The sequence below is a fragment of the Mesorhizobium australafricanum genome (assembly GCF_033977265.1).
GTDB lineage: Bacteria > Pseudomonadota > Alphaproteobacteria > Rhizobiales > Rhizobiaceae > Mesorhizobium > Mesorhizobium australafricanum.
In genome coordinates, this window is sequence record NZ_JAVIIT010000021.1 from 1 (window position 1) to 53,746 (window position 53,746).

The following is a 53,746-nucleotide window of genomic DNA, read 5'->3' on the forward strand; positions in this document are numbered from 1 at the left end:
GTAGGGCAGTAGGGCAGTAGGGCAGTAGGGCAGTAGGGCAGTAGGGCAGTAGGGCAGTAGGGCAGTAGGGCAGTAGGGCAGTAGGGCAGTAGGGCAGTAGGGCAGTAGGGCAGTAGGGCAGTAGGGCCTCTCTTCCCTATTGCCTTACTGCCCTACTGCCTTATTCCCCTATATCAATCTCCCAACGCCTGCTGATCCGTAATCTCGAAGCGCTCGGAAACGCCGACGCGCACCATGTTGAGACTGCCCTCGCGCGTGAAGCGGAACGCGTCCGGCGAGTCCGAACCGCTCGGCTGGCCGTCATGGAAGGTGATGATGCGGCTGCCGCCGTCCGGCCAGGTCACAGTCACGGCGCTCTCGCCGCCGGTGTGCGCAACACTTATCTCGCAACGGGTCATTGGCTCGCCGACATGGCGAGCGCAGGGGATGCCGGCGCCTGTGGCAGGGTCATCGGACCCGGCGTTTGCCGCGGCCGCGAAGGCGAGGCCATAGGCGTCCAGCATGGCGGTCCTGCCGATTTCGGCCGCGGATGGCGGGTCGGTCGGCTCGCCTTCGCCCAGGCGCGACGCTATATCCGGCTGCGGCTCCTCGGGCGGTGGTTCGGGCGCGGCAGCCGCAGCCGCCGGCGTGGCGGTGTCATCTGGCGCCGGCGCGGGATTGTTGGGGCTGAGATAGCGGGCCGGCGCCCAGCCGACGATATGCGCGTCCTGCGTGTCCTCGACCTTGCACCAGGGATGGCCGTTGATGACGTTGCAGCCGAAATTCTTGACGGCCGTGCCGTTGGGCAGCCGCGCCGCCACCTTTCCACCCGGGGAAGCGGTGGAGCGGATGTTGAGGAGATCGTCCGGCGCGAGGCCGCCGATGATCGAAATGATCGGTCCCGGCGCTTCCTGAGCCAAGGCCGGCAGGGCGGCGAGCAGCAATGAGGCGGCCAAGATCAGCGTCGATCGGAGCGTAATTTTGCACTTCATATGAGCTCCGTTCAATCAGGATATGAACTCCGTTCAATCGGGATATGAGCTCCGCTCAATCCTGCATGAACCCGGTCCGTAGCGCGTGTGCCCATTCCGGCCGTCCTACCTGTTCGGCCTGCCTTGCGGCGGCTTCATGGTCGTAGTCCACGGCGATCGCCTCGAAGCGGCTGGGATGGCCGTCCCGGAACTCGACGATGCCATAGCGGGCGTGCGGCGAGCCTTGCTCGGAGACATGCGCCGGCGGCGTGTCATCGTCATAGGCCGGGCAGCCGATGCTGCCGGGGTTGAAGATCACTGGACCGTCGGGGATGTGGATCAATTCGTTGCGGTGGCTGTGACCGCATAATACCACGTGGCAGGCCGGATCGAGCGGCTTCAGCCGGCGCCGGATTGCGGCCAACGGCGCGCGCACCAACTGGCCGTCGACAATAGCGTCGGCAAGATATTTCTCGTCATGATCCGGCCGAGCGTGGAAGGCGATGACACCGGGCGCGATTTCCAATGTGAGCGGCAAGTCGAGCAGCGCCTGGCGCTGCGCCGATGTCAGCCGTTCCTGGGCGTAGCGATCGGACGGCCACATGCTTTCGTCGGCCGGGTCTCGCGCCACGCGGCGGTCGTGATTGCCGCGCACCGTCGGCAGGCCGAGCGCCTGCAACCGCTCCATCGTCTCGCGCGGCCAGAGCGGGCCGGAGATACAGTCGCCGAGATTGACGGTGATGTCGGCGCCGCCGCGCTGCTTCAGATCGTCCAGCACGGCATCCAATGCCAGCACGTTGCCGTGAATGTCAGCGAGGACAGCAATGCGCATGGGTCAGGCCGAAACCTCGACCTCGGACACGCCGACAGCCGGCAGCGCCGGATCGGTGCCGGCCGCGGCAATGACGCTGTCGAGCAGGCCCGGAAAACGCTTGTCGAGGTCGTCGCGGCGCAGCGTGATCAGCCGGCTGGTGCCGACCGCTTCGCTGCGGGTAACGCCCGCCTCGCGCAGCTTGGCGAGGTGGTAGCTGAGATTGGTCTTGGAGGCGAGGTCGAGGAACTTGCTGCAGTTCAGCGGCACGCCTTCCTTGCTCGCCAGATAGCGCACGATGGCAAGCCGGGTCGGATCGCCGAGCACGGCAAGCACGATCGGCAGGCTGATCTGGTCGGTGGTTGGATGGGGCAAGCTCATGATCCAGAATTAAGCACAAACGGGACGAACTTCAACGCGGCTCCTTTCTCTGCGATGGCTGCTGGTTCTTCTTTTTCAGACCGGTCCTGACACACTGCTGTCAGCAGGCTTCAGCTATTTTGTCCCGGCTCGGTTGACATCATGCCCTGCTATGTCCAATTGTTCAATAACTTTTGAACTAAGGACAATTCCCCATGGACAAGCGGATCTTCTGGCTTGCGCTCGGATCGTTTGCGATCTCGACCGAAGGCTTCGTCATATCGAGCCTTCTCCCCGATATCGCCGCCGATGCCGGCATATCCGTGCCGCTCGCCGGCTCGCTGATCACCGCCTTCGCGCTCGCCTATGCGATCGGTGCGCCTGTGCTTGCGACGCTGACCGGCGAATGGGACCGGCGGCGCGTCATCCTGTGGACGATTGCGTTCTTCGTCATCGGCAATCTGGTAGCGGCGGTGAGTTCGTCCTTCGAGCTGCTTTTGATCGCCCGTATCGTCATGGCGCTGTCGTCAGGCCTGTTCGCGGCGACCGCGCAAGGCACCGCGGTGGCGTTGGTCGATGACCATCACCGGGCGCGCGCCATCGCCGTCGTCGTCGGCGGCACCACGGTGGCGGTGGCGATCGGCGCGCCGCTCGGCGCGCTTGTCGCGGCAATCGCCGGTTGGCGTGGCACCTTCTTCGCCATCGCCGGGCTCGGCGCGCTCGCAGGCGCGATCCTCTGGTGGCGGCTGCCGCGCGGCATCATCGGCACGAGGCTGCCGCTGAAGCGCAGGCTGGCGGCGGCCGTCCGCCCCGGCGTGATGCCGATCCTGCTGACGACGGCGCTTGCGCTGGTCGGCGCGTTCACGGTCTTCAGCTTCATCGCGCCCTTGGCCATCGAAAGCGGCGGGCTCTCCCCGATCGCACTGCCGGGCATGCTGCTCGCCTTCGGCGTCGGCGCCGTCATCGGCAACATCGCCGGCGGCCAGGCCGCCGACCGCTTCGGCGCGACCCGCACGGTCGCCTGGTCGCTGGCGCTGTCGGCCGCGATGCTCGTCACCTTCTCGCTGATCCCGACCTTCCTGCCGCATCATCTCGCCGGGCCGGCGCTGATGGCAATGATGGTGCCGTGGGGCATCGTCGGCTGGGCCTTCCCGCCGGCGCAGGCGAGCCGCATCATCAAGATCGCACCCGACGCGGCCCCGATCGTGCTCTCGCTCAACGCTTCGGCGCTCTATTTCGGCGTTGCGCTTGGCGCGGTGGTCGGAGCCGCCGTGCTGCGCTTCGGCGCGCCGGCCGATCTCGGACTGATCGCCGCCGTGTTCCCGATCGTGGGCCTGGGCATCGTGCTTGCCGGCCGGATGCTGGCCCGGCCGGTCGCAATGCCCGCGGAATAAAGCCGTGATAGAGCTTGATTGACGGCCGCTTCTTCAGTTCGAAGGGGCGGCCGTCGGCATTTCCAGATCGAGATCAGCCACCGCATCCAGTGCCGCGCGCAGCTTCGCCGCCTGCTCCGCGCCGACCTTCTCCTCGAACTGCTGCTGCGCGCCGCTCCACAGCTTGATCGCCTCGTCGAGCTTGACCTCGCCCCGCGGTGTCAGCCGCACGCGCTTGACGCGGCGGTCATCCTTGTCGGCGAAGGTCTCGACATAGCCGTCGCGGATCAACGGCTTCAGCGTATGGCCGAGCGCGGAGAGATCCATGATCAACGCCTCGGCAACGGTTCCCATGGTCGGCTCGCTGCTGGCATGGATCTCGAAAAGCAGGCCGAATTGCGTGCCCTTCAGGCCCGAAGCCGCCAGCGCGTCGTCATAGAAGCGGCCGAGGCTGCGCGCGGCGCGCCGTAGCGTGGCGTTGTTGCAGCGGCTGAATCCCGGCTTCTGAGCTTTGGTCATGATCACTCCTTGCCGGCGCGTAGACGGGCCGGCCTGCCGCAGAAATAGTTTTCGCCACCGCCGTTGACAAGATAGTGGCATATACCTATTTCAGCAAAAGTGGCATATGCCACTAATTGAAATCAGGGGCCTTGGCGGATAACGCGATCATCGGCGCCGCACCAAAGCGAAGCGAACAAAAGGAACAGGACAATGAGCACGAAGGACAACAAGGGGACGGCCGTCATCACCGGCGCCTCCTCAGGCATCGGCGCGGTCTATGCCGACAGGCTGGCGGGGCAGGGCTACGATCTGGTGCTGGTCGCGCGGCGCGCCGACCGGCTGCAGGAACTGGCCGACAAGCTGACCTATGCCTATGGCCGCAAGGTCAAGGTGATTGTCGCCGATCTCGCCGACGATGCCGATTTGCGCCGCGTCGAGCAGACGGTCGCGACGGACGAGAGCGTGACGCTGCTGATCAACAATGCCGGCGTGGCCGGCCTGGAGACGATTGCCAACGCCGACGCCGACACGGCGGAGCGCATGATCAAGGTCAATGTGGTGGCGCTGACAAGGCTGACCAGCGCGGTATTGCCGGGCCTGCTTTCGCGCAACCGTGGCGCCATCATCAACATCGCCTCGGTCGTCGCCTATGGCATTGCCGTCGGCGGTATCTACAGCGGCACCAAGGCCTATGTCGCCAACTTCACGGAAGCGCTGCAGAAGGAAGTCGCCGGCACCAATGTGAAAGTCCAGTCAGTGGTGCCCGGACCGATCCGCACCGAGTTGTGGGATGTCTCCGGCATCAGCCTGGACAGGATCAATCCGGACTGGATCATGAGCGCCGAAGATCTGGTCGACGCGGCACTTGCCGGGTTGGCCCAGGGCGAGACCGTCACCGCACCCGGCCTTGCCGATGCGGCCGGGCTGGCCACCTATCTCGGTGCTCGGGATCAGTTCTTCGGCAGCCTGTTCTCAGGCAAGCCGGCGGCGCGCTACGCCGTTTGAGGACTAGGTTCCTCGCCCCGCAGGGCGGGGGAGAGGTGGCCGCGAAGCGGCCGGAGAGGGGGCCTTCGTAGGGCAAGTTCGTCGCCGGATACTTGGTTAGGGCGGCGCCAGTCCCCTTCTCCGTCTCGGCTTCGCCGAGCCGCCTCTCCCCCACCTTAGTGGGGGCGAGGAACTGGCATCACACGGGCCGCCACATCTGCAGGATCGAGGCGGCGAGCAACAGGCCGAGCACGATGTTGAGCGCGCGCCACTGGCGCTCCGTCTTGAGCAGCCGGGCAAGCAGGGTACCCGCCACGCACCACAGCGACAGCGAGAAGGCAGCCGCCAGGCCGAACACGGCGCCAAGCAGCAGCGCTAGCTGTATCGGACCATCGGCAAGCGCCGCAAAGGATGCCGCGGCGCCCAGCCCCATCGCCCAGCCCTTCGGGTTCATCCACTGGATGCCGGCGCCGCCGAAAAAGCTGTTCGGCCTGGCCATGCTGATGTCGAGCTTGGGCGGACCGCTGCGGCCGATCTTGATCGCCAGCCAGACCAGATAGAGCGAGCCGGCGATCTTCATCGCGAGTTGTAGCGAAGGGGCGGCGGCAAGCAGGCCGGCGAGGCCGGCCGCGGCCGCGGCCGCGACGGTAGCCAGTCCCGCTGCGCTGCCGGCCATCAGCGGCACCGAACGGCGAAAGCCGAACTGCGCGCCGGAAGCGGTCGACAATGTCGTGGCGATGCCGGGCGTAGAGGTGGAGATCAGCGCGAACAGGACCAGCGGGATAATGGTTTCGGACATGCGGGCTTCCCAGTCGAAGGAGCCGGCATGCTTAGGCTCTTCGCTCCATCAGTAAATGCAATGTTTGATATGGTTTGCATTAGCGATTATAATGCCTGTGATGATCCGCGACCTCGACATGACCCTCATCCGCACATTTGTCACGACGGCCGACAAGGCCAGCATGACGGCGGCCGCCAATGCGCTTCACCTGACGCAAGGCGCGGTCAGCCAGCAGATCAAACGGCTGGAAGAGGTGCTAGGTCAAAGCCTGTTCGAGCGCGATCGGCGCGGCCTGACGCTGACGCGGACAGGCGAACGGCTGCTCGATAGGGCGAGGCGACTGCTGCAGCTCAACGACGAGATCCTCACCGAGGTCAGGGGCAGGGCGGTTGCCGGACAGGTGCGGATCGGCGTGCCTTACGATCTCGTCGGCACGTTGCTCGCGCCGGTGCTGAAAGCCTACGCCGAAGCCTATCCGCAGGTGGAGATCTCGCTGGTCTGCGCTTCCTCGCCGGAACTCGCGGCGGCCTTGGCGGCGGGCACGATCGACCTGGCGATTATCGAGGAACGCGTCGGTCCCACCGCCGGCGAATGCCTGCTTGTCGACCGGCTGGTCTGGGTCGGCGCCAAAGGCGGCTCGGCGCGTCTGAAGCGGCCGCTGCCGGTTTCGATCGTCGCCGACACCTGCGCCTTCCGGCCGGCGGTGCTGGCAGCGCTCGGCGAGCATGGGCTCGACTGGCGTACCGTGTTCGAGAACGGCAACATCGACGCAACGACCGCGACGGTGCGTTCGGACCTTGCCGTCACCACCTGGCTTGCCTCGACGGTTCCGGCCGATCTCGACATCCTGTCCGATGCCGGCCTTCCGGCGCTGCCGAATTTCTCCGTCAACCTGCATTTGCCCAAACATGCCATCGCGCCGGCCGCGCAGGCTTTTGCCAGTCATATCCGCGAGGGTCTTTCACGCAATCGCCAGGCCGCGTGAACGGTCAGCCGTTCGACGCGGCCATGGCAACCGCCAATTGCGCATTGAATGCCCGCTTGAAGGCCGGTCGCGCCTCGCCGCGGGCGACATAGGCGGCGAGGTTCGGGAATTCGTTCAGCAGACCCGATCTGTTCAACCGGCGCACCACGCCCACCATGACGAGGTCGCCGGCGCTGAATGCGCCATCGAGCCATTCGCTATCGCCCAGGCGGCGGGAGAGTTCGGCCAGCCGCTTGCGGATCCGGTCGTCGACCAAGGGCAGGCGCTCGTCGTGCCACGGCGCATCGCGCTCCAGGATCACGGCTGTCGTGCGCTCGAGGATGGGCGGTTCCACCGTGCTGAACGCTGCGAACATCCAGGCGATCGCGCGGGACCGCGCGTTCGCATCGCCGGGCAACAGGCCCGCATGACGCTCCGCGATGTGAAAGACGATGGCCCCCGACTCGAACAGAGCGAGATTGCCTTCTTCATAGGTCGGGATATTGCCGAACGGGCTAATCGCAACATGCGCGGGTTGTTTCATCCCGCCGAACGACACGAGACGAACGTCATAAGCTTGACCTACTTCCTCGAGTGCCCAACGGACTTGCATGTCACGCGCGAGCCCCCTGCCGCCGTCGGGCGATCGTTCGAAGGCGGTAATGGTGGGAATCATCGGCGGGCTCCTGGTGGTCAGGCCGTTGTTGCGGACGGGAGGCTTCGTGAGGCGAGAGCGCGGCAAGCTCGGCCCGCCGCGCGACGGCTATCGAGCTACTTCCAGTTCTTGCGCCGCTCGAGCTCGGCCTCGGAAGGCTCCTCCTGCGCGAACGACCCGACCTTGATTTCGCCTGAACGTTCATAAGTCGTCATGATGACGCCAGTGCTCGTTACCTGCGACTTGATGAGCTTGAAGGCGGCCGGCACCGCGCCGTCGCCGAACAGCCGCTTGCCCTTGCCCAGCAACAGCGGGAAGATCATCAGGCGGATCTCGTCGATCAGCCCGTTGGCGAGCAGGGTCTGGATCAGATTGCCCGATCCCTGGATGAGCAGGTCAGGTCCATCCTCCTGCTTGAGACGGCGCAACGCCGCGACGATATCCGGCCCAAGCGATTGCGTGTTCTGCCAGGTCAAGCTATCCGGCCGATGCGTCGCCACGTATTTGGTCGCGGGGTTGAAGGCATCCGCGATCGGATCCTTCTGATATGGCCAGTACGCTGCGAAGATGTCGTAGGTTCTTCGGCCGAGCAGCAGGTCGAACGGTTTGGAGAACATTTCATCCATTGCCGCGCCCGCCACCTCGTCAAAGTAATGGAAGGTCCAGCCGCCGAATTTGAAGCCGCCGACCGGATCCTCTTCCGGTCCGCCTGGCGCCTGCATGACGCCGTCGAGGCTGACGAAGGTGGCGGCGATGATCTTGCGCATCTCTATTCTCCTGTTCGCTGATCCGCGCCGTCACGGCCGGATTTCTGCCTAGAGTGGTTTGACGCAATTCTTGACGGAAAACCGCTTCGCACTTTTCCTGGAATTGCTTCTAGGACGAACGGCAAGGCACGTTTTCGACAAGGGCCTGCAAATTTCTATCGCGTGCTATCGGCGAACGGCGCGAGATGAGAACCAGACATCGCCAAACACGGCGGTTGCCGTCCGGTCTGGCGCCTTGGCCGCTGTCTGCCAGATCGAGCGGGTGCGCGCGGCGCGCTCGCGGCTCGGTATTCTCGCCTCGGGTTCGGCAACGGAGGCGCCGATACAGGGGATGAACCAGGAACCCATGAAAGGCAGGCAAGCGAAGCCGTTTTCCAGCCGGGTTACGAGGACCGCCAGGCCAACCGTTTCGGACGGGCGCCATGGGAAGATCATGCGGCCGCCGGGCTTCAGCGCCTTCAGCCATGCGGCGGGCGGAGCGACGACGCCGGCATTGACATAGATGACGTCGGACGGCGGCAACGGATTGGCGACGGCGTCGCCATGGACCACCTCGATGTTGCCGTATCGGGCAAGGTTCGCCTTGGCGCGCGCGGCCAGATCGGCCTCCAGCTCGAAGGCGATGACGTGGCCGCCCGGCTCGACCAGTTTGGCCAGCAGCGCCGTATAATATCCGGTGCCGGCGCCGATATGGGTGACGGCCTCGCCTGGCTTCGGCTCGACCTTGCCGAGCCACATGGCATGCAGAAGCGGCTCGCCATTGTTGATGCCCTTGTCGGCATCGAGCACGACAAGCACGTTCTGATAGACATAGCTTGGATCGGCCGTTGGCGTTTCGATCCTGCCGTCACCGGCAAAGACCGTCCATGGCCCCGGGCCGAGAAAGGCCTCACGCGGCACTGACGCAAACACCTGCTCAATGCGCGGGTCGGCCGAGCGCGCATGCGCGGCCATCAGCCTGGCGTAGAATTTGCGGGCGTCGTCCGATCCGACCATGCATGAAGAAGATAGCGCGGCCGGCTGGAATGTCGCGACCCGATTTCAGCCGGCGACGGTGTCGTAGAGCAGCTTGCAGTTGAGCACCAGGATGACGGCGGCGACCACCCAGGCCAGGACCGCGACGGACCGCGAAATGGCGAAACTGCCCATCTTGTTCTTGTCCGACACGAACTGCACCAGCGGGATGACCGCGAAGGGCAGCTGCATCGACAGCACCACCTGGCTGAAGACCAGCAGCTGGGCCGTGCCCTTTTCGCCGTAGAGCGCGGTGACGGCCACAACGGGGACGATGGCGAAGCCGCGCGTCAGCAGGCGGCGCGCCCATTGCGGAATGCGCAGGCGCAAGAAGCCTTCCATCACGATCTGGCCGGCGAGCGTCGCGGTGACCGTCGAGTTGAGGCCGGAGGCGAGCAGCGCGACGGCGAACAGGACCGAGGCGATGCTCAAACCCAGCAGCGGGGACAAGAGCTCGAAGGCCTGGCCGATTTCGGCGACGTCCTGATGCCCGGTGTCGTGGAAGGCGACCGCCGCGACGATCAGGATCGAAGCGTTGACGAACAGCGCCAGGATCAGCGCGATGGTCGAATCGGTGGTCGCCCACTTGATGGCGTCGCGCTTGCCGGCATCGGTGCGCTCATAGGCGCGGGTCTGCACGATCGAGGAGTGCAAATAGAGATTGTGCGGCATCACGGTGGCGCCGATGATGCCGATGGCGATGTAGAGCATCGCCGGATTGGTGACGATCTCGGACGACGGCACGAACATCGAATGCAGGATGGTGCCGGCCGGCGGCGCGGCGACGAAGATCTGGATGGCAAAGCAGCCGAAGATGATGATCAGCAATGCGACGACGAAGGCCTCGAGATAGCGAAAGCCCTTGTTCATCAAGAGAAGCACGAGGAATGCGTCGAGCGCGGTGAGAATGGCGCCGCCGATCAGCGGAATGCCGAACAGAAGCTGCAGCGCGATCGCCGTGCCGATCACCTCGGCGAGGTCACAGGCGATGATCGCCAGCTCGCAGGCGATCCAGAGCATCAAATTGACCGGACGCGGATAGTAGGCGCGGCAGGCCTGGGCGAGGTCGCGCCCTGTGGCGATGCCGAGGCGCGCCGCCAGTGCCTGCAGCAGGATCGCCATCAGGTTCGACAGCATGATGATGAAAAGCAGCGTGTAGCCGAACTGGGCGCCGCCGGCGAGGTCTGTCGCCCAGTTGCCCGGGTCCATATAGCCGACCGAGACCATGTAGCCCGGCCCCATGAAGGCGAACAGGCGGCGGAACCAGACGCCGCCCTGCGGCACCGCGACCGAGGCGTTCACCTCGCGCAGGCTGGGGTGCTCGTCGCCGGCCCTGTCGAATCGCCACGCGGGTCGGGCTGCGGTTGCTGCATCGGCGTCGGACATGGGGAATTTCCGCTGGAACGTATCGAAAGTGCCCTTTATCTATGCCACGGCTCAACATTATGCAATATGCTATATTTCATTGATCGTGCTTTCGTGATGCGCCGGAGCAAGCCTGGCGCGGGCTGCCGCAAACGCCGGTTGCGCCTGCGCGGGAATGCAAATAAACGGCCGGACCGTCAGGGGTTCGTGCTATGGATGCGATCCCGATTCAATCGAAGAGATAGAGCATGATGTCGTCCGAAAACCGCTTCACACTTTTCGGCGTCATGCTCTAGGACAGCCAAGGAGGAGCGCGTATTGGCGCTGAGGAACAAACCGGTTCGACGCGAAGAGCCGCTACCCGACGCGGAAATTCATTCGGAGGGGTTCCGGCAGCAGCGCGAAGCGCGCCGCAGCGCGCTGGTCGAGGACTATGTCGAACTGATCGCCGACCTGATCGAGGACGGCAACGAAGCGCGGCAGGTGGATATCGCGGCAAGGCTCGGCGTCGCGCAGCCGACGGTGGCAAAGATGCTGACCAGGCTGTGCGCCGATGGGCTGGTCTCGCGAAAGCCCTATCGCGGCGTCTTCCTGACCGAGGCAGGCCGCAAGGTCGCAGAGGAAAGCCGCATCCGTCATCAGACAGTGGAGGCCTTCCTGCGCTCGCTGGGCGTCAGCGCCGAGACGGCGCGCATCGACGCCGAGGGCATCGAGCACCATGTCAGTGCCGAAACGCTGGAAGCTTTCCGCCGCGCGATGACGCATCGCTGAAACGCGGTGGGCGGAACCGCCGCATCTCAAGAACGTTTGTCCCGACAGCGCGGTTGTCGCGCTCAAGGAGGAAGCTATGGGCGTCGAACAGGCACCGACCGCGAAGGGAAAACAGGCAGCCAAGGGATTGCGGCAGGCGGCCGCCAAGGACGAGCGCAAGACCGAGGCCGAGACCGGCCACCCGCTGAAGAAAGGCGCGGCGCGCTTCGAGGAACGCTCGAAAAGTTCGGACGGCAAGAGCGCCGGCGCCAAGCAGAAAAGTTGAGGCTGTTAGCTGGTTTATGGTCAGTCGAACGCTGACTGCCTGAGCGGAATTGCCTGCGTGTCGGCATTTGCCAAGCGCGAAAAATTCTGTGACTTGGGCTGGCCGTTGCGATAATTGTCTGCAGGGGGCGGTCGCGGGCCGGTCCCTCCAGGACATTCGCATTGCGAGGAGTTGCCATGCTTTGGAGAGGCCGTCGTCAGAGCGACAATATCGAGGACGAGCGCAGCGACAGCGGCGGCGGCGGCGGCGGATTGGGCGGCGGCGGCCAGTTCCGCGTTCCGATCGGCGGCCGTACCGGGGGCGGCGGCAGCATCATCCTGGTTATCCTTGTCGTGCTCGCAGGGTGGTATTTCGGCTTCGACCCCTCGCAGATCCTGGGTGACGGCAGCGGCGGCCTGTCGCCGGGAGGTGGCGGCCAGATCACCGAAGACAACAGCTCGCAGGATGGCGGTTCTCCCGCTTCCGATGAGATGAAGCAGTTTGTCGCGACGGTGCTGGCAGAAACCGAAGACACCTGGACCGGCATTTTCAAATCCGAGGGTCTGACCTACGAGGATCCCAAGCTCGTACTGTTCAGCGGCAAGGTTCGTTCCGCCTGCGGTTTCGCTTCAGCGGCGGCTGGTCCGTTCTACTGCCCGGGCGATCACAAGGTCTATCTCGACATGACCTTCTTCCAGCAGCTCGACCAGCAGTTCGGCGCTTCCGGCGAGTTCGCCCGCGCCTATGTGGTCGCGCATGAGGTGGGTCATCACGTGCAGAACCTCACCGGCATCATGGGCAAGTTCGACCAGATGCGGCAAGGCATGAGCGAGGCCGACGCCAATCAGCTGTCGGTGCGCATCGAGCTACAGGCCGATTGCTTCGCCGGCGTGTGGGCGCATTTCACCCAGCAGAAGGGTATCTTGGAGCAGGGCGACATCGAAAGCGCGCTCAATGCCGCCAAGCAGATCGGCGACGACACACTGCAAAAGAAGATGCAGGGCTATGTCGTGCCGGAAAGCTTCAACCATGGCACCTCGCAGCAGCGGCAGACCTGGCTGGCGCGCGGCTTCAAGAGCGGCAAGCTGACTGACTGCAACACGATGAGCGGTCCGATCTGAGGCGGCGTATGGGCCTGATTTCCAACGGCGATCCGGGATCGGTGGCAGCTGGCAAGTGATGTCAGCATATGTTTGCCTTCGTTCGCGGATTGTTCCCGCCGCGAACCTCGCCTATAAGGTGCCTCCCGCCTTTGGCCCCGGCGGCCTGAGGAGCTTATCGCCATGATCGACCCTAAAACCGCCAGGCGGGGCCTTGCGCTTGTTTTCACCACGCTGCTGCTCGACATCATCGGCTTCGGCATCATCATGCCGGTGCTGCCGGCCTATCTGGAGGAACTGAGCGGCGTCAGCATCAGCCAGGCCGCGATCCAGGGCGGCTGGCTGTTCTTCGTCTATGCGGCGATGCAGTTCTTCTTCGCGCCGATCATGGGCGGCTTGAGCGACCGCTTCGGACGGCGACCGATCCTGCTTGCCTCGGTGCTGACCTTCTCGATCGACAATCTGATCTGCGCCGTCGCCTGGTCCTATCCGATCCTGTTCATCGGCCGGGTGCTGGCCGGCATTTCCGGCGCCAGCTATTCGACGACATCGGCCTTCATCGCCGACGTCTCGAACGACGAGAACCGGGCGAAGAATTTCGGCCTGCTCGGCATCGCCTTCGGCGTCGGTTTCGTCATCGGCCCGGTGCTGGGCGGGCTGCTCGGCACTTTCGGGCCGCGTGTGCCGTTCTATTTCGCCGCGGCGCTTGCCTTGGTGAATTTCCTGATCGCGATGTTCCTGCTGCCGGAGACGCTGGACGAAAAGCATCGCCGCCGGTTCGAGTGGAAGCGCGCCAATCCGGTCGGCACGCTCCTGCAGATGCGCAATTACCCGGGGATCGGCTGGATCGGATTGGTCTTCTTCCTGATGACGCTCGGCCACATGATGTATCCGGCGGTCTGGTCGTTCGTTTCCAGCTACCGCTATGGCTGGAACCAGCAGCAGATCGGCTTCTCGCTCGGCGCCTTCGGCCTCTGCGGCGCGATCATCATGGCGACAGTGCTGCCACGCGTCATTCCCAAGCTTGGCGAGTGGAAGACCGCGGCGATCGGGCTGACCTTCACCGCGCTCAGCGCCTTCGGCTATGCGTTTTCGACGCAAGGCTGGATGATCTATGCGGTGATCGTGGCCGGCTGCCTGGAAGCGCTGGCCGACCCGCCGCTCAGAAGCCTCGCCGCAGCCAAGGTGCCGCCTTCGGCGCAGGGCGAATTGCAGGGCGCGATGACCTCGATCTTCTCGATCACCTCGATCATCACGCCGCTGCTCTATACGGCGATCTTTTCCTGGTTCACGAGCCCGACGGCGCCGGTCGTGTTCGGCGGCGCGCCCTATGTGCTCGGCGCGATTTTCCTCACTTTGGCGGTCATCGTCTTCGTGACGAAAGTGGCCAGGCCGGCGCCGAAGGAAGTCGAGCGCATGCATACGCAGGAAGCGGTGACCGACGCGGCTTGAGGACGACTAAGGCTCGATCCATTCTCTGGGGATATCGAGCGCCTTCGCCAGCATTGCGCTGGTCTGCTCGGACGGCTTACGGCGATTGGCTTCGAGATCCGACAGGAAACCCTGGCTGACACCGATCGTTGCCGCCAGTTCGGCTTGGGTAAGCTTTCGCCAGTTGCGCAGCGCCTTTAGCCGGCTCGAGCCACGCAATACATCCATTGTAACGTCCGCCGGCAGGGTCTTTTCGGTTTTGAGGTCGGCTTTACGCTCGTCGTAGATTGCGATGTCCGCAGCATCTTCGAGAGCCTCCTCGGCAGCGCGCAGCAACGCCTCGTAATCCGCTTTAGGGATGACGACCAACTCCTCGCCGGTCGGAGTTTTGATGATTTGCGGGGCATTCATGACGTGTTGTCCTGTTATGGCCTGCTGTATGTCGTGGTTTCGCGTTTTCCTATGTAGATCGCGAGGATAGTGGTTCGATCTTCGTCGAATATGACCCGGTAGCGACCAACGCGCAGCCTGTAGCCATCTCTACCAGCAAGGCGTTTGACATCTCCTCGAGCATTTACGGCATAGGCGATCAAGCCCTCGGATACCTGCTCTCGAACGTCAGCAGGCAGGTTATCGAGGTCGCGAGCCGCAGCGGCCGATAGAATGATCGTCTTCACACCGGCAACATCGCCTAACGCCGCTCATAGATGCGATATTATAGCTAATGAGTCAAATTCGTGTCAACGCTCAGCCAGCGCTTCCTCGCCGCGCCGTTCGCGGATCAGGTTGACGAAGCGCCGGAACAGGTAATGCGAATCCTGCGGGCCGGGCGAGGCCTCGGGATGATGCTGGACCGAGAAGACCGGCCGGCCGGTCAGCGCGATGCCGCAGTTCGAGCCGTCGAAGAGCGAGACATGGGTTTCCTCGACGCCTTCGGGCAGTGAGTCGGCGTCGACAGCGAAACCGTGGTTCATCGAGACGATCTCGACCTTGCCGGTGGTGTGGTCCTTGACCGGATGATTGGCGCCGTGATGGCCCTGGTGCATCTTCTCGGTCCTGCCGCCGAGCGCCAGCGCCAGCATCTGATGGCCGAGGCAGATGCCGAACACCGGTATGTCGGTCTTGAGGATGTCCTGGATGACCGGCACGGCATATTCGCCGGTCGCTTCCGGGTCGCCCGGGCCGTTCGAGAGGAAGATGCCGTCCGGCTGCATGGCCAGGATTTCCTCGGCACCTGTCTTGGCCGGCACGACGGTGACCTTGGCGCCGAGGCCTGCCAGCAGGCGCAGGATGTTGCGCTTGACGCCGTAGTCGATCGCGACGACATGCAGCGACGGTGCGTCCTGCTCGCTATAGCCCTCGTTCCAGATCCAGGGCGTCTCGCGCCAGACCGAAGACTGGCCCGACGTGACCTCCTTGGCGAGATCGAGGCCGATCAGGCCCGACCAGGCCGCGGCCTGCCGCTTCAGGTTCTCGATGTCGAAGACGCCATCGGGCGCATGCGCGATGACGGCATTGGGCATGCCTTTCTCGCGGATCAGCACGGTCAGCGCGCGGGTGTCGATGCCGGAAAGCGCGACGATGCCGCGCCGCTTCAGCCACTGATCGAGATGACCGGCGGCACGATAGTTGGACGGGTCGGTGACATTGGCCTTGAAGATGGCGCCGACAGCGCCCGCACGGGCAGCTGGATGCAAATCCTCGATGTCTTCGTCATTGGTGCCGACATTGCCGATATGCGGAAAGGTGAAGGTGACGATCTGGCCGGCGTAAGACGGATCGGTGAGGATTTCCTCGTAACCGGTCAGCGCGGTGTTGAAGCACACTTCAGCAACGGCCGATCCGGTGGCGCCGAGGCCGCGGCCTTCGATCACCGTGCCGTCGGCGAGCACCAGAAGGGCGGTCGGCTTTTCGGTGGCCCAGGGGGCGGTGATGGTGGCCATGGCGGCACTCCTGTCAGGCGCTTCAAACCCGCCGGTGGGCCGTTCGCGCAGCAAGGCGCGCGAAGCAGGCTTTGCCGCTTTCACACGCCGGTTCTTTCGAGTCATGCCGTTTTCCCAAAACCGCTACGCACTTTTGGGCGACATGATTTCATTGTCTCATGCAGGACCGAGTACATAGGGGAAGGCGCCGGAGCGGTCAATGCGGCGCCCTCGAACCACAGCGGATTTGCTTTCGTCCAGCAATATCAGCGGCTTGTCCGAATTTGCGTTACCCGTTCGGCAAAGCTATTGTCCGCCGCATTCGAAGGAGAAGCACGATGCGCGAGAAAATCGCCGAATCCATGAAGAGCGCGATGAAGGCGCAGGACAAGCACCGCCTGCCGACGCTGCGGTTGATCCAGGCTGCCATCCACGACCGCGACATCGCCAATCGCGGCGCCGGCAAGCCGCCGGCGAGCGAGGAGGAAATCCTGCAGATCCTCGCCAAGATGGTGAAGCAGCGCGAGGAGTCGGCCAAGGCCTTCGAAGACGGCAAGCGGCCGGAACTCGCGGCGCAGGAACGTGGCGAGATGGAGATCATCCGCGCGTTCCTGCCGACGCAGCTCGACGATGCGGCAATCACGGCCGCGGCGCGCGAGGCGATCGCGGCGACGGGTGCTGCCAGCCAGAAAGACATGGGCAAGGTGATCGGCGCGCTGAAGCAGAAATATGCCGGCCAGATGGATTTCGCCAAGGCGAGCGCCATCATCAAGGGGCTGCTGCAGTAGGGATTACTGCTTCACGGATCCTTGCACATAGGTATCGGCTGTGGCGGCGGCGCCGGATGATCCGTCTTGTACTGCGCGATGATCGGTTCCAGCGTCTTCTTCGGCCAGAATTTCGGCGAGCCGATCTCCTTCAGGCAGGAGGCATTCCAATAGGCTCCCGCAGCTGAGAGCGTTTGGCCAGCGGCTTTTGCACGCGCGACGGCGGCGATGTCGCGCGACTCAGGATAGATATAGAGCGTCGTCGGGTTGTTCTTCACGATGGGGATGATCTGCTCGGCATCGGCAGGCGACCAGCTGGTGCAGCCATTGCTGCGGCCGCCGGCATAATTCACCAGCTTGCCGAACGGGACCAAGCCGTCATGGTCGGCGTACGAGCTGTTCGGATCTTTGCGCAGGCACATGCCCCTGAGCAAGGCAGCCGGATGCCCGCCGATCACGCGCTGCCTGGCGTTCGCCGCTTCGCCTTCGCCGTCGAACTGGATGAAGCTGCGCATGAACACCGCGTTCTGCGCGCCGACGCGGTAGTAGCCCTTGAACGACGTCTTGGTCTCGGCGGTGATGTAGGCTCCGCCGGCCGTCAACTCGGAGTCCATCGCGTTGCCGAAGTTTTTCGCGCAACGCCGGCCGTTCGAGAAATCGGCAACGCCTTTCAGGTTACGGCCGCCGCCATGGCCCGAGGAAACCGCGCGGAAGAGCTGCTTGGCTTCGCAGACGATATAGTAGCGCTGGCCAAGCACGCTGTTGCCCAGGTCGCCGGGCCGAGTAGCATCCATGGCGAAGTAGCAGGGGTTGCTGACCGAACCATCGCCTACCTTTTTCTGGTAGAGCGCGCGCGCCCGCTCCAGCACGACCTGCGAGATCTGGCCCTCGCCATCGCCGACATGGCGCTGCAGCCAGTCGGGAACGTTCGACGGCCGCAACGCCGCGAATGAGCTGACGGACGCCGTCAGGGCCGCGAGGATCGCGACAAGACAGAAGATGGCCGCGCCCAGCGGAACAGATCTCAACCGCACCGTTATGCCCCTCCTGTCGAAGTGTCTCGTACCTGTGAATCACCCAGGCCGATCATAGAAGGTCTCGCACGTATCGGCGAAACACTTCTAGTTTAGCGGCGCCTTTTGGAGATCGGATTTTCGGTCCGCTTCGATTGAGCTATGATCTGATTCCGGCGCGCCCACGCCTCCTCCCTCCATCGGAAAGCATTGTTCATGCAGGGCAGTCGATCACTCAACCAACTGTTCGAGCACCCAGGCACAAGGAGGGATTGCTAAGACTGCTCGCGGCAGGAGGTTTTTCGATGCGGCTTTCCGCACCTCTCTATCATCTGAAGCGCCAAGCGAGGCTCCTGTCCCGCAGGGAAAATGTGCCCCTCTACCAGGCGCTCGACCGCGTTGCCGCCAAGCAAGGCTTCGGCAGTTGGAGCCTGCTTGCGGCCAAGGCCGCCGAGGCCACGCCCGCCGGCAAGTTGTCAGCCCGGCTGATGCCCGGCGACATGGTTCTCGTGGCGGCGCGGCCGGGCCAAGGCAAGACGCTGATGAGCCTCGAACTCGCCGTGGCGGCCATGAAGCAAGGCAATCGCGCCGTATTCTTCACCCTGGAATACATGCACGCCGACATCCTTGACCGGTTCCGTGACATCGGGGTCGACCCGGCCGCTTTCGACCATCTGTTCGCGTTCGACAATTCCGATGCCATCAGTGCCGGCTACATCATCGAGACGTTGCGGTCGGCGCCGCGCGGCACGCTGGCTGTCATCGACTATCTGCAACTGCTCGACCAGAGACGGGAGAATCCCGATCTCATGGTCCAGATCCGCGCCTTGAGGGCGTTTGCCCGCGAACGCGGACTGGTGCTGGTCTTCATCTCGCAGGTCGACAGATCATATGATTCGGCTCGGAAACCGTTTCCGGATATCGGCGATATCCGACTGCCGAATCCCCTCGACCTGTCGCTGTTCGACAAGACCTGTTTCCTGAACAAGGGTGAAATCCGGTTTCAGGCGACTTGAGAGCGATCCGTGTCGCGGCTATGCCGGTCTCGACAGGGAAGCGAAGCATGATCAAGATCGTCAAGCCCGCGCTCGAACATTTGCCGTCCTACAAGGCGGCGCTGGAGCGCGGTTGGTCGCCCGACAATGTGCGGCTCCTGGAGGCGACGCGCGAGCAGCTCGAGGCGATCGAGAAACATCCCGTTGAATTTCTCGCCGGCCTTGACGACCCCGAAGCGAAGGGACCGCCCATAACCTTGCCCGACGGCACCAAGGTCGCGCGGCTGCCGGGCTTCCGGCGCTGGATCTGGGATGGCGAGGCCGCCGGCTCGATCGGCTTTCGCTGGCAGAAGGGCACGTCGGCGCTACCCTCGCATGTGCTTGGCCATATCGGTTATGCGGTGGTGCCGTGGAAGCGGAACCGCGGCTATGCCACCGAAGCGCTGCGGCTGATGCTGGACGAGGCGAGGGCGGTCGGGCTCGACCATGTCGAGATCACCGCGAAGCCAGGCAATCCTGCATCGCAGAAGGTCATTACGGCCAATGGCGGCAGGCTCATCGGCCGCTTCTTCGAGGACGCCGCCTATGGCGGCGTGGAGAGCCTCAAGTTCCGCATCGACCTTTGAAGGTTACTCGCCGGGCTTCGCCAGCCTTCCTTCTTCCGCCTTGTGGTAGAACTGGCTTGCCACGAGCCAGCCTTTGAGCGGCCTGAGCGGCGGAATGCAAGTCGCGAGAACGATCGGCACCGAAACGAAGGCGTGGAACCACATCGAGGGCTCGAAAGTCACCTGCGCCCAGACGGCGAACAGCACCGAAGGCACGCAGGCAAAGCAGATGACGAAGAAAGCCGGGCCATCGGCAGGATCGGCAAAGGAATAGTCGAGCCCGCAGACATCGCATTTCGGAGCCAGTTTCAAGAATCCCTCGAACAGGTGGCCCTCACCGCAGCGCGGACAGCGGCCCCGGATGCCTACCTGCCAGGGTACCAAATGTGGATAATGCGCAAGGTCTTCCATGATCGTCGCTCCAATGGACCTCGCGTGAGGCCAGTCGGCCTTGAGGTCCCGGATGCATACATATATCATACTTGTATGCATACAATGCGACAAAATGTATGGAAGCAGCAAGTGAACGATGAAAGCGACATCGGCTGGCTCCCGGTTTTGGAGGCAGGGCCTCGACCGGTCTATCTCAGGATCGTCGACGCGCTTGCGGATGCCCGCTCGAATGGCCGATTGCAGCCTGGCGACAGGTTGCCGCCGCAACGGGAACTCGCCCGGTTGCTGGGGGTCGATCTTACGACCGTCACGCGCGCGTTTTCCGAGGCCAGGCGCAGAAACCTTATCGATGCAACGGCGGGCCGCGGCACCTTCGTGACACCCGGCGAACCGGAAGAGCCAGTCCTCGATCTGAGCATGAACATTCCGCCCGCACCGGCCGGCCTCAACCTGCCGGCCTTGATCCGCGCGGGTATCGAAGGGCTGCTCAAGCGCTCCAGCGCGGAAGCGCTGCTTTCCTATCATCCCGGTCCGGGCTCGCCTGTGGAGCGCGCCGTCGGCTCGTCATGGCTTGCCGCAACGCAGGACAGGCTGCCGGTCGACCGGGTCGTTGTCGGTTCAGGAGCGCAGGCGTTGCTCACGGCCATCCTGCTTTCGCAGACGCATGAGGGCGACACGATCCTTGCCGACGCGCTGACCTATCCCGGACTGATCGCGCTGGCCGAAGCCACGCGACGCAAGCTCGCCGCTGTCGGAAACGATGATGAGGGGATGCGGCCGGATGATCTCGAGCAGGCGGCGCGACGGCATGGCGCCCGCGTTCTCTATCTCAATCCGACGCTTCAAAATCCAACCGCGCTTGTCATGCCCGAAGGCCGGCGTCGCGAACTCGCCCGCATGGCCGACAAGCTCAAGCTGATCGTCGTCGAGGACGATCCCTACAGCCGGCTGCTCGCCGCGGCGCCGCCGGCATTTCTGAAGCTGGCGCCGGAGCGGACCTTCCATGTTGCGACATTGGCGAAATGTATCTCGCCTTTCCTGCGCACGGCCTTCCTGGCGGCGCCTGACGCGCAAGCAGCGGAGCGTATCGCGGCGGCGATACGCGGCACGACAATGATGGCGCCGCCGCTGATGACGGGCCTCGCCTGCGAGTGGCTGCGAAGCGGTCTTGCCGAGGAGATCACCGCCGCCGTGCGGGCCGAAGCACGGGCCAGGCAAGGGATCGCCCGCAACATTTTGCCCAAGGGTTTCGCGGCGTCGGAGTCCAGCCTGCATCTGTGGTATCCACTGCAGAGCCAGTTGCGCTCGGCCGAACTCGCCGACATCGCCCGCCGTCGAGGACTGGCCATCAGCCCGGCGGAAGAGTTCGCCGTCGGGCACGACTTCGCCAACGGCTTCCGGTTGGCGCTCGGTGCTACTGCCAACCGGGAACGGTTGAAGGAAGGCCTTCACAGCCTGGCTTCCATCCTTTCGGGGGTGCCTGGCTCGGGACTGAAGATCTGAGACAACAGGCTGACAGGATGCGCAGGCCTGTTACTCCGCTGCCGCCGGCAGCGGCGGCGTCGTGCGGCTGCGCCATTCCCAGGTCTGCGAGGCGGCAGCCACCATCACTGCCACCAGCATCGCTAAAGCGCCGGCGAGCGGCAGGCTGCGATAGCCGTAGCCGGCATTGAGCATCGCCGCGCCAATCGATGCAGCCAGCGCGATGCCGACATTGAAGCCGGACGGGATCAGCGAGGAGGCAAGGTTGGAGGCATCGGCCGTCCAGGCGAGGATGCGGGTCTGGATCGGCGCGCCGATGGCGAAGTTGAGACCACCCCAGACGATAATGGCGATGATCATCGGCACCGGGCAGGGGCTGACGAGATGGATGATGCCGAGCGTCACCGCCTGCAGGGCAAGCATGGTGATCAGAGACGGCATCAGCTTCCAGTCGGCAAGCTTGCCGCCGACAAAAACGCCGATCGTGGCGCCGACGCCGTTGAGCAGCAGCACCCAGGGGATCAGGCTCTCGTCGAGGCCTGTCACTTCAAGCAGCGTCGGCGTGATGTAGGTGAAGAGACCGAACTGGCCGATCATCAGCATCAGCATCAGGATCAGCGACGTCCAGACCTGCTGGCGGCCGAGCACGCGGACCTCTCGCGCCAGGCCAGCCGGCCGGTTGGCGGCGCCGGCCGTGCGGGGCAGTAGCGCAAGCATGGCGACAATCGCGATGATGCCCAGCGCTCCCATCACCCAGAAGGTCGCGCGCCAGCCCCACAGGCTGCCGATCGCGGTACCCACCGGCACGCCGATGACGTTGGAGACTGTCAGGCCCGAGAGGATCACCGCGACAGCGCGGCCGCGCTGGTCCTCGCGCACCAGGCTGACCGCAACCACCATGGCGACGCCGAAATAGGCGCCATGCGCGACCGCAATCGCGATACGCAGGAAAAGCATCGCGGCGAAGTCGGGCGCCAGCGCACAGGCCACCTGGCCAATTGTGAAGGCAATCGTCAGCCCGAGCAGCAGCGTTTTGCGCGAAACCTTGCTGGTGGCTAAAGCCAGCAGCGGGCCGCCGATGGCAATGCCGCAGGCATAGCCGGACACGAGATAGCCGGCGGCCGGTATCGAAACACCGAGGCCCTGTGCCACCTCGGGTAGCACGCCGGCGATGACGAATTCAGTGGTGCCGAAGGCGAAGGCGGCAAGGAAAAGGGCAATCAGCGGCAGCATGGTTCAAAACATATGCGAGGAATGCACGCCTCAAACCACGCTTGGGCGGGTCCGGCAATGCAGAAATTGTCGATGCCGCTTTAGCTTTTCTTGACCGGGATTAGCTCCGCCTCGGTCGCCGACAACGACGCCGGCTTCTTGTTCCTGCCGTAAGGAATTTTCAGCCATGCCCGCTCATGAAGGTAAAAGAGGAGCGACTTTGTGACAACTTCAGTTCCGCCGATGGCCGCAGCGAGCTTGATGCTGCCTGTCACCACGAGCGAGATGATCATCGTGTCGATCGTGCCGGTGGCGCGCCACGAAAGCGCCTTGGCGAAGCTGCGCGAATGGGTGTCCATCGACCGATCATCCTCCCAACAGGTCCTCAGACGATCCTTAGCCGACGGAAGCGAGGATGAGCAAAGACTAATTTTTCGGCTGGTCGCGACCGCCTCAGCCTGCCTTCAATCGCGAGCCACCGAGCAGGCCGCGCTCTTCGAGCACCGGATAGGCGATGGAAGCAAGCAGCGAGTTGATCTGCTTCAGGTCGCGGATGGTGTCGAGGTGGATCGAGCTCGTCTCGACGCTCTTGGCGGTGCCTTCGCGCAGGCGCAGGAAATGGCTGGCGCTGGTTTCCTTCTCGCGCTCGCGCAGTTGGTCCTTCTCCAACACCAACTGGCGGGCGGTTTCGGAATCGCGCGAGACCAGCACGTTGAAGGCGAGCCGCGCATTGGCGAGCACCGAGGAATGGAAGGCGCAAAGCTCTTGCCAGCCCTCGGGGGTGAATTCCAGGCCGCGTTCCAGCTTCTTCCTGACATGCGCCAGCATGTTACGCACGACGATGTCGCCGACCTGCTCGAGCTTGACGCAGGCACCGATCAGCTCCTGGCAACGCAACGCCTCGTCCTCGGTCAGCGGGTTCCTGGTGATCTTGGCGAGATAGAGCTTGATCGCGGCGTGCTTCCTGTCGACGCGGTCGTCGAGTGCTGCAAGCGCCTTGATCTTGGCGGGATCCGCATCCTCATAGAGCTCGATGATGCGCTTCAGCATGATCTCGACCGTTTCGCAGACCCGCACCACCTCGCGAGTGGCGTTGGCGAGCGCCTGGCTCGGCGTGTCGAGCGCGCTTTCGTTCAGCGCCGAAAGCTCCACGACCTCAAGCGTGGCTGCCGGCTGCGGCTTACTAGCCAGCGCCACGATCCGCCCGGAAGCGCGGTAGACGAGACCGGCCAGCGGCAGGCCGGCCAGCAGGATCAGCACGTTGAACAGGATGTGGGCGTTGACGATCTGATCCGGTGCGGTTTTGCCGAGGAAGGCGACATCCGGCTTGAAGGTCATGATCAGGACCAACATGATCAGCGAGCCAAGGCCGCGCATCAGGAGGTTGCCGATCGGCACGATGCGCACCACGGGCGTCGCCGATCGCGTCAGCATCGGCGCGATGAGCGACGAGCCAAGGTTGACGCCAAGCACCAAAACCACGCCCAGCTCCGGCGTGATCAGCCCGCGGCCCGCCAGCGTCGTCATCAGGAGGACCGCGGCGATGCTGGACTGGAACAGCCAGGTGACCAGCGCGGCCATGAGATAGGTGGTGATGGGGTCGCCCGAGAAGTAATTGATGATCAGCGGCATCAACTGGCTGTTGCGCAGCGGCTCGGACGCCTGGCCGATCATCTCCAGGGACAGGATCAGCAGTCCGATACCGATCAGGATCCGGCCCAACTGCCGCCAGTCGCGCCGCTCCGTGGCCATGAACATGACCGTGCCCGCTATCAGGCAGAGCGGCACCAGCAGCGTGAGATCGAAGGTGAGCAGCTTGACCACGAGCGCCGAACCGATCTCGGCGCCGCGCACGGCAAGCTGTCCGGCGGCGCCCGAAACGATGCCGGCGCCGGCGAAGGAGCCAACCAGCAGCGTGACGGCGGTGGAGCTCTGCAGCGCGACCGCCAGCCCGCAGCCGGCCAGCACGGCCATGATCGGGTTGCGCATGGTGGCGCGCAGCCGGTGGCGCAGCACGTCGCCATAGGCGCGCTCCACGCCGGTCTTCACCATGCGGGTGGCAAACAGCATCAGCGCCACCGCGCCGGCAAGGTGCAGGAGGACGACGGAGCCGCTCAAAGCCGACCTCGCGGGGTGATCGTGGCAACGCGGAGAGGGGTACGAATCTTAGTCATTTCGAAGCTCCGAGATACACCAATTAACATTAGCCGGATAATAGATTTTTCTGATGCGATGATCCTCTCCGCTCGACGGAACATGTCGGAAATGAAGGGAGGCGCATTGGTTGCACGCGCCGCGCAGCGGCGCTTCGCCTCATAACGTCCGACGCTTGGGCAGCGTGGCCGCGCGCGATCCGGAGTCTTGCATAAGCATCGGAAATCATTACGGAATTGTAATTCTCATGTTCAGTTTCAGTTCATCCATTGGCGGCTATTCCTCGTCTATCGACAACAAGGAGTACCGACCATGAAGCGTCTCATACTTTCCGCCGTCACCGCCTCGGTGCTGGCCGCCTCGGCCTTGTCCGGCCAGGCCGCGCCGCTCGCCCAACCGAGCGCGCCGCAGTCGAACTACACGCAGATCGACTGGCAGAAGCCCGGCAGGCATGTCGACAAGCGGGTCGTGAAGAAGAAGGTCATCGTGAAGCGCAGCCATTGGCGCAGCGGTCAGCGCTATTCCAACTGGAAGCGCCACCAGCCGGTCCGTGACTGGAACCGCCACGGCCTGCGCCGCCCCGGCCCCGGCCAGGAGTGGATCCGCGTCGGCAACGACTATGTGCTGGTCAGCATCCTCTCCGGCATCATCTTCGGCGCGATCGCCGCGCAGTAAACCGTCACATCCGGAAATCCTGGAGAAGGCGGCCGCATGGCCGCCTTCTTTTCGTCTGTGAAAAGCGGGTACGATGGGCCGGATAGAGTCGCAGCGCCCGGGCGGCTTGATTATATGGAGGGCAAAAGAGTTTCCCTGATGCGCTTTCCGCCCGCCTTCCTCGACGAGATACGCGACCGCGTGCCGATTTCGCAGGTCATCGGCACGCGTGTCGCATGGGACAGGAAGAAGACCAACGCCTCGCGCGGCGACTATTGGGCCTGCTGCCCGTTCCACGGCGAGAAAAGCCCGTCCTTCCACTGCGAGGACAAGAAGGGCCGCTACCACTGTTTCGGCTGCTCGGTTTCGGGCGACCATTTCAAGTTCCTCACCGAACTCGACGGCATGAGCTTTCCCGAAGCGGTCGAGAAGATCGCCGAGATGGCCGGTGTGCCGATGCCGGTGCGCGACGCCCAGGAAGAACGGCGCGAGAAGGAACGCGCCAGCCTGACCGACGTGATGGAGATGGCGACCGCCTTTTTCCAGGAGCGGCTGCAGAGTGCCGACGGTGCCAAAGCCCGCGCGTATCTGCGCGACCGCGGCCTGACGCCGGCGACGCAGCAATCCTTCCGGCTGGGCTATGCGCCCGACAGCCGCAACGCGCTCAAGGAGCATCTCGCCGCCAAAGGCGTGCCGAAGGCCGATATCGAGGCCTGCGGGCTGGTCCGCCATGGCGACGACATTCCGGTTTCCTATGACTGGTTCCGCGACCGCATCATGTTCCCGATCCCGGATTCGCGCGGCAAGATCATCGCTTTCGGCGGACGCGCGCTGGCGCCCGATGCTCTGGCCAAATACATGAACTCGCCCGACACCGAGCTCTTCCACAAGGGCAACGTGCTCTACAATTTCGCTCGCGCCCGCAAAGCCCTGGCGAAAGGCGGCTCGGTGATTGCCGTCGAAGGTTATATGGATGTCATCGCGCTGGCGCAGGCCGGCTTCGAGAACGCCGTGGCGCCGCTCGGCACGGCGCTCACCGAGAACCAGCTCGAGCTTCTGTGGCGCATGGCCGGCGAGCCGGTGCTGTGCTTCGACGGCGACCAGGCCGGGCTGAAAGCGGCGTGGCGTGCAGCCGACCTGGCGCTGCCGGCGATCCAGCCCGGGCGCTCGGCGCGCTTCGCGCTGCTGCCGGAAGGCAAGGACCCGGACGACCTGGTCAAGGCGGATGGTCCCGATGCCTTCCGCGCGGTGCTTTCGGAAGCGCGGCCGCTTGCCGATCTGCTGTGGATGCGCGAGACAGCCGGCGGCGTCTTCGATACGCCCGAGCGGCGGGCAGAGCTCGAAAAGACGCTGCGCGAACTCACCAGCCGCATCCGCGACGAAAGCCTGCGCTACCATTACCAACAAGAGATGCGCGAACGGGTGCTGAGTTTCTTCGGCTCGCAGCGCGCCGCGCGGCAGGGCCATCACGGGGGGCGCTCCGACGGCCGGCCTGGCGAGCGGGGCAAGGGGCCGGGCCCCGGTGGTGCCTTCGGGCGGGGCGGGGCGGCCGGCGGGCGCGCCGCGATCACCGAGAGTCTCGGCCGCTCGGCGCTGGTCAAGCGAGCCGGCGAGGGGATGTCGGTGCGCGAGGCGACGATCATCGTGGCCCTGGTCAACCATCCGGCGCTGATCGACGAGAATTTCGCGCATGTGGAATTCCTCGACCTTGCCAATTCGGATCTGCGCAAACTCCACGCGGCCATTCTCGACGCCATGGCGCATGACGCGGCCGACGAGCGCGGCACGGTCATCGCAACCATCGAGCGCGCCGGCTGCGGCGGCATCTGGGAGCGCGCGGTGGAGCTGATCAAGCGCGCGCGGCAATGGCCGGCGCTGGAGACCGCCGCACTTGACGATGCCCGCGACGCCTTCAACCAGGCGCTGCACTTGCAGCGTAGCGCCCGCACATTACATAGAGAGCTGAAACAGGCGCAGGCGGCGCTCGATGCAGACCCTTCGGATGAAAACTTCCGGCATCTCGTCGAGATTCAAGCGCAATTCAACGACGTGCAGGCAACGGAAGCGCTGATCGAAGGGTTCGGCGTCTCGTCGGGCAGAGTTGGACGCGTTTAGGCCGCAACTGCCCCCTGGAAATGAAGTGGAAATGCTTAGCGCGTCGAATCGACGCCTCTAAGTCGGGTAATTGATTCGCTTTTTTCATGCGAATCATGCCAGAGGCGCTTGACCTTCTGGCAGATTGGCGGAATCAGGACGATTCGAAACGTTAACCGTGCCCCGGCGTCGGCGGGAAATTCCAGCGATGTGAGGTGCCGGTGACGACTGGACAGGCAAAGTGCCTGCTCCAGATATCAGGGTTAATCTGGACTTAATGCATGTCGCCCAAAAGTGGAAACCGGTTTGGGACAGCGACGTGCACAAAACAAAAGAGATGACGCGGTTACTGGACCGGTGAAAAGCGTTCTGGTGCGAGCGCGTCCAGCATAGCCGGTCCGGCAGTTTACGCGGCCTCGATATTCGGCCGCTTGGAGACGACAAAGAATGGCGACTAAGGAAAAGGAAGAGGTCGAGACCGAACGCGAAGGCGCCACCGATGGCCCCCTGCTCGACCTTTCCGACGATGCTGTCAAGAAGATGATCAAGGCCGCGAAGAAACGCGGCTATGTCACGCTCGACGAGCTCAACGCGGTGCTTCCCTCGGAAGAGACGGATCCGGACCGCATCGAAGACATCAATGCGATGCTCAGCGACATGGGCATCAACGTCGTCGAGGACGACGAGCAAGGTGAAGAGAGCGAAGCCGAAGCGCCCGCCGACGCCGAGGAAGACGCCAACGAACTCGCCGAGCAGACCGGCACCGCCGTCGCCGCCACGACCACCAAGAAAGAGCCGACCGATCGTACCGACGATCCGGTGCGCATGTATCTGCGCGAGATGGGCTCGGTCGAGCTTCTGTCGCGCGAGGGCGAAATCGCCATCGCCAAGCGCATCGAGGCCGGCCGCGAAACGATGATTGCGGGTCTCTGCGAAAGCCCGCTGACTTTCCAGGCAATCATCATCTGGCGCGACGAGCTCAACGAATCGAAGATCCTGCTGCGCGAGATCATCGACCTTGAGGCGACCTATGCCGGCCCCGAGGCCAAGCAGGCGCCTGTCGTTGAACGCGTCGAGGAAGCGCCCAAGCCCGAAGAGAAGCCGCGCGGCCGCGCGGCGGCACGCGAGGAAGAAGACGACATCACCAATGTCGGCGTCGACACGCGCGGGCTGGAGGAAGAGGAAGACGACGAGGACGAGGCGAGCCTGTCGCTGGCCGCGATGGAAGCGGAACTGCGCCCGCAGGTGATGGAGACACTCGACGTCATCGCCGACACCTACAAGAAGCTTCGCAAGCTGCAGGACCAGCAGGTCGAAAACCGCCTGGCCGCAGCCGGCACGCTCTCGCCCAGCCAGGACCGCCGGCTGAAGGAGCTCAAGGACCAGCTGATCAAGGCAGTGAAGTCGCTGTCGCTCAACGCTGCGCGCATCGAGGCGCTGGTCGAGCAGCTCTATGACATCAACAAGCGCCTGGTGCAGAACGAGGGCAAGCTGCTGCGTCTCGCCGAAAGCTATGGCGTGCGCCGCGAGGAATTCCTCAAGGAGTATCAGGGCTCGGAGCTCGATCCGAACTGGACCCGTTCGATCGCCAACCTGACCTCGCGCGGCTGGAAGGAGTTCACCAAGAACGAGAAGGACACGATCAAGGAGCTGCGTGCCGAGATCCAGAACCTCGCCACCGAAACGGCTATCTCGATCCTGGAATTCCGCAAGATCGTCAACCAGGTGCAGAAGGGCGAGCGCGAGGCCGCGATCGCGAAGAAGGAAATGGTCGAGGCGAACCTTCGCCTCGTCATCTCGATCGCCAAGAAATACACCAACCGCGGCTTGCAGTTCCTCGACCTGATCCAGGAAGGCAATATCGGCCTGATGAAGGCGGTCGATAAGTTCGAATACCGCCGCGGCTACAAGTTCTCGACCTATGCGACCTGGTGGATCCGGCAGGCGATCACCCGCTCGATCGCCGACCAGGCGCGCACCATCCGCATTCCGGTGCACATGATCGAGACGATCAACAAGATCGTGCGCACCTCGCGCCAGATGCTGCACGAGATCGGCCGCGAGCCGACGCCGGAGGAACTGGCCGAGAAGCTGGCCATGCCGCTGGAAAAAGTGCGCAAGGTGCTGAAGATCGCCAAGGAGCCGATTTCGCTCGAAACCCCCGTGGGCGACGAGGAGGATTCGCATCTCGGCGACTTCATCGAGGACAAGATGGCGATCCTGCCGATCGACGCGGCGATCCAGGCCAATCTGCGGGAGACGACGACACGGGTGCTTGCCTCGCTGACGCCGCGCGAGGAGCGCGTGCTCAGAATGCGCTTCGGCATCGGCATGAACACCGACCATACGCTGGAAGAAGTCGGCCAGCAGTTTTCGGTGACGCGCGAGCGCATCCGGCAGATCGAGGCCAAGGCGCTGCGCAAGCTCAAGCATCCGAGCAGGTCGCGCAAGCTCAGAAGCTTCCTCGACAGCTGATCCGGAAATCAGACAAGCAAATCGAAAGGGCGCCTCGGGCGCCCTTTTCATTTGCGAGCGTCGCCTTGCCGGGGCCGCTCGACAGGAGGATAATTCCCGCGTCGGATGCATTTGTGGGCGACAAGCCGGATGCCCGCCCGGCGTCGGCCGTCAACGGCCTGGCGCCCGCACCGTGGCCCCGGAGGAGGTGTGCCATGACAACCTACATCGTGCTTATCAACTGGACCGAGTTGGGCGCCAAGAATGTGCGGGAGTCGCCGAAACGGCTCGATGCCGCCAAAAAGCTGCTGGGAGAAATGGGCGGATCGTTCAAGGCATTCTATCTGACCATGGGCGAATGCGACATGGTCGCCATCGTCGAAGCCCCGGACGATGCGGTGCTTGCCCGCTTCGCGCTGATGCTGTCGTCGGGCGGCAATGTCAAGACTCGAACGATGAAGGCGTTTCCGGAATTCGCCTACCGCGAGATCATCAGCTCGCTTGGGTAAAGTGGCTGAAGGACCGGCGCGGCTGTTGCGAAGCCGCGCCGCATTCCCGATAGTCGCGCCATGCCGAAGCCGCTGCTGACTGTTTGGTACAACACACGCTGTCCGGTGTGCGATGCGGGTATCAGCCATCAGAAGCGGCGGCTGGTCGAGGCGATCAAGGCGGGCCGCGTCGAATTCCGCGACATCAATTTCGAACCTCAAGCGCTTTCAGTCTTCGGTGCCGCGCTGGAGGATATCCGCCGCCGGCTGCATGCGACCGATGCCGAAGGTCGGCTGCTGGTCGGCGCCGATGTGGCGATCGCGGTCTGGCGGCTCACGCCGGGCGAGGGCTGGCTGGCGACACTGTTGGGCAACGCGATCGCGCTGCCGCTGACGCGCTTTGCCTATGACCGCTTTGCGGACCTTCTCTACGCCTGGAACAGGCGCAAGGGCCGCTGGTAGGCGGCGCTCTCCATCAGGGAAAGCCCGGAGCGCGTTCCGGGCTTTCCCAGCATCGGTCACCTCGCTGCCGGCTCGCACAGCCAGCCGACGATGCGGCGCACCACGGGCAGCACCAGCAGCAGGGTCGGAAACGCCACCAGCCAGGACAGGCCCCAGGCGGCCAGCCAGATTGAGGTTGGGGTGAAGGCCGAGGCTCTTCAGCGTGGAGATGAACGAGACGATGAAGGTCATCAAAAGCGACAGCACCAGAGGGCTGACGACAGAGGCGTAGCGCGCAGGCAGCTTCCTGCGCCGATTTCTTCCAGTCATTGGGATTTTCCCGAAACATCGGTCCGTCGCATTTGGCATCCTCTTGCCGGTTTTCGGCATATGCCCGGAAGGACCGGGTGGATGCGTTGCTTGACGTCAGACGCTTACGGAGCGGTCGGCGACCCTCGCGGGGCGTTCTAGCGGCTGGCCCTCTTGAAATCAATCCGGCTGACGGCATTTTTAGATACATCGTAAGATATATCTTGACCCGGCAGGCGCCACAGCCTATGTGAGATATATCGTAAGATATAACTCAAGGAGCAATCCATGCACAGACATAATCATTCCGGGCACAACCACTTCGGCGAGCGCATGTTCATGCATATGGCCGGCAAGTTCGGCGGTCGTGGCGGCTTCGGTCCGTTCGGCCATGGCGGCAGGGGCGGTGGACGCGGCGGGCCGGGCGACATGTTCCGCGCCGGGCGCATGCTGGCCGACGGCGATCTCAAGCTGATCACGCTTTCGCTTCTGGCCGATGCGCCGCGCCACGGCTACGACATCATCAAGGCGCTGGAAGAGCGCACCAGCGGCATCTACAGCCCGAGCCCGGGCGTGGTCTATCCGACGCTGACTTTCCTCGAAGAGGCGGGCTACGCGGTGTCCTCGAGCGAAGGCAACAAGAAGGTGTTTTCGATCACCGAGGCCGGCAAGGCGCATCTCGAGGAGAACCGCGAGATGATCGACAGCGTGCTCGACCATCTCGAGCGGTTCGGCCGCAAGATGGCCGCGGCGCGCGAATGGTTCGGCTGGGGCGATGACAAGGACGAGGGCGGCTGGCGCCGCGGCCGTTCGGAAAAGCGCGACCAGTTCCGCGCGCTGCGCCAGCGGCTGCGTGCCGCGCTCGGCGACATCGCCGACGCGCCGGAAGACAAGCAGGCCGAGGCGATCAGCATCCTCGAAGACGCCGCCGACGCGATCGAGGCGCTGGCACGTCGTTAAGGCATTCTCATATCGAAACCCAAAAAGCCCGGATCACTCCGGGCTTTTTGCATTCCGTCGGCGATCGGCATGGGCAGGGATTACTCCTTGCCGACATATTCGCTGATCAGCTTCTCATTGCGCGCCTTCTCGATCTTGGCGGTGGTCTCGGCGGAGATCCGTTCGTCGGTGCGGTACTTGACCAGGTTCACCAGGCTGCCGGTGAGCAACAGGACGCCCATCGCCCAGTAGCCCTTGGTCGAGAGGTCGACAGGCGCCAGCCACAGTGACAGGCCGAGCATGAAATAGGCTGCGCCCACGGACACGGTGTTGAACAGGATATAGGTCTGATTGCCGTTCATCGTATTGCTCCTTGGATTTGATCTGTTTGGGAAAATTACGGGTTCAATTCAGGGATTTCAGGCGTGCCAGGACGTGTTCAGCGCGCACCTTGGTGGCCGGTCCGTGACCTGCTTCGGCGAGGCGGTCGCGGATCGCCTCGTGGCGCAGCTCGCCGTCGATCTCGTCGAGGATGCCGGCCTCCTCGAACGGGTCGCTGCTTTCCTTGATGCGGGCCAGCAGTTCCTCCGCTTCGTTGAGGCTTGCGGTGCGGCCGATCGAACGGTTCAGGCGCGACTGCGCCTTGCGTTCGGCATCGATCGCCCTGGCGGAAATCATGCCCTGGTTGAGATCGATGATGCGGCGATGCGCCTGTTCTACGGACAGACGCATCCGCAAGGTCTTCTCGCCGAGGCTTTTGACCGTGGCGCGGCGGACCTCGCGCTCGTTCTCGAGTTCGGCGATCGCGGAAGCGCCGCCTTCGGCAAGCGCCTGGTTGTTGGCGGAAAGCGCGCTCATCGTGCGGGTTTCCAGATCGGCGATGCGGCGGTCGAGCTGGTCGAGGCTGGTCTGCTCGGCACGCTGGCGCACGATCAGCGAGGCGAGCGTCTGCTTGGCGGCTGCGAGGCCCGCCTCCGCGTCGCGGATGCGCTGGGCCAGAAGGTCGATCGCAAAACGATCCTTCAGATTGTCCTCGGCCCGGGCGCTGGCGCCGTCCAGCAATGTCTTGATCAGGCTAAGCATGGTTCTTCTCCCTGTTTGCGTGAACATCGTTCACGACCTCAACATAACAGGAAATGAACATTGTTCAAGCTCCATTTTGAACGCTGTTCATGGAGCGCTGGACATGGTAAACGCAAGCAAGTGGAACGAATTCCGGCCGGGGCGCCCCGGTTCCGCACACTAGGACAGGAAAGAGCATGGCGCTGGACAAGGAAGAAATGACCGAGAAGGTGCTCGCCATTGCCGAGGCGCTGCTCAACGAGGGCGGCGCCGACAATCTGAAAGCGCGTAGCATCGCCGAGCAAGCCGGCATTTCGGTCGGATCCGTCTACAACCTCTTTGCCGATCTCGACGAGGTGCACCGCGCCGTCAACATGCGGCTGCTCGACCGGCTCGGCGCGACAGGCCTGGCGGCCATGGCCGATCTCGAAAGGCAAGGGGTGACCGATGTCCGGCATCGCATCCTGGCGATGGCCGCCGCCTATGTGCGGTTCGTCGAAGCGCATCCCGGCAGCTGGCCGGCGGTGCTTGCCTTCAACCGCCGACGCGCGACGCGGCCTGGCCCCGATGCCTATGACGCGCTGCTGGATGCACTCTTCGACATCGTCGCCGGCGTGCTCAAGGCGGGGGATTTCGACCTCGACGACGACCGCCGCGCGCTTGCGGCGCGAACCTTGTGGTCAAGCGTGCATGGCATCGTGACCAGCGGCTATGTGGCGAATTCGAACAGCAGGCAGGCCGAGGAGATCTGGCGTCAGGTCGAGCTTCTGGTCGGCGTTTTCGTCAAGGGACTGGAACGCGGCGGCGCATTCGCGCATGCTGAGACAAAATCTGCGTGAACAAGGGGGCGCCGCGATTCCTCGGCGTCCGCGTGGAATGGGAGTTTTGAGAGATGTCTTTTCTGAAAAAGCTTTTTGGCGGCGGCAGTAGTGAGGCGACGGAGGCCGGCACTGCCAAGCCGGCGAAGCAGGTTGAGCACAAGGGGTTCCTGATCAGCGCGACGCCCTACAAGGCCGAGGGCCAGTATCAGACATGCGGCGTCGTCTCGAAGGAAGTGGACGGCGTGATGAAGGAACACCGCTTCATCCGCGCCGACCGCTTCGCCGGGCTGGACGACGCCGTCGACATCTCGATCAAAAAGGGCATCCAGCTGGTCGACGAGCAGGGCGAGAGGATGTTCGGCTAGCTGCCGCAGCGGTTTCGGATCCCGCCGGCTCGCTCCTCTCTGTTCCGATCAGAACGAGACCTTGTCGCCGCCCTTGAGCTGCAGGATCTGCCGCGCCTCGTCGGGCGTCGCGATCGAGGCGCCGAGGCCTTCGATGATCTGGCGCACCTTGGTCACCTGTTCGGCGCTGGAGCGGGCAAGCTTGCCCTTGCCGATCCACAGCGAGTCCTCCAGGCCGACCCGTACATTGCCGCCCAGCGCAATAGCCTGTGTGGCGATCGGCAATTGATGGCGGCCAGCGCCCAGCACCGACCAGTGATAGTCATTGCCGAACAGGCGATCAGCCGTGCGCTTCATGTGGGCGACGTCTTCTGGATGCGTGCCGATGCCGCCGAGGATGCCGAACACGCTCTGCACGAAAAACGGCACCTTCACCAGGCCACGCTCGACGAAATGCGCCAGCGTGTAGAGATGGCCGATGTCGTAGCACTCGATCTCGAAACGCGTGCCGTTGTCGGCGCAGGTGCGCAAGATGTGCTCGATGTCGCCAAAGGTGTTGCGGAAGATGCGGTCGCGCGACGATTCGAGATAGGGCCGCTCCCAGTCATGCTCGAAGGTCTTGAACCGCTCCAGCATCGGGAACAGCGCGAAATTCATCGACCCCATGTTGAGCGACGCCACCTCGGGCGCGAACACTTTCGCTGGCCTGACCCGCTCTTCCACGCTCATCGTCGCCGCGCCGCCGGTCGTGATGTTGACGACGCAGTTGGAGCGCTGTTTGATGACCTGCAGGAACGGGGCGAAGGCCTCGGTCGATTGATCGGGGCGTCCGTCGACCGGATTGCGTGCGTGAAGGTGGACGATCGCAGCTCCTGCCTCGGCCGCCTCGATGGCCGCGGTGGCGATCTCTTGCGCCGTCACCGGCAGATGCGGCGACATTGACGGCGTATGGATCGATCCTGTGACCGCGCAGGTGATGATGATCTTGTTCTGGTTTGCCACTTCGTTTTGCCTCGACCTTCGCTATTTGACCGCCCCTTGCGCGATGCCGGAAATGAAGAGTTTCGACAGCACGATATAGAGCAGCGTAATCGGCAGCGCCGCCAGTGTCAGCCCGGCGAACAGCACCCCAAGTCGGTGGTGAATTCGCCGACGAACACAGTCAGCCCCTGCGGCAGTGTCTTCAAATCGTCGGAGGTGATCAGGACCAGGGGAAAGAAAAAGTCGTTCCAGAACGACGACATGCAAAGAGGCAGGCGCCGATCGGCGCCTGCCTCTTTCATTCGTGAGACCAAAAGGCAGTGACTATGCAGCTGCAGCAATATGATCCGCATTGGCGGCGGCGATCGCGTCGACCTTGGCGGTGGCCTTGGCAAGCGCGGCCGTGATGGCATCGGCACCCATGCCGACGCCCTCGACGCGGATGACTTCGACATCGGTCATGCCGAGGAAGCCGAGCACGCTGCGCAGGTAGGGAACCGCATGGTCCATCTGCACCGCTGCGCCTTCCGAATAGATGCCGCCGGAAGCGAGTACGATATAGACCTTCTTACCGGTCACGAGACCCTTCGGGCCGCCTTCGCCATAAGCAAAGCTCTTGCCGGAGCGGGCGACATGGTCGACCCATGACTTCAACGTCGAGGAGATGTTGAAGTTGATGAAGCCGGTGGCGAGGATCACGGTGTCGGCGGCGAACAACTCATCGAGCACGGCATCGGAAACGCCCACGACCTCGGCCTGGCGCGGGGTACGGGCTTCGGCCGGCGTGTAGATGCCGGTGGCGTAGTCAGGGTCGATATGCGGCAGCGGATTGGCAACCAGATCACGCACGACAAGCGTGTTGGACGGATCGGCGGCGACCAGCTTCTGAGCAAGGTCGGTGGCGACGTGGGTCGAATGCGAAGCAGCGCCGCGCGGGCTGGACGTAACGAGAAGAATAGACATGGCGGTGTCCCCTTGGGGTTGGATTGAACGGAGTTGGATTGAACTTTCCTCGCCAATATGGGATTGCCGCCTTATCCATGAAACTGGTATAATATGTATATAATCCATCAACAAAATAGATGACATGCATGCAACCAAACCCGACCTTGGATCAACTCCAAATCCTGGTAGCGGTGGCCGACGCCGGCAGCTTCTCGGCAGCGGGGCGCAAGCTCAAACGGGCACAGTCGGTGGTGAGCTACGGCATCGCCAATCTCGAAGCGCAGCTCGGCCTGAGGCTGTTCGAGCGCGAGGGGGTGCGTGAACCGCAGCTGACCGATGTCGGCAAAGCGGTGCTTGAGGATGCAAGGCGCATGATCGGCGTCTTGCAGCGCATCCGCTCGCGCGCCGACGGCTACCGGCAAGGGCTGGAGGCGGAAGTGGCCGTGTCGGTCGACGTGGCGCTGCCCTCACCGGCGCTGGTGCGGGTGCTCAAGGCCTTCGAGGCACAATTTCCAGCGGTGATGCTGCGCCTCTATATCGGCTCGCTCGGCCTGATCGTCGATCAAGTCGTCAATGGCCAGTCGGACCTCGGCTTTGGCGGCCTGCAAGGCGATGCCGAGGTCAATCTACTGCGCATCGGCTTTACCTCGATGGTGCCGGCGGCGGCGCCTGACCATCCGCTGGCGAGGCTGCCGAAGCCGGTGGCGGTCGAGGATCTGCGCGAGCATATCCAGTTGGTCGTCTCCGATCAGTCGGAGCGCACGCGCGGCCGCGACTACGGCGTCTTTGCCTATCGCACGTGGCGGCTGACGGATGTGCGCACCAAGCACGCCTTGATGCGCGAAGGCCTCGGCTGGGGCGGGCTGCCGCGCTGGCTTATTGCCGACGACCTCGCCAGCGGCCGGCTGGTCGAGCTCGATCTGGAACCTTACCGCGAGGTGCGCTCGCCGCTTTATGCCATGTACCGCACCGACCGCAGCCCCAAACCGGCGGCGTCCTGGCTGATCGACGAATTCAAGCGGCAGCTCGGCCTCTTCAACGAGATGGAGCCCGGCGTGTGGACGGAGGAGGGGCCGGAGACAAGCCATCCATGAGCGCGATCAGCACGGCGCGGTAGTCCTCGCGGGACGCACCGGCCTCGATGGCAAGGGCGGCACGGTCGAAGGCGGCAGCCAGCAAAGCGGTCAGCGCGTCGACCGGCAGCCTGGTCATCGATTGCGCGCGCATCGCCGCGACAAGGCCCTCGCGCAGCGAACGGTTGCCGTGGCGGTTGTCGATCTCGTCCATGGTGGCGCGGCCGAGCACAGCCGGGCCGTCAAGCAGCAGAAGCCGCGTACGGCCGGCCTCGCCCATCGCCATAAGGTAGGCGTCCGAGCCGGCGATCAGCGCATCGCGGGCAGAAAGCGAGGATGGTGAGGCGCGGTCCACCTGCGCTGCCACGATCTCCGCTTCCTGCTCGACCACGGCGGCGAACAGCGCCTGTTTATCGGCGAAATGGTGGTAGAGTGCGCCGCGTGTCACTCCGGCCGCCGCGACGATCTCCGGCGTGCCCGTCTCGGCATAGGATTTTTCAGTGAACAGTCTTCGCGCAGCGCGGATCAGGTCGGCGCGCGTCGCCTCAGTGCGATCGCGATTGGAGCGGCGCCCGGATTCCATTTGCATACATGCAGCCTGTATGTTATCTCATTTACATACAAACTGTATGTTATGCGATGGGAGAAAGAAAGATGAAGACGACAAGCTATTATCCGGTGCTGATGACCGGCGATGTCGCGGGCACGGCGGCCTTTTATGTCGAGCATCTTCGCTTCAAATCGCTGTTTGAGAGCGACTGGTATGTGCATCTGCAGTCTGCCGAGGATCGCCGCGTCAATCTCGGCATCGTCCAGGGCGACCATGAGACGATCCCCGAAGAGGGACGCGGCCGCACTTCTGGGCTGCTGATCAATTTCGAGGTCCGCGATCCCGATGCGGTGTACGAACGCATTGTCTCGGCCGGCCTGCCGATTCTGTGTCCGCTGCGAGACGAGCCCTTCGGCCAGCGCCATTTCATCACCAAGGATCCGAACGGGGTGCTGATCGACATCATCAAGCCGATCCCGCTCAGCCCCGAATTTCAGGTGCAATTTGTCGACGGATCAACAGCCGGCTAGAGCATGACGCCGAAAAGTGTGAAGCGGTTTTCGGACGACATCATGCTCTGTCTCTTTGATTTAGAGACGGATTCAGATTTCAGGTCGATTCGACCTGAAATCATCCGGCTCTAGGCGACAGCCCGCTAGGCGACGGCCTAAAGCGCGTTGCGCTGAACCGGATTCAGGCGACGCGCTTTAAGTCTTTGTTTTGATGCATGTCGTTGTCCCATAACCGCTGCACACTTCTGGGCGACATGCATTAGCCGTTCCTGGCCACGGGCGTCACCGCCACCTGGCTGACGCCGGTGCGGCGCACGACGGTGCAAAGCGTCTCGCGACCGATGCGCTCGGCGACGAGCATGCGCACGAGATCGTCAACGCCGGTAACCGGCCGGCCGTCGATGGCGGCGATGATGTCGCCTTCCTTCAGTCCAGCCATCGCGGCGGGACCGTTCTTCTCGACGCTGCGCAGGCGCACTGCCGTGTTCGTGGTCACCTGCGACAACAGTGCCGCCCGGCGCGGCAGGTTGGTCGTGTCGGCCGAAATACCGATGAAGGCACGCCGCACGCGGCCGAAGCGGATGATCTCGGAGATGACGAAATTGGCGGTGTTGGAGGCAACTGCGAAGGCAATGCCTTGCGCGCCGTGGATCATGGCCGTGTTGACGCCGATCACTTCGCCCGCCGACGACACCAGCGGACCACCGGAATTGCCGGGATTGAGCGCGGCATCGGTCTGGATGACGTCGTCGATCAGCCGGCCGGTCGAGGCGCGCATCGAGCGGCCGAGCGCGGAGACGACGCCGGCGGTGACGGTCCACTCGAAGCCGAGCGGATTGCCGATCGCGATCGCGATCTGGCCGCGGCGCAGCCGCTTGGAATCGCCTAGCGGCGCGACATCGGTAAAGTTGCCGTCGGCGCGCACCAGCGCGATATCGGTGTCGGGATCGCGGCCAAGCACACGGCCTTCGCGAGTGGCGCCATCCGGCGTCGTGACGCGCACGGCGCGCGCATCGCCGACGACGTGGAAGTTGGTGACGACCAGTCCGTCCTGCGCAATGACGAAGCCGGAGCCATGGCCGCCGGCGCCGATGCGCTCGATGCGGCAGACGGCCGGGCCGATGCGATCGACGGCGTCGGCAACCGATGCGGAATAGGCATCGAGCAGGGCGTCGTCGGGTGGAAGTTTTTCGGCCGCTAAAGCCATCGGTGTGTTCCCATGTGGAATGATGTTTTTCCTAGGTGCGTGTCGTTGCCCCAAAACCGCGCAACACTTTTGGGCGACACGCACTATATGTGCGGAGCAGCCGCAGGCGCCGCGACCTGACCACATGGCCAGTCCGGCCTGCGACTAGCCGTCAGGCGAGTATCCGCGACGGCGCTACGGAGCGATATCTGGGTTACCGAACCCAGGAGATATTCTTATGAGCGACTTCAACCTGAGTGCTTTTTCCGAAGCCATTGCCGACGTAGCGGCTACCGCTGCTCCGGCGCTGGCGAGTTTTGCCACGCACCATCACCGCACCGCGAGCGCCTTCCACTGGCGCGACAGCTTCTTTGTCACCGCCGAGGAAGCGGTCGAGGCCGGCGAGGAGATCGAGCTGACACTGGCCTCGGGCGAGACCGTCAAGGCCGAACTCGTCGGGCGCGATCCTTCGACAGGCGTTGCTCTGCTGAAGCCGGCTTCCGCTTCCGCCGGTCTGCCGCAACTGGCGCAGGCCGGCGCTGCACGCCCCGGCAACCTGGCTATTGCCGTCGGCCACAGTGACGGCGCCGCGCTTGCGGTCTTTGGCACGGTCGGCGAGGTTGGGCCGGCCTGGCGGTCGATGCGCGGCGGCACGATCGACCGGCGCATCAACCTCGCTATCAACACCGGCGGGCGCTTCGAGGGCGGCCCGGTGCTCGACGCCAAGGGCGGCCTGATCGGCATGCTCTTGTTCGGACCGCGTAGGCGCGCGCTGGTGATGCCCTATGAGACCATCGAGCGAGCGGTGGCGACGCTGCGCGAGAAGGGGCATGTCGCGCGCGGCTATCTTGGCGCAGGGCTGCATCCGATCCGCAATGGCGAAACGAAAGGCGCCATGGTGATGAGCCTCGACGACAGTGGTCCGGCAAAGGCCGCCGGCCTGCATGTCGGCGATATCGTCGTCGCCTGGAACGGCGAGCCCGTGCATGGCCCGCGCGAGCTTATCCGCAAGCTCGGGCCGGACAGCGCCGGCACCACCGTGACGCTCGGTGTTTCGAGCGGCGGCGTGCAGCGCGACGTCTCGGTCACCATCGGCGAGAAGCCGCTGAGCTGAGAGGGCCGATGGCGAACAGCGCAGCGCAAACTATCGAGCGAACGCAGCCGGTAACCCACCGGCTGACGGTGCTGATCGCGCTTGGCGACGCCGCGCGCGCCGAGCAACTGACTGACGCGCTTGCGGCCAGCGACGATCTGCTGCCGACGCTGGCTGGAAGCAGCAACGGTCAGACAGCGGATGTCGCGGTGACCGACGAGACGGCATTGGCAAACCGCGCCATCGGCTCGACCACGCCTGTCGTTCTGCTCTCGCGGCGCGCCGGCAGCGAACAACTGCCCGCCAACGTGCTTGCCGTGTTGCCGACCTTGGCCGACGGCCTGCTGATTGCCGCCGCCTTGCGGTTGGCGGCGTCAGGCTATCGCGTTAGGCGGGCCGAGCCGTCGGAGGTCGCCTCTGATGGCGAATTCCACGGCGAACTGTCCGAGGAGGAGACGCCCGACGACAACCATCCGCGCCCGGCCTTGTCGCCGCGCGAGGCGGAAGTACTGGCACTTTTGGCCGAAGGCGCGCCGAACAAGGTGATCGCCCGACGGCTCAACATTTCGGTGCACACGGCGAAGTTCCATGTCGCCGCCATCCTGATCAAGCTCGGCGCCGCCAACCGGACCGACGCGATCGCGATTGCGATGCGACAAGGGCTGGTGCTGGTGTGATGCCTCAAATGGCCGCTTCGATATCGGTCTGGCGGAAATCATCGCCCTTGAACAGCAGCGGCATCGCTTCGAGCCGGGCAGTAGCATAAGAAATACAATCGCCAAAGTTCAACGCCGCGGGATGACGGCCTTTGCCGTAACGCAGGAACGCTTGGCGCGCGACGGCGGCATGCTCGGCGGTGAAGGCGATGGTTTCGATGGAGGCCTCGCGCAGGAAGGTGTCGAGCCGGTCCACGATTTCGTCCTGCCATCCGCCGGCGAGCACCATGCTCGTTTCGAGCAGGATTGGTGCAGCGATCAATCGTCTTCCGGCGTCAGCAATCGCCCGCACGAAACGGTCATGGCCAGGCTCTCGACGGAGAATCGCGACCAGGGCCGACGAGTCGATGATCATCGCGTCGGGATTCCAAGGTCGTCATAGCCAAGGATCTCATCCTCGGTCATCGCATTCTCCCGTTTCGGAATCTGCGCGGCGCTGTCCGAAATCGCCATAAGACGTTGGAAAAGATCGTTGCTTTCGTCTCGAGGCACCAGCCGCTCGCGCGCCACCTCACGCTCGAGGCTCTGGCGGATCGCTTCGGTCACGGACACGCGGCGGCGGCGGGCAAGTTCCCGCGCCAGTTGCTCGACTTCGAGGTTCTTGATCGACAGCGCCATTCTATATTCTACCTTTCTGTATAGAATATATACTCTACGCCGGGTTCGGCAAGGCGGCGAGGCTCCGCTGCGTCACCACGGACCATATGCGCGCGCCCTTGTGTCCGCGGGCCGGTGCGGGCAAGGATCGATCTCACCGAGGAAAGACAGGGAGGCGAAGAATGTCGCTCAACGGAAAGACGCTGTTCATCTCGGGCGGATCGCGCGGTATCGGGCTGGCGATCGCGCTGCGGGCTGCGCGTGACGGCGCCAATGTGACGATCGCGGCCAAGACCGCCGAGCCGCATCCGAAGCTGCCGGGTACGATCTACAGCGCTGCCGACGAGATCGAGCAGGCCGGCGGCAAGGCGCTGCCGGTGCTTTGCGACATACGCGACGAGGCTCAGGTCGCCGACGCGGTGGCCAAGACGGTCGACCGGTTCGGCGGCATCGACATCTGCGTCAACAATGCCAGCGCCATCCAGCTGACCGGCACGCTGGAGACCGACATGAAGCGCTACGATCTGATGCACCAGATCAACACGCGCGGCACGTTCCTGGTCTCCAAAATGTGCATCCCCCAGCTTAAGTTGGCAAAGAATCCTCATATCCTGAATCTGGCGCCGCCCCTCGACATGAAGGCCAAGTGGTTCAAGAACCACGTCGCCTACACCATGGCCAAGTTCGGCATGTCGATGTGCACGCTTGGCATGAGCGCCGAATTCGCTGGAGCTGGTATCGCGGTTAATTCGCTGTGGCCGATCTCGACTATCGATACGGCCGCGGTGCGCAATCTTCTGGGCGGCGCGACGGTAGCGGCGATGAGCCGCTCGCCCGACATCATGGCCGACGCTGCGCATGCGATCTTCATGCGCCCGTCGCGCGAGGCGACCGGCAATTTCTACATCGACGAAGAGGTGCTGCGAGCTGAAGGCGTTACGGACTTTTCGGTCTATGCGCCGGGCGCCAAGGGGGCGCTTGCGGGCGATTTCTTTGTTCCTGACGAGGTGTTCGCCAGAACTGAAACCAACATCAAAAACATCTACTGACTGGCGTCACGCGGACGTTTCTTCATTGCGATAAAAACACTCGAAATCGAACGGTTCTGGTTCACCCGACCGGTCACCCTCGTCGATCGCCTTGCGAAGCCGTTCGAGGCGCAACCGGTCCTCGGTCTCTTTTAAAGTCATCAGCCTTCTTTCCCTTGGCCAACGCCATCACGCGGTCGATATAGGCCAGCATCAGCGCCGAGACGACGAAGGCGAGATGGATGATGGTCAGCCACATCAGCTGGTCGGTCGTGTAGGACACCGAATTCAGGAACACCTGCAAAAGGTGGATGGAGGAGATCGCGACGATGGTCGAGGCGACCTTGACCTTCAGCGAGCCGACATCGATCGTTCCCAGCCAGTGGACCTCGCCGTCCTGCCCGTCGAAGCGGCTGACGAAATTCTCGTAGCCCGAGATGATCACCATCACCACCAGCGAGGCGACGAGGGCGGCGTCGATCAAGCCCAGCATCTTCAGGATCGTGTCGGTGTCGCCGAGCGTGAAGGCGCTCATCACGAACTCGTACAGCTTCTTGCCGAAAGAGAGCGCGTAGATGGCCAGCGCTACGCCGAGCCCGAGATAGAAGACGACCAGCAGCCAGCGTGAGGCCAGGATGACGGATTCGATGGCGAGTTCGAGACGCTTCATAAGGTGTTCCGGCAATTCTTGTCTGGTCGTATTTCGGTCAGACAGGACCGGTTTTCAAGACAAAAAAAGCCCCGCGGGAGAGGGACCCGGCGGGGCTCAATGTGTCCCGCTGGAGTCGGGACAGGGCAGGGAACGCCCTGCCTTGAATCTGGGTGTCGCAATGCGGCGATTCAATGAGCAGGGCGGGTCAGGCGGGACAATTCTTCTTGAGCCGGCAAGGAAAAAGGCCCGTCCGGAGCGGACGGGCCTTCATCTCACGCGGTGATTCCAAAAATCCGATCAGGATATTGAAATCATACGCTCATTGCTGACCGCTGTTGCTTGCCACCGGCGCCACCAGCGAGGTGATGCGGCGGATGGCGACACGGCGGTTCTCACGGTTCGGATCGGGCGTGTTCACCTTGAGATACTGCTCGCCATAGCCCTGCGTGGTGAGATTCTCGGCCGGGATGCCGAAAGCGTTGGTGAGTGCCTCGGCAACCGCTTCAGCGCGACGGTCCGACAGAGCGAGGTTCGCCTCCGGCGTGCCGACGGCGTCGGTATGGCCTTCGATCAGGAAGGTCTCCGCCGGGTTCTTCTTGAGCAGCTTCTCCATGGCGCTGGCGACGCCATCGAGCTTCTGCACCTCGGGATCGGATATCGTCGCCGAGCCGAAGTCGAAGTTCAGCGTGTCGAGATCGATGCGGCGGGCGATGTCGCGCACGCGGGCCGAGCGCTTGACCTCGTCGATCGAGTAGAGGCGCTGCACCCTTTCCACCGGCGGCTGCTCGAGGAAGGTGTAGTAGTCGTCATCGCTCTCGACATCCTCGGAATCGAGGATGTACTGCCGGCGCGGGATGTCCAGCCGCATCGGCGGCAGGTCGTCGCCCGGATCGCGCCATTCGTCGACATCATTGTAGTAGCGCTCGTCGACATAGCTCAGCACATATTCGTGGCCATCCGGCGTTATGCGCGATCGCCTGATGACGTCGCCATTGCGGTTGCGGATGGTGACGATCTGGATGCCGTTCTCACGCTCGACGGTTTCGCGGGTGCGGCCGCCCGAAAGATCCTCGTAGTAGACATCCCTGGCGCCGCGCGTGATGCGAGGAGCCTCGTTGCTTTCCACGAACGTCTGGTTGTTGAACTGGAGAATCACGCGGTCGCCGAGCTGCTTCACCACGTCCGCGCCCTGCGGCCGGCGGCGATCGCGCACAATCTCCTGGGGCGTGAGTTCGACGCGCTTGCCCTTCTCCTCGATAACAGGAGCGATCTTCTCGGGCGTGATCGCCTGCTGCGCCGACTTGTCGTCGGTGGGCGGCGGGCCCTGGTCGACGGGAGCCGGCTTCGGCGTCTGCTGGCCGCCTTGCTGTTCGGCCTGGTTGCCGCCTTGCTGGACCTGGCCATTCTCGTTCTGGCCGGCCGGCTGGCGGCCCTTGTGCCTGCGCAGGACGTCCTTCTGGCTGTCGAGGACAGGCGCTTCGTTCGGGTTGGCGGGAGCTTCGCCCTGCGCGGCATTGCCGCCATTGGCTGGCTGGTTGTTGTTGGCCGGCTGCTCGCCGGTTGCGGGTTGCTGCTCGCCGGTGAGGGGCTTGCGGCCAGTCTTTGTTTGCTCGCCAGTGGCAGGCTGCTCGCCGGTCGCAGGCTGTTCACCGGTCGCTGGCTGTTCACCGGTGACGGGCTGTTCGACAGTCGGCTTCTTGCCGCGCTTCTTCTTGTCCTGGGTCTGTTCGCCCTGGGCCGGCTGCTCGCCATTTTGCAGCGGCTCGGCCTGCGGCACAGGTTCACCCGCCGGCGCGGTCTTCTGAGCTGGCTCGTTCGCCGGTGCCTGTTCAGTCGGGGCGGTCCCGTTCTGCTGGTTCTGCCGGTGCTTCTTGCGGCCCTGGTTGCCCTGCTGCTGGTTGTCGTTGGCGGGAGCGGTCTGTTCGGTCGGCACAACCTGCTCGCCTGCCTGGCCGGCGGGCGCACCTTCGGTCTGCTGCTGATCGTGCTTGCGCTTCTTGCGGCCCTGGTTGCCCTGTTGCTGGTCGCCCTGTTGCTGGTCGCCGGCGGCCGGCGCGACCTGCTCCGCAGGCTGTTCGGCCGGTGCCGCTTCGATCTGCTGCTGGTTGCGCTTCTTCTTGCGCGGCTGCTGCTCGTCGGTTGCAGGCTGGCCGCCCTGGTCGGCGGGCGCGGCCTCGATCTGCTGCTGTTGGTCGCGTTTCTTGCGCGGCTTCAACTGCTCGGCCGGGGTAGCTTCCCCGGACTGGCCATTATCCATCTGCTGCTGCTCTTGCCGCTTCTTGCGCGGCTTCTGCTCGGTCTCGGCGGGCGCGGCTTGCTCGGCTGCCGGCGCCGGTTCGCTTTGCTGCTGCTGTTCGCGCTTCTTTTTCCGCGGCTGTTCCTGACCGCCCTGCGCGCATTCCTCGGCCGACTGGCCTTCGGCACAGGCGGCCTGCGCGAGGACGAGCGGTGCGCCGTGCAGGCTGCCAGAAGCGACACCCCCCTGCAACGGGTACGCGCCCAACGGCGCGGATGCCATAAGCAGGCCGATTGCAGTGCCCGCCAGAATCCGTGGTTGGCGTTTCATATCAATTTTCTCCTAGTGGGGTCCCATCCCTGCCCAAACTTTCATCAACCGCAATTGGTTCCGTCGGGCATTGGCGCCAGCCAAGGATGCCTGGCCGGCCTTTTGAAGGCAAATTCGTGTTTTTGTAATGTTGATACCGGGTCACTGTGACAGCAGTGCTTGACCGGAAGGCCGCGGAGGGCCAAATCCAGCGAAATGACAGCACCATTCTGGAAAACCAAGGCGCTTGAGGCGATGACCCCGGCCGAATGGGAATCGCTTTGCGACGGCTGCGGCAAATGCTGCCTGTCGAAGCTCGAGGACGAGGATACGGGCGAAATCTTCTGGACCAGCGTTGGCTGCCGGCTGTTCGATGCCGAAAACTGCCGCTGCTCGGACTATGCGAACCGCCTGGCGCGGGTGCCTGACTGCGTCGGGCTGACGCCGCAGAATGTGCGCACCATCACCTGGCTGCCAAAAACCTGCGCTTACCGGTTGGTCGCCGAAGGCCATGATCTCTATTGGTGGCACAGACTTGTTTCTGGAAGTGCCGAGACCGTGCACGAAGCCGGCATTTCAATCCGAGGCCGGGTGAAGGCCAAGGAAACCGACCTGGCCGAGCCGGACGACTATTTTGACTATATACTTGATGACGAACCCTGAGGGGCGCTTCTGACGAGGAACGACGAACCCTGATGGGCTCGCGTTTAGATGACAAACCTCGAACGGCTTGCAATGCATATTGATGACGAACCCTGACGTGTTCGCATCTTCTTGCCATATGAACCGGACATGAATGGCCGGTTCGCAGAAAGTTCAGACACAAAAAGGCATTCTCCAATCATTGGTTCGCCAATCATCACTGTGAGGGGCGAAAGCCCACAACAAGGAGACAAGACGATGTTCAACACGATCAAGACGGCAGCCCTTTCGGCCCTTGTCGGGCTTGGCACGCTCGCCGCCGTTCCGGCGCATGCGGACAGCCTCTATCTCGGTTTCGGGGACAGGCACGATCCGCGTTTCGGCGTTTATACCGGCGGTGACGATGACTATGGCCGCCGCGACTGGCGCCGCGACCGCGACTGGCGCCGCGATCGCGACTGGCGCGGCTGCTCGCCGGATCGCGCGCTCGACAAGGCCGAACGCATTGGCCTGCACCGCGCCCGCATCGTCGACATCAGCCGCCGCACGGTGAAGGTGGCCGGCCGTCAATATGGCGACCGCGTGGTGGTGGTCTTCGCCAACGAGCGCGGCTGTCCGATCATCTATCGCTGAGGCTTTGGATATGATCTTCAGCGAAGATCAATCCCAAAACAAAGATGAGCTGAAAGGACGATCCTCTGCGAGGATCGCCTGTAGGACATTGACCTTCTGCGAAGGTCAGCCTTAACTGGCGGAGCCCCTGAAAGTGAGGCGCGGCTCGAAAAAAGCCCCGGAGGATCGATCCTTCGGGGCTTTTTGTCGATGGCATGCCCCGCGACGCGGGCCGGACGTCACTTCAGCTCGAAGGTGACCGTGACCTGGACGTTGTAGGAATTCTCGCCAGCCTGCACCGGCACGGCCGAACGGGCGGCATCGAACGACTTGGCGGCCATCGGCATCGGCACCGGCGCGACGTTCTGGTCGGTGATCTCGAGCACCTTGCCCAGGCTGACGCCGGCCGCTTCGGCGAGCGTCTTTGCCTTCGCCATCGCGTCGGCGACGGCCTTCTTGCGCGCCTGGGTGATCGTTGCCTTCGGATCGTCGTTGGTGAAGATGATGCCGCCGCCCTGGTTGACGCCGAGCGACACCGCCTTGTCGAGGATCTCGCCTGTCTTGTCGACATCGCGCACGCGTACCGACAGCGTGTTGGTCACCTGATAGGCGACGAGCTCTGCCTCCTGGCTGCCGTCGGCCTTGTTGGTGTAGTTGTAGCGCGGATTGATCTGGATGCCCGCGGTCTGCAGGTCGCGCTCGGCGATGCCGGCGGATTTCATCGCAGCAATCACCGCGGCCATGGCGTCGTTGTTGGCGTCGAGCGCCTCACGCGCGCTCTTTGCCTCACGCATGACGCTGAGCGAAAGGATCGCCATGTCAGGCGCCACGGTCGCTTCGCCTTCGCCCGATACGATGATGCGGGGCGGGGGCTGGGTGTCGGCGGCGCTTGCCAGCGCAGGGAACGCCACCGCGGCAGCGAGCGCGATGGGCAAAAGATGTCTGGTCATGAAAACTCCTCGAAGTCTGCGGTCCGCAGCCCGGTGCCGCAATCTGCCTCGACCCCGAAAAAGGTGTCGATTCCCTGCAATGCGGCGCATGGGGCCTGGACCTGTTCACGCGCCTTATGGGCGCAAGCCGCTCTACGCAGCGAATATGGGCTGATTTTGACGGTTCCCGCCAGCGCTTTCGAAAGCCTTGTGCGAGACGGCGAAAAACACTAAGCCAGCCCGCGTGGGGCCTGTAGCTCAATGGTTAGAGCCGGCGGCTCATAACCGCTTGGTTGGGGGTTCGAGTCCCTCCGGGCCCACCAAAACCTTTCAATATCAATCACTTATGGTCAACTTCGTCCGGAAGTGGGCCAGTTCGCTTTGTTCTGCGCCGGACTCAGTTCATTGGTTCTGGCATGAACATGATCCGGACGATCTATGCCTGTCGCTATCTTTTACCTTGCCCCTGTTCGTCGATGAGGTTGCGCATAGCCCAGTTGTTTCAAGGCTGAAAAGACCACTGGACGATAGGGGCGGCAAAAGGCGGTAACGGCGTGCGATCGGGATGGTTTGGAGCGCTACATTGATAGGCCGCGGCTGTGAGTAAGCTGGTGTGAAAACAGCAACCGTGTCCCAATGGTCATTGCAGCTGTGTTATCTCGACTTGGAAGAAGGCTTCCGCCGAACCGTTATTTATGGCCGTCGTTCTCGCTGCGCCTGTTGAACGACGGCTTCGCGCCTGATGTCGGCCGTTTTCCGGCGTGTTGGACTTTGTCCAAGATCGGACGTCCGCGGAAAGCTATGCGTCGATGCCAGAAACGTCGTGCCCCATCTCGCCCCTGATATGAAGCTCCTAACGCCGTGCTGCAATCTTTACTCTAAATATTCTCCCGCGTGTATACCTCGAACGGCAAGATGGCGGTCAAATTGCCACCATCGTTCGGGGCGGAAACGGCGCGGACCATACCGGTCAGCGCTTCGATCGCTATTCGGGCGAGCGGGTGCGAGATGATGAAGGTCAGGGTGCCGTCGAGCAGCGCCGGGCGGGTCGACTCCATCAACTCATAGCCGACGACGACGATGCTGCCGGCGCGGCCGGTGGAGCGCAGGGCCGCGATGGTGCCGGTGATGCCACCACCGGCGACATAGAGGCCGGACAGATCCGGATTTTCGTTCAGCAGCCTCTCGGTCATCTCCTGTGCGATGGCGCTCGATTCGAAGGTCAGCAGCGGCTCCAGCAGCGTGAAATCAGGGGCGTGCTCGCGGAAATAGGAGCGGAAGCCGCTCTCGTTCATTTCCTGGCAGCGATAGCGGTGATTGCCGACAAGGATGCCGAGCTTGCCGGGCGCCTTGCAGACATGCTCGAACACCCAGGCTGCGGTGCGGCCGACCTTCCAGCCGTCCAGCCCGATGTAATGAACCTGACCCGTCGCCGAGATCTGCGAGATCAGCGCAAAGACCGGCACGTTGCGGGCCTGCAGCGCATCGACCGCCTGGGTGACAAGCGGATGAACGGCGGCGACGACGCCGACGGCGTCGCATTCAGCCCCGAGCGCCAGCAGGCGAGCTGCGACATTCTGCGGCGACAGGTCGTCAAGAAACTCGATTCGCAGCTCTATCTCGCAGTCGGGCATGGTCGGGGCCACCGCGCGCAGCGCCTCGGCGATGTTGCGGTAGAAGGCGCGGCCTGGCTGGTGCAGCAGGAAGCCAAAGCGGTAGTGCGGCCGGGCGGCCGCTATGCGGCTGCGCAGCGCGCCCATGCCGTAGAAGCCGATCTGCTCGGCTGCCAGCCTGACGCGCTCGCGCGTGCCCTGGCGGACGGCGCCGGCGCCGCTCAGCACGCGGTTGACGGTGGCCACCGAAACATTCGCCTCGGCGGCCACATCCCTGATCGTCGGCCGCTTGTTCTGATCCATTTCGTCTCATCCGCCTGTAGCAATTGATACGAAGATATCATTTATCGTGCCAAATTGATATAAATGGCACAATCAGTTTGGAACAAATATTCTATTCTTGATTCATTTTGGATCAAGATGTTTATCTCGTCAAAAGCAAGCAAGGCGGACGCACCGCCAGCCCAGGGAATAGCAGCAGCACAGCGCAGACGGGTTTCGCCCATCGCTCTCAGGCGGTGTGAGGCAGCGTACGCGCGTGCGGCCCGTCCCAAGGCGTCGCAGGTGCGGCATTGCGGGTGGAGGATTGCATGGACGATCTCAGATACGGCGTGCGCGACAAGCGCGGCGACTGGAAGCCGAACGGACGCATCGAGGGAGCGCCGTTGTGGAACTGGCCGCCCAGGCTGCCGAAGATTCTGGCGTGGCTGCCCGGCTATATCTGGCCGTGGAATGCTTTCCACATGGCCACGGCGCTGCTCTACTGGTTCTATATCGTCCCGAGCGTCGAGACGATGAAGACGATCAGCTGGGGCTGGGCGCTGTGGCTCTACGCCGTCAACGCGGCGGCGATCCTCGTCTTCTACGGCATCTTCGAGCTGCGCTACTACATCAAGCGAACCCAGGCGACGCGGTTCAAGTACAACCACAAATTCCCTGCCGACGCGCCCTCCGACGTGTTCTGGTTCCAGAGCCAGAACCTCGACAACTTCCTGCGCTCGTTCTTCATCACCATTCCGCTATGGACGGTGGTCGAAGTCGTCTTCCTGTGGTGCTTTGCCAATGGCTACGTGCCGTGGGTCGGCTGGCAAGATCACCCGGTCTACCTCGCCGCACTTGTGCTGGTCGCGCCGGCCATCCACGAGGTGCATTTCTTCTTCATCCATCGCCTGATCCACTGGGGCCCGCTCTATCGCTGGATCCATTCGGTCCACCACAACTCGATCAACCCGTCGCCCTGGTCGTCGCTGTCGATGCATCCGGTGGAAGGGTTTCTCTATCACGCGGTGGCCTTCTGGCACCTGGTTATCCCGTCCAATCCGATCGTCGCGCTGTTCCAACTGCATGTCGCCGGCTTCGGCGCCGTCAATGGCCATCTCGGCTTCGACAAGCTCGAGGTGAGCGAGGACACGGCCGTCGATAGCCACGCCTACACACACTACCTGCACCACAAATTTTTCGAGGTGAACTATGGCGGTGACGGGCTGATCCCGCTCGATCGATGGTTCGGCACCTGGCACGACGGCACCAAGCAAGGCGACGCCATGATGGACGCCCGCTTCCAGAAAAAGAAGGAACGTATGAACGCCAAGGCCGCGGCGAACCATTGATCAAGCGACGCAACGCGCAACGGGAGAGGTGCGCGCCTGCGGATGAATTCGATTTTTTCTAAACCCGTCTGACGACGGCAACCGGGAGGAAATGAAATGAGAACGATCACGAAACTGTTGACGGCGATCATGCTTGCGGGCGTGGCGGCGACATCGGCCACGGCAGCCATGGCCGATGGCGCGAAGATCTTCGTCATCGGCGGTAAGGCGGACGACCCGTTCTGGTCGAAGGTCAAGAAGGGCGCCGACGATGCCGGCAAGGTCGCCGAACTGACCGGCGGCTCTGTCACCTGGCTCGGCCCGCAGAACTACGACAATCTCGGGCCGGACGCGGCCAAGCTGATCCGCACCGCGCTCAGCCAGAAGCCGAGCGCCATTGTCGGTCCCGACTGGGTGCCCGAGGCCATGGACGATGCTTTCAAGGAAGTCGTTGCGGCAGGCGTGCCGCTCATCATCTACAATTCCGGCGGCATGGACGCGGCCAAGCGGCTCGGTGCCATGAACTATGTCGGCAATGAAGAATACGCCGCTGGCCTGGGCGGCGGCACCTATTACGGCAGCCATGGTTCCAAGAACGTGCTGTGCGTCAACACTTTGCCGGGCGCCACCAACACCGAAGACCGCTGCAAGGGCATTGCCGACGCCATCGCCAAGAGCGGCGGCAAATCGAGCCAGTTGCCGCTGCCGTCGTCGAGCTTCGGCAACCCGACAGCAGTCGCAGAAGCGATCAAGGCCGCCGTGCTGAAGGACAACACCATCGACGGTGTCATCACCATCAGCGCCGGCGACGCCAACAGTGCCGCCAACGCCATCAGCCAGGCCAATGCCGGTGAAAAGGTCAAGCTCGCTTCGTTCGACATGGACGAGACCGGCCTGCAGCGCATCAAGGCTGGCACGCAGATGTTCGCTGTCGACCAGCAGCCTTATCTGCAGGGCTTTCTTGCGGTGTCGCTGCTGAACGGCTTCGTCAACTATGGGCTCGACCTGCCGACCAAGCCGGTGCTGACCGGACCGGGGATCGTCGACGCCGCCAATGTCGATGCGACGATGGCTGGTGCCGCGGCCGGCGCTCGATAACGCTACGCCTCACCATCTCCCCTTGTGGGAGAAGGTGGATCGGCGCGCAGCGCCGAGACCGATGAGGGGTGCGTGACGGGATCGCCGTCCTTGCCAAGCTGGAACGCCCCTCATCCGTCGCCTGCGGCACACCTTCCTCCACAAGGGGAGAAGGGGAGCCATATTTCAAGCCACAACGCCAGGGACATTTCGATGACATCCCAAGCCCATGACCAACCCGCCATGGCAGCCACTGCGCCGCCCTCTCAGCGCCCTTCGATGCCCTCGATCGGCAGCCTCGTGCGCCGGCCCGAGGTCGGTTCGCTGATCGGCATGGTCGCCGTTCTGGTCTTCTTCTCGATCTTCGGCGGCGCCAATTTCCTGTCGGCCGGCGGCGCCGCGAGTTGGCTCAACGTCGCCTCGGAACTCGGCATCATCGCGCTTCCCATCGGGTTGCTGATGATCGCCGGGCATCTTGATCTCTCCGTCGGCTCGATGGTCCCCGCCAGTTCGATGACCATTGCCATCCTGTCGGGCCACTACGACCTGCCGATCATCGTCGGCATCCTCGCCGCGCTTGGCCTTGGGCTCGCCGTCGGCTTCATCAACGGCGTGCTGGTGATCCGCACCAAAGTGCCGTCCTTCGTCGTTACGCTCGCCACGCTGTTCGCATTGGCTGGCCTGACACTCGGCCTCTCGGTCATCCTGTCCGGCAGCACCAGCGTCGCGCTGAAGAGTGGTTCCACCGCCAAGCTGCTGTTCGGCGACTATCTCGGCGGCAAGTTCGAGGTGACGCTGTTCTGGTGGATCGCCGCCGTTTTGATCGTCGGCTTCATCCTGAACTTCTCGCGCTTCGGCAACTGGATCCTGGCCATGGGCGGCGACGCCGTCAGCGCCCGCAATGCCGGCATCCCGACCGACCGGGTGACCATCGCGCTGTTCATGAGCAGCGGCCTGTGCGCCTCCTTTGTCGGCATGTCGCAGGCGATCCTCTACAACAGTGCCCAGGTGGCCGCCGGCCAGTCCTTCATCTTCAACTCGATCATCGCGGTGGTCATCGGCGGCGTGCTGCTCACCGGCGGCTACGGATCGGTGGTCGGCATCGTTTTGGGCACGCTGACCTTTTCCATCGTCAACCAGGGCATTTTCTACACCGGCTTCGACGCCAACTGGGCAAGCCTGATCA

The 53,746-nt window shown here is 63.6% G+C and carries 60 protein-coding genes, 1 tRNA gene and 1 pseudogene (1 of these 62 cut by a window edge); 30 read left to right on the top strand and 32 right to left on the bottom strand.

Features of this window, described 5'->3' with window-relative positions; translation table 11 throughout:
* Positions 1–173: 173 nt before the first annotated feature.
* Genes RFM98_RS27500 through RFM98_RS27510 form a run of 3 tightly spaced genes read right to left on the bottom strand, consistent with a single transcriptional unit; the run spans position 174 to position 2,142 of the window.
* Positions 174–971 (bottom strand): SH3 domain-containing protein, encoded by a 798-nt coding sequence (locus tag RFM98_RS27500; protein ID WP_320311721.1) that lies wholly within the window; start codon positions 969–971, stop codon positions 174–176.
* Positions 972–1,026: 55 nt separating this feature from the next.
* Positions 1,027–1,782, bottom strand: coding sequence for a metallophosphoesterase family protein (locus RFM98_RS27505; protein ID WP_320311722.1), 756 nt, complete (start codon positions 1,780–1,782; stop codon positions 1,027–1,029).
* Positions 1,783–1,785: 3 nt separating this feature from the next.
* Positions 1,786–2,142 carry an ArsR/SmtB family transcription factor gene (locus RFM98_RS27510; protein WP_320217139.1) on the bottom strand — a complete coding sequence of 119 codons (357 nt, stop codon included), beginning with the start codon at positions 2,140–2,142 and terminating at the stop codon, positions 1,786–1,788.
* 194 nt (positions 2,143–2,336) lie between these two features.
* Between RFM98_RS27510 and RFM98_RS27515 the strand changes: the two genes are divergently transcribed.
* Entirely contained in the window at positions 2,337–3,515 is a 1,179-nt protein-coding gene (locus tag RFM98_RS27515; protein WP_320311723.1) for an MFS transporter, read from the top strand.
* A 33-nt stretch (positions 3,516–3,548) separates the two neighbouring features.
* On the opposite strand, the gene RFM98_RS27520 is transcribed toward RFM98_RS27515, so the two are convergent.
* The gene (locus RFM98_RS27520) at positions 3,549–4,013 is read right to left on the bottom strand and encodes a MarR family winged helix-turn-helix transcriptional regulator (RefSeq protein WP_320311724.1); all 465 of its coding nucleotides are present in this window, start codon (positions 4,011–4,013) and stop codon (positions 3,549–3,551) included.
* A gap of 192 nt (positions 4,014–4,205) precedes the next feature.
* Between RFM98_RS27520 and RFM98_RS27525 the strand changes: the two genes are divergently transcribed.
* Positions 4,206–5,000 (top strand): SDR family NAD(P)-dependent oxidoreductase, encoded by a 795-nt coding sequence (locus tag RFM98_RS27525; protein ID WP_320311725.1) that lies wholly within the window; start codon positions 4,206–4,208, stop codon positions 4,998–5,000.
* A gap of 178 nt (positions 5,001–5,178) precedes the next feature.
* Here the strand turns inward: RFM98_RS27525 and RFM98_RS27530 are convergent, their stop codons facing one another.
* Positions 5,179–5,778 carry a LysE family translocator gene (locus tag RFM98_RS27530; protein ID WP_320311726.1) on the bottom strand — a complete coding sequence of 200 codons (600 nt, stop codon included), beginning with the start codon at positions 5,776–5,778 and terminating at the stop codon, positions 5,179–5,181.
* Between the two features lie 100 nt (positions 5,779–5,878).
* On the opposite strand from RFM98_RS27530, the gene RFM98_RS27535 reads away from it, so the two are divergent.
* Entirely contained in the window at positions 5,879–6,745 is an 867-nt protein-coding gene (locus RFM98_RS27535; RefSeq protein ID WP_320311789.1) for a LysR family transcriptional regulator, read from the top strand.
* Positions 6,746–6,749: 4 nt separating this feature from the next.
* Here the strand turns inward: RFM98_RS27535 and RFM98_RS27540 are convergent, their stop codons facing one another.
* The 4 genes from RFM98_RS27540 to RFM98_RS27555 form a co-directional block, all read right to left on the bottom strand.
* The gene (locus RFM98_RS27540) at positions 6,750–7,400 is read right to left on the bottom strand and encodes a glutathione S-transferase family protein (RefSeq protein WP_320311727.1); all 651 of its coding nucleotides are present in this window, start codon (positions 7,398–7,400) and stop codon (positions 6,750–6,752) included.
* Between the two features lie 95 nt (positions 7,401–7,495).
* Positions 7,496–8,146 carry a dihydrofolate reductase family protein gene (locus tag RFM98_RS27545; protein ID WP_320311728.1) on the bottom strand — a complete coding sequence of 217 codons (651 nt, stop codon included), beginning with the start codon at positions 8,144–8,146 and terminating at the stop codon, positions 7,496–7,498.
* A gap of 165 nt (positions 8,147–8,311) precedes the next feature.
* A complete protein-coding gene (locus RFM98_RS27550) occupies positions 8,312–9,142 on the bottom strand; it encodes a protein-L-isoaspartate O-methyltransferase family protein (RefSeq protein WP_320311729.1) in 831 nt (276 codons plus the stop codon).
* A gap of 45 nt (positions 9,143–9,187) precedes the next feature.
* Positions 9,188–10,546 carry an Nramp family divalent metal transporter gene (locus tag RFM98_RS27555; RefSeq protein ID WP_320311730.1) on the bottom strand — a complete coding sequence of 453 codons (1,359 nt, stop codon included), beginning with the start codon at positions 10,544–10,546 and terminating at the stop codon, positions 9,188–9,190.
* A 297-nt stretch (positions 10,547–10,843) separates the two neighbouring features.
* Here RFM98_RS27555 and mntR point away from each other — a divergent pair, with 297 nt between their 5' ends.
* From mntR to RFM98_RS27575, 4 genes are all read left to right on the top strand, one after another.
* Complete coding sequence (gene mntR / locus RFM98_RS27560) at positions 10,844–11,296, top strand: manganese-binding transcriptional regulator MntR (RefSeq protein WP_320311731.1); 453 nt, start codon at positions 10,844–10,846, stop codon at positions 11,294–11,296.
* Positions 11,297–11,372: 76 nt separating this feature from the next.
* Positions 11,373–11,561: a hypothetical protein gene (locus RFM98_RS27565; protein ID WP_258609216.1), complete on the top strand. Its 189-nt coding sequence runs from the start codon at positions 11,373–11,375 to the stop codon at positions 11,559–11,561.
* A gap of 176 nt (positions 11,562–11,737) precedes the next feature.
* Positions 11,738–12,661 (top strand): KPN_02809 family neutral zinc metallopeptidase, encoded by a 924-nt coding sequence (ypfJ, locus tag RFM98_RS27570; RefSeq protein ID WP_320311732.1) that lies wholly within the window; start codon positions 11,738–11,740, stop codon positions 12,659–12,661.
* 162 nt (positions 12,662–12,823) lie between these two features.
* Positions 12,824–14,092 carry a TCR/Tet family MFS transporter gene (locus RFM98_RS27575; RefSeq protein WP_320311733.1) on the top strand — a complete coding sequence of 423 codons (1,269 nt, stop codon included), beginning with the start codon at positions 12,824–12,826 and terminating at the stop codon, positions 14,090–14,092.
* 6 nt (positions 14,093–14,098) lie between these two features.
* On the opposite strand, the gene RFM98_RS27580 is transcribed toward RFM98_RS27575, so the two are convergent.
* The 3 genes from RFM98_RS27580 to carA form a co-directional block, all read right to left on the bottom strand.
* Entirely contained in the window at positions 14,099–14,482 is a 384-nt protein-coding gene (locus tag RFM98_RS27580; protein WP_320311734.1) for a helix-turn-helix domain-containing protein, read from the bottom strand.
* 14 nt (positions 14,483–14,496) lie between these two features.
* On the bottom strand, positions 14,497–14,748 hold the full coding sequence (locus RFM98_RS31280; RefSeq protein ID WP_347349899.1) for a type II toxin-antitoxin system RelE family toxin: 252 nt from the start codon (positions 14,746–14,748) through the stop codon (positions 14,497–14,499).
* Between the two features lie 63 nt (positions 14,749–14,811).
* Positions 14,812–16,014: a glutamine-hydrolyzing carbamoyl-phosphate synthase small subunit gene (gene carA, locus RFM98_RS27585; protein WP_320311735.1), complete on the bottom strand. Its 1,203-nt coding sequence runs from the start codon at positions 16,012–16,014 to the stop codon at positions 14,812–14,814.
* A gap of 317 nt (positions 16,015–16,331) precedes the next feature.
* Between carA and RFM98_RS27590 the strand changes: the two genes are divergently transcribed.
* Complete coding sequence (locus tag RFM98_RS27590) at positions 16,332–16,781, top strand: GatB/YqeY domain-containing protein (RefSeq protein ID WP_149790757.1); 450 nt, start codon at positions 16,332–16,334, stop codon at positions 16,779–16,781.
* An 11-nt stretch (positions 16,782–16,792) separates the two neighbouring features.
* Here RFM98_RS27590 and RFM98_RS27595 read toward each other — a convergent pair whose 3' ends face one another.
* The gene (locus RFM98_RS27595; protein ID WP_320311736.1) at positions 16,793–17,794 is read right to left on the bottom strand and encodes a hypothetical protein; all 1,002 of its coding nucleotides are present in this window, start codon (positions 17,792–17,794) and stop codon (positions 16,793–16,795) included.
* Positions 17,795–18,078: 284 nt separating this feature from the next.
* On the opposite strand from RFM98_RS27595, the gene RFM98_RS27600 reads away from it, so the two are divergent.
* On the top strand, positions 18,079–18,789 hold the full coding sequence (locus RFM98_RS27600; protein WP_320311790.1) for a DNA helicase: 711 nt from the start codon (positions 18,079–18,081) through the stop codon (positions 18,787–18,789).
* A 47-nt stretch (positions 18,790–18,836) separates the two neighbouring features.
* Complete coding sequence (locus tag RFM98_RS27605) at positions 18,837–19,394, top strand: GNAT family N-acetyltransferase (protein WP_320311737.1); 558 nt, start codon at positions 18,837–18,839, stop codon at positions 19,392–19,394.
* A 3-nt stretch (positions 19,395–19,397) separates the two neighbouring features.
* Here the strand turns inward: RFM98_RS27605 and RFM98_RS27610 are convergent, their stop codons facing one another.
* A complete protein-coding gene (locus RFM98_RS27610) occupies positions 19,398–19,784 on the bottom strand; it encodes a DUF983 domain-containing protein (protein ID WP_320215658.1) in 387 nt (128 codons plus the stop codon).
* Positions 19,785–19,895: 111 nt separating this feature from the next.
* Here RFM98_RS27610 and RFM98_RS27615 point away from each other — a divergent pair, with 111 nt between their 5' ends.
* On the top strand, positions 19,896–21,269 hold the full coding sequence (locus tag RFM98_RS27615) for an aminotransferase-like domain-containing protein (RefSeq protein ID WP_320311738.1): 1,374 nt from the start codon (positions 19,896–19,898) through the stop codon (positions 21,267–21,269).
* Positions 21,270–21,299: 30 nt separating this feature from the next.
* On the opposite strand, the gene RFM98_RS27620 is transcribed toward RFM98_RS27615, so the two are convergent.
* The 3 genes from RFM98_RS27620 to RFM98_RS27630 form a co-directional block, all read right to left on the bottom strand.
* Positions 21,300–22,481, bottom strand: coding sequence for an MFS transporter (locus RFM98_RS27620; RefSeq protein ID WP_320311739.1), 1,182 nt, complete (start codon positions 22,479–22,481; stop codon positions 21,300–21,302).
* Positions 22,482–22,561: 80 nt separating this feature from the next.
* Positions 22,562–22,819 (bottom strand): DUF2061 domain-containing protein, encoded by a 258-nt coding sequence (locus tag RFM98_RS27625; protein WP_320311740.1) that lies wholly within the window; start codon positions 22,817–22,819, stop codon positions 22,562–22,564.
* 94 nt (positions 22,820–22,913) lie between these two features.
* Positions 22,914–24,578: a Na/Pi cotransporter family protein gene (locus tag RFM98_RS27630; RefSeq protein WP_320311741.1), complete on the bottom strand. Its 1,665-nt coding sequence runs from the start codon at positions 24,576–24,578 to the stop codon at positions 22,914–22,916.
* A 348-nt stretch (positions 24,579–24,926) separates the two neighbouring features.
* On the opposite strand from RFM98_RS27630, the gene RFM98_RS27635 reads away from it, so the two are divergent.
* The 5 genes from RFM98_RS27635 to RFM98_RS27655 all read left to right on the top strand — a co-directional run bounded on the left by RFM98_RS27635 (position 24,927) and on the right by RFM98_RS27655 (position 30,766).
* Positions 24,927–25,289, top strand: coding sequence for an RcnB family protein (locus tag RFM98_RS27635; protein ID WP_320311742.1), 363 nt, complete (start codon positions 24,927–24,929; stop codon positions 25,287–25,289).
* A 138-nt stretch (positions 25,290–25,427) separates the two neighbouring features.
* A complete protein-coding gene (dnaG, locus tag RFM98_RS27640; RefSeq protein WP_320311743.1) occupies positions 25,428–27,383 on the top strand; it encodes a DNA primase in 1,956 nt (651 codons plus the stop codon).
* A gap of 426 nt (positions 27,384–27,809) precedes the next feature.
* Positions 27,810–29,837, top strand: a complete 2,028-nt coding sequence (gene rpoD, locus RFM98_RS27645) for an RNA polymerase sigma factor RpoD (RefSeq protein WP_320215653.1) — start codon at positions 27,810–27,812, stop codon at positions 29,835–29,837.
* 194 nt (positions 29,838–30,031) lie between these two features.
* On the top strand, positions 30,032–30,325 hold the full coding sequence (locus tag RFM98_RS27650; protein ID WP_095766734.1) for a GYD domain-containing protein: 294 nt from the start codon (positions 30,032–30,034) through the stop codon (positions 30,323–30,325).
* Between the two features lie 60 nt (positions 30,326–30,385).
* A complete protein-coding gene (locus RFM98_RS27655) occupies positions 30,386–30,766 on the top strand; it encodes a thiol-disulfide oxidoreductase DCC family protein (RefSeq protein ID WP_320311744.1) in 381 nt (126 codons plus the stop codon).
* A 56-nt stretch (positions 30,767–30,822) separates the two neighbouring features.
* On the opposite strand, the pseudogene RFM98_RS27660 reads toward RFM98_RS27655, so the two are convergent.
* A pseudogene (locus tag RFM98_RS27660) lies at positions 30,823–31,075 on the bottom strand (DUF2798 domain-containing protein).
* Between the two features lie 267 nt (positions 31,076–31,342).
* Between RFM98_RS27660 and RFM98_RS27665 the strand changes: the two are divergent.
* Positions 31,343–32,014: a PadR family transcriptional regulator gene (locus tag RFM98_RS27665; protein WP_320311745.1), complete on the top strand. Its 672-nt coding sequence runs from the start codon at positions 31,343–31,345 to the stop codon at positions 32,012–32,014.
* A gap of 80 nt (positions 32,015–32,094) precedes the next feature.
* Here the strand turns inward: RFM98_RS27665 and RFM98_RS27670 are convergent, their stop codons facing one another.
* Entirely contained in the window at positions 32,095–32,355 is a 261-nt protein-coding gene (locus RFM98_RS27670; RefSeq protein ID WP_095817392.1) for a YiaA/YiaB family inner membrane protein, read from the bottom strand.
* Between the two features lie 43 nt (positions 32,356–32,398).
* Entirely contained in the window at positions 32,399–33,076 is a 678-nt protein-coding gene (locus RFM98_RS27675) for a PspA/IM30 family protein (RefSeq protein WP_320311746.1), read from the bottom strand.
* Between the two features lie 176 nt (positions 33,077–33,252).
* Here RFM98_RS27675 and RFM98_RS27680 point away from each other — a divergent pair, with 176 nt between their 5' ends.
* Positions 33,253–33,894 (top strand): TetR/AcrR family transcriptional regulator, encoded by a 642-nt coding sequence (locus RFM98_RS27680; protein WP_320311747.1) that lies wholly within the window; start codon positions 33,253–33,255, stop codon positions 33,892–33,894.
* 53 nt (positions 33,895–33,947) lie between these two features.
* Entirely contained in the window at positions 33,948–34,241 is a 294-nt protein-coding gene (locus tag RFM98_RS27685; protein ID WP_320215647.1) for an HlyU family transcriptional regulator, read from the top strand.
* A 48-nt stretch (positions 34,242–34,289) separates the two neighbouring features.
* On the opposite strand, the gene kce is transcribed toward RFM98_RS27685, so the two are convergent.
* The 3 genes from kce to RFM98_RS27700 form a co-directional block, all read right to left on the bottom strand.
* Positions 34,290–35,222, bottom strand: a complete 933-nt coding sequence (kce, locus tag RFM98_RS27690) for a 3,5-dioxohexanoate:acetyl-CoA acetone transferase (RefSeq protein ID WP_320311748.1) — start codon at positions 35,220–35,222, stop codon at positions 34,290–34,292.
* Between the two features lie 107 nt (positions 35,223–35,329).
* The gene (locus RFM98_RS27695; protein WP_320311749.1) at positions 35,330–35,503 is read right to left on the bottom strand and encodes a hypothetical protein; all 174 of its coding nucleotides are present in this window, start codon (positions 35,501–35,503) and stop codon (positions 35,330–35,332) included.
* A gap of 22 nt (positions 35,504–35,525) precedes the next feature.
* The gene (locus tag RFM98_RS27700; RefSeq protein WP_320311750.1) at positions 35,526–36,164 is read right to left on the bottom strand and encodes an FMN-dependent NADH-azoreductase; all 639 of its coding nucleotides are present in this window, start codon (positions 36,162–36,164) and stop codon (positions 35,526–35,528) included.
* Positions 36,165–36,292: 128 nt separating this feature from the next.
* On the opposite strand from RFM98_RS27700, the gene RFM98_RS27705 reads away from it, so the two are divergent.
* Positions 36,293–37,240, top strand: a complete 948-nt coding sequence (locus RFM98_RS27705) for a LysR family transcriptional regulator (RefSeq protein WP_320311751.1) — start codon at positions 36,293–36,295, stop codon at positions 37,238–37,240.
* Here the strand turns inward: RFM98_RS27705 and RFM98_RS27710 are convergent.
* Positions 37,182–37,808, bottom strand: a complete 627-nt coding sequence (locus RFM98_RS27710) for a TetR/AcrR family transcriptional regulator (protein ID WP_320311752.1) — start codon at positions 37,806–37,808, stop codon at positions 37,182–37,184. The two genes, RFM98_RS27705 and RFM98_RS27710, sit on opposite strands and share 59 nt — an antisense overlap.
* A 65-nt stretch (positions 37,809–37,873) precedes the next feature.
* Here RFM98_RS27710 and RFM98_RS27715 point away from each other — a divergent pair, with 65 nt between their 5' ends.
* On the top strand, positions 37,874–38,299 hold the full coding sequence (locus tag RFM98_RS27715) for a VOC family protein (RefSeq protein WP_320311753.1): 426 nt from the start codon (positions 37,874–37,876) through the stop codon (positions 38,297–38,299).
* Between the two features lie 241 nt (positions 38,300–38,540).
* On the opposite strand, the gene RFM98_RS27720 is transcribed toward RFM98_RS27715, so the two are convergent.
* The gene (locus RFM98_RS27720; RefSeq protein ID WP_320311754.1) at positions 38,541–39,488 is read right to left on the bottom strand and encodes a S1C family serine protease; all 948 of its coding nucleotides are present in this window, start codon (positions 39,486–39,488) and stop codon (positions 38,541–38,543) included.
* A 217-nt stretch (positions 39,489–39,705) separates the two neighbouring features.
* On the opposite strand from RFM98_RS27720, the gene RFM98_RS27725 reads away from it, so the two are divergent.
* Together RFM98_RS27725 and RFM98_RS27730 are read left to right on the top strand one after the other, a co-directional pair.
* Entirely contained in the window at positions 39,706–40,581 is an 876-nt protein-coding gene (locus RFM98_RS27725; RefSeq protein WP_320311755.1) for a S1C family serine protease, read from the top strand.
* Positions 40,582–40,589: 8 nt separating this feature from the next.
* Positions 40,590–41,237: a helix-turn-helix transcriptional regulator gene (locus RFM98_RS27730; RefSeq protein WP_320311756.1), complete on the top strand. Its 648-nt coding sequence runs from the start codon at positions 40,590–40,592 to the stop codon at positions 41,235–41,237.
* A gap of 4 nt (positions 41,238–41,241) precedes the next feature.
* On the opposite strand, the gene RFM98_RS27735 is transcribed toward RFM98_RS27730, so the two are convergent.
* Positions 41,242–41,631, bottom strand: a complete 390-nt coding sequence (locus RFM98_RS27735; protein WP_320311757.1) for a type II toxin-antitoxin system VapC family toxin — start codon at positions 41,629–41,631, stop codon at positions 41,242–41,244.
* A complete protein-coding gene (locus tag RFM98_RS27740; RefSeq protein ID WP_320311758.1) occupies positions 41,628–41,894 on the bottom strand; it encodes a type II toxin-antitoxin system VapB family antitoxin in 267 nt (88 codons plus the stop codon). The genes RFM98_RS27735 and RFM98_RS27740 overlap by 4 nt, the downstream gene beginning before the upstream one ends.
* Positions 41,895–42,055: 161 nt before the next feature.
* Between RFM98_RS27740 and RFM98_RS27745 the strand changes: the two genes are divergently transcribed.
* Positions 42,056–42,922, top strand: coding sequence for an SDR family oxidoreductase (locus RFM98_RS27745; RefSeq protein ID WP_320311759.1), 867 nt, complete (start codon positions 42,056–42,058; stop codon positions 42,920–42,922).
* Between the two features lie 6 nt (positions 42,923–42,928).
* Here the strand turns inward: RFM98_RS27745 and RFM98_RS27750 are convergent, their stop codons facing one another.
* From RFM98_RS27750 to RFM98_RS27760, 3 genes are all read right to left on the bottom strand, one after another.
* Positions 42,929–43,036 (bottom strand): type II toxin-antitoxin system ParD family antitoxin, encoded by a 108-nt coding sequence (locus tag RFM98_RS27750; RefSeq protein ID WP_320311760.1) that lies wholly within the window; start codon positions 43,034–43,036, stop codon positions 42,929–42,931.
* Positions 42,996–43,571, bottom strand: coding sequence for a TIGR00645 family protein (locus RFM98_RS27755; RefSeq protein WP_320311761.1), 576 nt, complete (start codon positions 43,569–43,571; stop codon positions 42,996–42,998). Before RFM98_RS27755 ends, RFM98_RS27750 begins: the two co-directional genes overlap by 41 nt.
* Positions 43,572–43,872: 301 nt before the next feature.
* Complete coding sequence (locus tag RFM98_RS27760) at positions 43,873–46,119, bottom strand: OmpA family protein (RefSeq protein WP_320311762.1); 2,247 nt, start codon at positions 46,117–46,119, stop codon at positions 43,873–43,875.
* A gap of 195 nt (positions 46,120–46,314) precedes the next feature.
* On the opposite strand from RFM98_RS27760, the gene RFM98_RS27765 reads away from it, so the two are divergent.
* Together RFM98_RS27765 and RFM98_RS27770 are read left to right on the top strand one after the other, a co-directional pair.
* Positions 46,315–46,761 (top strand): YcgN family cysteine cluster protein, encoded by a 447-nt coding sequence (locus tag RFM98_RS27765; RefSeq protein WP_320215673.1) that lies wholly within the window; start codon positions 46,315–46,317, stop codon positions 46,759–46,761.
* 237 nt (positions 46,762–46,998) lie between these two features.
* A complete protein-coding gene (locus RFM98_RS27770) occupies positions 46,999–47,373 on the top strand; it encodes a hypothetical protein (RefSeq protein WP_320311763.1) in 375 nt (124 codons plus the stop codon).
* Between the two features lie 218 nt (positions 47,374–47,591).
* On the opposite strand, the gene RFM98_RS27775 is transcribed toward RFM98_RS27770, so the two are convergent.
* Complete coding sequence (locus tag RFM98_RS27775; protein ID WP_320215629.1) at positions 47,592–48,302, bottom strand: SIMPL domain-containing protein; 711 nt, start codon at positions 48,300–48,302, stop codon at positions 47,592–47,594.
* 226 nt (positions 48,303–48,528) lie between these two features.
* On the opposite strand from RFM98_RS27775, the gene RFM98_RS27780 reads away from it, so the two are divergent.
* Positions 48,529–48,604: transfer RNA gene (locus tag RFM98_RS27780), tRNA-Ile, on the top strand.
* Between the two features lie 555 nt (positions 48,605–49,159).
* Here RFM98_RS27780 and RFM98_RS27785 read toward each other — a convergent pair.
* Positions 49,160–50,197 (bottom strand): LacI family DNA-binding transcriptional regulator, encoded by a 1,038-nt coding sequence (locus tag RFM98_RS27785; protein ID WP_320311764.1) that lies wholly within the window; start codon positions 50,195–50,197, stop codon positions 49,160–49,162.
* A 287-nt stretch (positions 50,198–50,484) separates the two neighbouring features.
* Here RFM98_RS27785 and RFM98_RS27790 point away from each other — a divergent pair, with 287 nt between their 5' ends.
* From RFM98_RS27790 to RFM98_RS27800, 3 genes are all read left to right on the top strand, one after another.
* The gene (locus RFM98_RS27790) at positions 50,485–51,504 is read left to right on the top strand and encodes a sterol desaturase family protein (protein ID WP_320311765.1); all 1,020 of its coding nucleotides are present in this window, start codon (positions 50,485–50,487) and stop codon (positions 51,502–51,504) included.
* A 96-nt stretch (positions 51,505–51,600) separates the two neighbouring features.
* Positions 51,601–52,581 carry a sugar ABC transporter substrate-binding protein gene (locus RFM98_RS27795; protein WP_320311766.1) on the top strand — a complete coding sequence of 327 codons (981 nt, stop codon included), beginning with the start codon at positions 51,601–51,603 and terminating at the stop codon, positions 52,579–52,581.
* 258 nt (positions 52,582–52,839) lie between these two features.
* On the top strand, positions 52,840–53,746 hold the 5' portion of the coding sequence (locus tag RFM98_RS27800) for an ABC transporter permease (RefSeq protein WP_320311791.1). The gene runs 95 nt beyond the window's last position; only the first 907 of its 1,002 coding nucleotides appear in the window; it begins with the start codon at positions 52,840–52,842; the stop codon falls past the right edge of the window.

Coding starts and splice junctions, on each gene's coding strand:
- RFM98_RS27700 (WP_320311750.1), bottom strand. CDS start 36,164: ATGTCTATTCTTCTCGTTACGTCCAGCCCGCGCGGCGCTGCTTCGCAT.
- RFM98_RS27775 (WP_320215629.1), bottom strand. CDS start 48,302: ATGACCAGACATCTTTTGCCCATCGCGCTCGCTGCCGCGGTGGCGTTC.
- RFM98_RS27605 (WP_320311737.1), top strand. CDS start 18,837: ATGATCAAGATCGTCAAGCCCGCGCTCGAACATTTGCCGTCCTACAAG.
- RFM98_RS27600 (WP_320311790.1), top strand. CDS start 18,079: ATGCGGCTTTCCGCACCTCTCTATCATCTGAAGCGCCAAGCGAGGCTC.
- RFM98_RS27785 (WP_320311764.1), bottom strand. CDS start 50,197: ATGGATCAGAACAAGCGGCCGACGATCAGGGATGTGGCCGCCGAGGCG.
- RFM98_RS27790 (WP_320311765.1), top strand. CDS start 50,485: ATGGACGATCTCAGATACGGCGTGCGCGACAAGCGCGGCGACTGGAAG.
- RFM98_RS27540 (WP_320311727.1), bottom strand. CDS start 7,400: ATGATTCCCACCATTACCGCCTTCGAACGATCGCCCGACGGCGGCAGG.
- RFM98_RS27710 (WP_320311752.1), bottom strand. CDS start 37,808: ATGCAAATGGAATCCGGGCGCCGCTCCAATCGCGATCGCACTGAGGCG.
- RFM98_RS27545 (WP_320311728.1), bottom strand. CDS start 8,146: ATGCGCAAGATCATCGCCGCCACCTTCGTCAGCCTCGACGGCGTCATG.
- RFM98_RS27625 (WP_320311740.1), bottom strand. CDS start 22,819: ATGGACACCCATTCGCGCAGCTTCGCCAAGGCGCTTTCGTGGCGCGCC.
- RFM98_RS27715 (WP_320311753.1), top strand. CDS start 37,874: ATGAAGACGACAAGCTATTATCCGGTGCTGATGACCGGCGATGTCGCG.
- RFM98_RS27680 (WP_320311747.1), top strand. CDS start 33,253: ATGGCGCTGGACAAGGAAGAAATGACCGAGAAGGTGCTCGCCATTGCC.
- RFM98_RS27720 (WP_320311754.1), bottom strand. CDS start 39,488: ATGGCTTTAGCGGCCGAAAAACTTCCACCCGACGACGCCCTGCTCGAT.
- RFM98_RS27555 (WP_320311730.1), bottom strand. CDS start 10,546: ATGTCCGACGCCGATGCAGCAACCGCAGCCCGACCCGCGTGGCGATTC.
- RFM98_RS27635 (WP_320311742.1), top strand. CDS start 24,927: ATGAAGCGTCTCATACTTTCCGCCGTCACCGCCTCGGTGCTGGCCGCC.
- RFM98_RS27725 (WP_320311755.1), top strand. CDS start 39,706: ATGAGCGACTTCAACCTGAGTGCTTTTTCCGAAGCCATTGCCGACGTA.
- RFM98_RS27580 (WP_320311734.1), bottom strand. CDS start 14,482: ATGAATGCCCCGCAAATCATCAAAACTCCGACCGGCGAGGAGTTGGTC.
- RFM98_RS27665 (WP_320311745.1), top strand. CDS start 31,343: ATGCACAGACATAATCATTCCGGGCACAACCACTTCGGCGAGCGCATG.
- RFM98_RS27730 (WP_320311756.1), top strand. CDS start 40,590: ATGGCGAACAGCGCAGCGCAAACTATCGAGCGAACGCAGCCGGTAACC.
- RFM98_RS27505 (WP_320311722.1), bottom strand. CDS start 1,782: ATGCGCATTGCTGTCCTCGCTGACATTCACGGCAACGTGCTGGCATTG.
- RFM98_RS27705 (WP_320311751.1), top strand. CDS start 36,293: ATGCAACCAAACCCGACCTTGGATCAACTCCAAATCCTGGTAGCGGTG.
- RFM98_RS27745 (WP_320311759.1), top strand. CDS start 42,056: ATGTCGCTCAACGGAAAGACGCTGTTCATCTCGGGCGGATCGCGCGGT.
- RFM98_RS27550 (WP_320311729.1), bottom strand. CDS start 9,142: ATGGTCGGATCGGACGACGCCCGCAAATTCTACGCCAGGCTGATGGCC.
- RFM98_RS27755 (WP_320311761.1), bottom strand. CDS start 43,571: ATGAAGCGTCTCGAACTCGCCATCGAATCCGTCATCCTGGCCTCACGC.
- carA (WP_320311735.1), bottom strand. CDS start 16,014: ATGGCCACCATCACCGCCCCCTGGGCCACCGAAAAGCCGACCGCCCTT.
- RFM98_RS27650 (WP_095766734.1), top strand. CDS start 30,032: ATGACAACCTACATCGTGCTTATCAACTGGACCGAGTTGGGCGCCAAG.
- ypfJ (WP_320311732.1), top strand. CDS start 11,738: ATGCTTTGGAGAGGCCGTCGTCAGAGCGACAATATCGAGGACGAGCGC.
- RFM98_RS27530 (WP_320311726.1), bottom strand. CDS start 5,778: ATGTCCGAAACCATTATCCCGCTGGTCCTGTTCGCGCTGATCTCCACC.
- RFM98_RS27760 (WP_320311762.1), bottom strand. CDS start 46,119: ATGAAACGCCAACCACGGATTCTGGCGGGCACTGCAATCGGCCTGCTT.
- RFM98_RS27510 (WP_320217139.1), bottom strand. CDS start 2,142: ATGAGCTTGCCCCATCCAACCACCGACCAGATCAGCCTGCCGATCGTG.
- RFM98_RS27795 (WP_320311766.1), top strand. CDS start 51,601: ATGAGAACGATCACGAAACTGTTGACGGCGATCATGCTTGCGGGCGTG.
- RFM98_RS27575 (WP_320311733.1), top strand. CDS start 12,824: ATGATCGACCCTAAAACCGCCAGGCGGGGCCTTGCGCTTGTTTTCACC.
- RFM98_RS27740 (WP_320311758.1), bottom strand. CDS start 41,894: ATGGCGCTGTCGATCAAGAACCTCGAAGTCGAGCAACTGGCGCGGGAA.
- RFM98_RS27610 (WP_320215658.1), bottom strand. CDS start 19,784: ATGGAAGACCTTGCGCATTATCCACATTTGGTACCCTGGCAGGTAGGC.
- RFM98_RS27500 (WP_320311721.1), bottom strand. CDS start 971: ATGAAGTGCAAAATTACGCTCCGATCGACGCTGATCTTGGCCGCCTCA.
- RFM98_RS27620 (WP_320311739.1), bottom strand. CDS start 22,481: ATGCTGCCGCTGATTGCCCTTTTCCTTGCCGCCTTCGCCTTCGGCACC.
- RFM98_RS27565 (WP_258609216.1), top strand. CDS start 11,373: ATGGGCGTCGAACAGGCACCGACCGCGAAGGGAAAACAGGCAGCCAAG.
- dnaG (WP_320311743.1), top strand. CDS start 25,428: ATGCGCTTTCCGCCCGCCTTCCTCGACGAGATACGCGACCGCGTGCCG.
- RFM98_RS27765 (WP_320215673.1), top strand. CDS start 46,315: ATGACAGCACCATTCTGGAAAACCAAGGCGCTTGAGGCGATGACCCCG.
- RFM98_RS27520 (WP_320311724.1), bottom strand. CDS start 4,013: ATGACCAAAGCTCAGAAGCCGGGATTCAGCCGCTGCAACAACGCCACG.
- RFM98_RS27675 (WP_320311746.1), bottom strand. CDS start 33,076: ATGCTTAGCCTGATCAAGACATTGCTGGACGGCGCCAGCGCCCGGGCC.
- RFM98_RS27655 (WP_320311744.1), top strand. CDS start 30,386: ATGCCGAAGCCGCTGCTGACTGTTTGGTACAACACACGCTGTCCGGTG.
- RFM98_RS27685 (WP_320215647.1), top strand. CDS start 33,948: ATGTCTTTTCTGAAAAAGCTTTTTGGCGGCGGCAGTAGTGAGGCGACG.
- RFM98_RS27515 (WP_320311723.1), top strand. CDS start 2,337: ATGGACAAGCGGATCTTCTGGCTTGCGCTCGGATCGTTTGCGATCTCG.
- RFM98_RS27535 (WP_320311789.1), top strand. CDS start 5,879: ATGATCCGCGACCTCGACATGACCCTCATCCGCACATTTGTCACGACG.
- RFM98_RS27735 (WP_320311757.1), bottom strand. CDS start 41,631: ATGATCATCGACTCGTCGGCCCTGGTCGCGATTCTCCGTCGAGAGCCT.
- RFM98_RS27770 (WP_320311763.1), top strand. CDS start 46,999: ATGTTCAACACGATCAAGACGGCAGCCCTTTCGGCCCTTGTCGGGCTT.
- RFM98_RS27695 (WP_320311749.1), bottom strand. CDS start 35,503: ATGAAAGAGGCAGGCGCCGATCGGCGCCTGCCTCTTTGCATGTCGTCG.
- RFM98_RS27525 (WP_320311725.1), top strand. CDS start 4,206: ATGAGCACGAAGGACAACAAGGGGACGGCCGTCATCACCGGCGCCTCC.
- RFM98_RS27590 (WP_149790757.1), top strand. CDS start 16,332: ATGCGCGAGAAAATCGCCGAATCCATGAAGAGCGCGATGAAGGCGCAG.
- rpoD (WP_320215653.1), top strand. CDS start 27,810: ATGGCGACTAAGGAAAAGGAAGAGGTCGAGACCGAACGCGAAGGCGCC.
- RFM98_RS27670 (WP_095817392.1), bottom strand. CDS start 32,355: ATGAACGGCAATCAGACCTATATCCTGTTCAACACCGTGTCCGTGGGC.